Consider the following 57671-nt stretch of genomic DNA (forward strand, 5'->3'; position numbering starts at 1 on the left):
GTTCGCTCGACTTGCATGTATTAGGCACGCCGCCAGCGTTCGTCCTGAGCCAGGATCAAACTCTCCATAAAAGAAATTTGATTAGCTCAAATTGTTTTGCTGGCATCAATTTTGATGTCCAAAATTTCGTTTCGTTCACTAACAAAGTTAGCTACTAAAAACTATATTGATTACGTTTTGCTTGTTCAGTTTTCAAGGTTCATTTTGTTGCCGTTTGTTTTTAGCAACTTTTAAATCATAACATCGTTTGTTTTCGTTGTCAACATCTTTTTTAAAATGTTTTTTGGAGCGGGTGATGAGAATCGAACTCACGACATCAGCTTGGAAGGCTGAGGTTTTACCATTAAACTACACCCGCAATTATTAAAATGTATTATGGCGCGCCCGGCAGGAGTCGAACCCACAACCTTCTGATCCGTAGTCAGACGCTCTATCCAATTGAGCTACGGGCGCATGTGTTAAATAACTGAACTGACTTGGTGCGGCCGAGAGGACTTGAACCTCCACGGGGTTGCCCCCACTAGGCCCTCAACCTAGCGCGTCTGCCGTTCCGCCACGACCGCATTCAAAAAATAGGAACCTTCTTATTATACAATGATAATTCGAATTTTCAACCTTTTTCTAAAAAAAGATGAGCCATGAAGGACTCGAACCTTCGACCCTCTGATTAAAAGTCAGATGCTCTACCAACTGAGCTAATGGCTCATATTAAGAAATGAATGGCTGGGGTACTAGGATTCGAACCTAGGCATGACGGAATCAAAATCCGTTGCCTTACCGCTTGGCTATACCCCAATAAGTGGCGGTCCCGACCGGGATCGAACCGGCGATCTCCTGCGTGACAGGCAGGCATGTTAACCGCTACACCACGGGACCAATGTTACAATTATCTATTTATGAAAATGACCCCTACGGGATTCGAACCCGTGTTACCGCCGTGAAAGGGCGGTGTCTTAACCGCTTGACCAAGGGGCCATGGCTCCGAAGGCAGGACTCGAACCTGCGACAACCTGATTAACAGTCAGGTGCTACTACCAACTGAGCTACTTCGGAATAATCATATTGTGTTGTCGGCTTTATCTTGTCGACTTTTACTATTATAGGGATTAGCTGAATAAACGTCAACCCTTTTTTAAAAGTTTTTTTACTCAACTATCATTAATTGCCCTGAACACTTGCCACAACAGTATCTGTTTACATTGAATCTAATTTTTCTAACATACCTTTGGTGACATTGTATACATTCATATGTATAGTAAGGGCGCTGTTTTTTGCTACGAGAATTAGGTATTTGCAACGCTGAACAAAATCGAGGGGCATTCACTTTTTTTAACAACGCTCGAAAATCTTTATCTCGATGTTGATAGCCCTTTCCTTCAAGGTGCAAGTGGTAATGACATAATTCATGAAGAATGATCCCCTCTACCTCTCTAACACCATACATTTCAAACGCCTTTGGATTGATTTCAATATTGTGGGATTGCAAAAGATAACGCCCACCTGTTGTACGCAGCCTTGGATTAAAGTATGCACGATGCATAAAGGGTTTATGAAAACTTTCTAATGAAATTCGACTTACAAGCTGTTGCAGTTCCTCATTGTTCAATTTCATCACCTCTAACAATAAGAATACCACACTGCGCAGTATAGACAGTGTGGCAAGAAATTATTACATTTCAATTGTTTGTTTTTCTGGAGGTAGCATCGTTAATGAAATACGGCCTTTGTTTACCTCTATTTGTTCCACCCATACTGTGACAATATCACCTAATGCCACAACCTCTAATGGATGCTTAATACGCTTTTTTTGCAACTTGGAAATATGCACAAGCCCATCCTGTTTTACACCAATATCAACGAATGCACCAAAATCGACGACATTCCGTACAGTACCTTGTAATTCCATTCCTACTTGTAAATCTTCCATTTTTAAAACATCCGTTTTAAGTAATGGCTGTGGGAAAGCATCACGCGGGTCACGACTTGGTTTCATTAAAGTATCTACAATATCCTGAACAGTAACAACGCCAATCCCTAGACTTTCACTTAATGCTTGAACATTAAGAGCTGCAATTGCTTCCTCTGCCTTTTGTGTTCCTAGTTCTTTTTTATTTATGTGAGCCGCTTCTAAAATTTGCTCTGCAATATTGTAGCTTTCTGGGTGAATACCTGTCGCATCGAATGGATTTTTCGCTTCAGGTACACGTAAAAACCCTATTGCTTGCTCATACGTTTTTGCACCGAGGCGAGGAATTTTCTTCAGTTGCGCACGAGTTGTGAATTGCCCATTTTCTTCTCGTACTTTTACAATGTTTTCGGCAACGGTTTTCGATAGCCCTGAAACATATTGCAATAAAGAGGCTGATGCTGTATTGACATCGACACCGACTTGATTGACCGCTGTTTCTACTATAAATGTTAATGACTCTGATAATTTCTTTTGAGAAACATCATGCTGATATTGTCCAACACCTACTGCCTTTGGCTCAATTTTCACTAATTCCGACAATGGGTCCTGCAAACGTCGTGCAATTGACACCGCGCTCCGTTGCTCTACTTGCAAATCAGGAAACTCAGCACGCGCAACCTCCGACGCTGAATATACGGATGCACCGGCTTCGTTGACAATAACATAGGCCACATCTGTGTTTACTTCACTTAAAACATCGGCAATAAATTGCTCAGTTTCGCGTGAGGCTGTCCCATTACCAATCGCAATGATTGTAATAGGATATTTCGCTAAAATCTCTTTCACAACTGCTTTTGATTTTACTACATCCGGCTTTGGTGGATGTGGGTAAATCGCCGTAACTTCTAGCATTTTACCCGTCTCATCAACAACAGCTAGTTTACAACCCGTACGATAGGCAGGATCCACCCCAAGTACATACTTACCTTTTAACGGTGGCTGTAGTAAAAGATTACGGAGATTTTCCGAGAAAATATGAATCGCTTGCGCCTCTGCTTTTTCCGTTAATTCATTACGTAACTCTCTCTCTATAGATGGCTGAATTAATCGTTTGTAGGAATCTTCTATTGCAAGTTTCACCTCTGCAATGGCAGGTGAGAAACCTGTTGCTGGTATCCATTCTTTCCACATGATCATCAGTACTCGATCTATCGGTACTTGGATAGCAACCTTTAAGACATCCTCCTTCTCCCCACGATTTACAGCTAAAATACGATGAGGAACAATGCGGTTGACAGGCTCTTCATATTCGTAATACATTTCAAAAACCTTTTTTTCATCTAGTTCCGCATTTTTTAAAGTGGTAGTCAGCATGCCCTCTTTCCAAGAAAAAGTACGGATTTTTTGCCGTATGCTTGCATCATCAGCAAAGCGCTCTGCTAAAATGTCACGTGCTCCAGCAATTGCATCTTCCACTGTTGCAACATTCTCCACATCAACAAAATCTTGAGCTAATTGGACTAACGCTTCACTACGATACTCTAGTAGTAGATCAGCTAGAGGCTCCAACCCTTTTTCCTTTGCGATTGTCGCTTTCGTACGTCGTTTTTGCTTATATGGGCGATATAAATCTTCAACACGTTGTAATACCGTCGCCACTTGGATGGCATGTTCCAGCTCTGGCGTAAGCTTATCTTGTTCTTGAATTAAACGAAGAACCTCTTCTTTACGTTGTTCAAGTTGCTGTATGTAATGATAACGATCTTCTACAGCTTTTATTTGTACCTCGTCCAAAGAGCCAGTAGCTTCTTTTCGATAGCGCGCAATAAACGGAACGGTGTTGCCTTCATCCAGTAATTTTATCACTGCCTCTGCTTGGTTTGGTTTTATTGCTACATCCTTTGCAATAAGCTGGTACATTTGTTTTTGTTCCACATTATCACTACCTTTTTTCTTTTCATTTTACCACTACACTTCAATAAAAGACCAAAGATAGTCTATCCACCAAGAAGGACAGCCAAAAATAAAAGGCGCTTATTGCTATTGGATTATGTAACCCTCTAGTAATAAACGCCCTAATGATAGGTATTACAGTGGCACACTTCCACTTGCAAGAATAACCTCCTGTAATTTCTTAATTGCTTTTCTTTGAATTCTCGATACATGCATTTGAGAAATACCTAATAGTTCTCCCGCTTCTTTTTGGCTCAGTTGCTCTAAATAAGTAAGCTGAATAATTTGTTTTTCTCGTTCATTCAAAACTTCCATTGCCTCTGCAACAATCATTCTTCTGTTGGTCATTTCATAACCTATATCTTCTTTACCCATAATATCAGATAACGTGACAGTACTTCCGTCATTATCTGATTCGATTGAATGATCCATTGACAGTGCTTGGTAACTTCGGCTCATCTCCATTGCCTCTAAAACTTCTTCCTCCGGTACCTCTAAACGCTCTGCAATTTCTTTAATGGAAGGTGAACGTTGGAACTCTATCGTTAACGATTCTACAGTCGTTTTAATACGTGGTCCAATTTCTTTAATTCGTCTCGGTACATGAACATCCCACGTTTTATCGCGTAAGAATCGTTTAATCTCTCCAATAATAGTAGGTACTGCAAAGGCCTCAAAACTGCGACCAAATGTGGCATCAAAACGTCTTATTGCACCTAGTAACCCGAGCATCCCAACTTGCACAATATCATCGTAATAAGATTTACCATATGAATATTTTCGCGCAATGGACTCTACTAAATTACGATAATGAATAACCAAATTGGTTTGAGCTTCTTCATCTTCTGTTGCTTGGTACAATTCTATCCACTTTAATACATCTTCCTTAGTAGAAGATTTATGTAGTGATTCTTTCGACATTTTTTTCCACCTGCTCCCTAGCGACGTACTTTGTCATGAAGACAGTTACGCCACCATCGTTATTAATCATCACCTCATCCATTAAAGTTTCCATTAAATATAGCCCTAAACCGCCCTCTCTTAGCCCCGCAATACTGTCTCCCGGATGATAAGGCCCAATTTTCGTTTTAATCTCTTCAAAGTTAAAACTATTCCCATAGTCTGCAATCATCATTTCCAACTTGTTTTCATAGAGCGCACAACCTATGACAATTTCGCCTTCTTCAACATCTTTATACGCATGGTGCACAACATTTGTCACCGCTTCACTAACGGCGATTTTCAAATCTTCAATATCATCGTAGCTAAATCCTATGCGGTTAGCTAATCCAGAAACCGTTAAACGAATAACACTGACAAACTGCGGCTTTGCAGGAACCCTTATTTCAATATAATCAAATTCCTTCATTACTTAATTCCACCTTCTTATCAGTTTCAATATCCATCAGTTCACTTAAGCCAGTAATTTCAAATAATCTTTGTAACCGTTTAGATAGGCCTACAATTTTAACTTTACCTTCTTCACGTAAAGCTCTTTTATAAAAAGCTACTAAAATACCAAGACCTGTACTATCCATATAATTCACTTTCGATAAATCTAATTTAATCTCCATACCTTCTTTAATCTTAACCGCCTCTAGTTCCTCACGCATACCAGAAGCTGTAAATGTATCAATTTCACCTTCAACATAACCATATAATTTTGTGCCATCTTTTTTAAAATTTACTACCATGTCCATACAGCCCACCTCCACCATATTTATTAGACTTTTCTTCTTTACCCACATCTATTGGATATTAAACATGATTAACTATTTTTTCTTAGCATAAATTTTATTTTTTGGAGTTACAAAAAATCAACGACAATTTTCTACAAACTTAAAAGGCAATAATGCTTGTATCTTTTCTATTATTAATTTATTGAATGAAAAAAATTAAAAAAACATCAGGATAAATAAAATCCCTGATGCTCTATACACATATGTATATCAAAATTTAACAAGCCCCAAACTAATCATCAATGCTCCATCCACTTTTTCCATTACTGCATGATCTAGCTGCGTAATACGATCAGTCAATCTAGACTTATCAATTGTACGCACTTGCTCAAGCAAAATGACCGAATCACGTTCAAAACCGTACTTTTCAGCATTTATTTCAACATGTGTCGGTAATTTTGCTTTTTGAATCTGTGCAGTAATTGCCGCGATGATGACAGTCGGACTAAATCGATTTCCAATATCATTTTGAATTATTAATACCGGCCTAGTGCCACCTTGTTCGGATCCAACTACCGGCGATAAATCTGCAAAAAAAACGTCACCACGTTTTACATTCAAAGTGTCATCCCCCGCTAACGAGACGCTCCACTGTATGTTGTGCTTCATACTCCGCGTGCAAGCATTCACTTGCAATCATCAGGTTAATATGAGACATCTCAACATATCCTTTCATCATAGCTTCCCGTATTTGATTTGGTTGCTCCTGCATTAAATTTTTGCGCGACAAAATACGCACAAAAGATTCACCTTCAATTACTTCCTTTGTTTGTAGAATCAGTCTATCTTGAATAGCAATTGTAGCTTCTCTTAACTTTTTCTCGTACACAGCAAGCACCTCCAACGGAACCATACACTTTTTCATTACTACCCATTCTACCATTGAAAGATATTGTTGAAAAGACATGAAATGACAAAATATCTGACAATTTGAAGGACAAGTTGTAAAATTTTGTAGGTTGTTGAAAGTATGCACTGGTACCATACGTCATATTGACTTGGTGCCTTGTTACTTAATTTCACTATACATAATCCACTAATCCGAACAGAATTGGCTTTCCCATTCACAGATTAATTTCGACAAATATTCGCAAACACAATTTGTCTAAATGTATTAAAAAATTATTTTCATTAAAAAAATACTTGTAATAAAATCCATTACGCGTTCCACCTAAATTTTATCAAGCTTACATAAAAGACTCCTCTAAAATTTATCATACTCCTTATTTAACTTGACCAAAATTGAATAATTACTATTCCCCCTTATTTTATGAAGCGAAGGGCTACTTGGTTAAACAAATTTAAATGTAAATACGAGGAACTCTTGCTGTAATAATGCATGGTACTTCATAATTAATCGTTTCTAGCTTTGTTGCCCATTCATCTATTGAAATCTCATCTTGCCCTTGACGACCAATGAGCGTTACTTCCTTACCTATAGCATATGCTTTTGGTAGCGCAACCATACATTGGTCCATGCAAATTCGTCCAACAATAGGCATTCTTTGTCCATCTATTAGTACCTCTTGTCCTGCTAATTTACGAATTACCCCATCTGCATAACCTACTGGAATTGTTCCAATCCACATATCTGTTTGTGCAATGAATGTTGCTCCATAACCTACTGAATCTCCTGCTTTTAACTGTTTGACATGGACAAGCTCACTCTCAAGTGAAAAGGCAGGCTTCAATGGAAATGGTAAAATTCCCTCTACATAAGATGATGGTGCTAAACCATACATTGAAATACCATAACGTACAGCATCATATTGTAAACGATTATCTTTTACCAAAGCCGTTGCTGTATTGGATGCATGTACTAGTCTAGGTTTGTCAGGCAATATAGCAATGAGCTTTTCAAATAACGCTACTTGGCTATCGAAATAGGCTGTGTCTTCCTCATCAGCTGTTGCAAAATGAGTAAAAATGCCATCCAATTCTACATTATCTGTTGAATGGATGGTATGGTATAGCGCTAACAATTCGCTTTCGGTGCGTATACCAATTCTGCCCATTCCACTATCTACCTTAATATGTAGTTGTAAAGGGTTTTCTTCCCCTGCTACTATTGTTGCAACTTGCTGTACCCATTGACTTGAAAATACTGTAAGAGTAATGCGTTGTTGTGCTGCATAGGATGCAAACGATACTGGCGAGGCCCCTAATATTAGTATGTCTGGTTCTTCGAAATGTGCTCGAATATGTAATGCTTCATCTGGTGTAGCCACTGCAAGCATTGTTACACCCGCTTCCAAAGCTGCTTTAGCAACTGCAATATCCCCGTGTCCATAGGCATTAGCTTTTACGACTGCGATAATTTGTACATTTGGTTGGAGTAGATCTTTTAAATTTTTTATATTTTGTTGGATTGCTTGTAAATCTACAATTGCTTTGGTTGGTCTGAAATGCTGCTGTGTCTCCATTAGAATACCCTCTTTTTTAGTTATTAAACCGTTATGTATAGGAAAAATTCCATATAACATTCTAGCATACTACTTGTCCGCCATTTGGATAATACATTGCTGATCTACTTGTGCATGTCATTATATAAATTCGACAGCATGTTAATTTTTCCCTTTTTATTCCTATCAAAACTAGTTTGCCTTTTGTAAAATACGCAACACGCTTCTATAGATAATTAATCTCCACTGTTTCACATTACTATACATAAACTGCTAGAAATAAAATGTTCTTTTATTGCCTAATAAGCTACAACTCTCTTTTCAGAAAGCTGTAGCTAGAAAATTTACTTCATACTACTTATCGTCATGGAAGTCGCAACTTCCACCATTTCTTCACGTGTTAATTTACTAGAAGCTACAAAGAATGCGACGCCGTCTTTTTCCCAGCTAATGGACGTATCTGTAATCGCGCCAATTGTAAATCCTAAGTCAACAGGATCACCTGGCGAAGTAACTGGTAACATAGAGGACTCTTTCATAACTGGTTGCTGCATAACTGTAAACGCTTTATCCCCTTCAAACGTTAAAATAACTCGTTCCATACCACTATCACTAATGGCTTTTTCATTTGTCATTTTCGTGTTTTCAAAATTCACAACTGGATAATGCGTTTGGAATTCTTGATATTCAACCTCTGCACCGACTGCTTCTTTTTCACCGTTTGCATCCGCTTGACCTTTAGCATCCGTTTCACCATCTGCTTCCGCTTGACCTTTTGCATCCGTTTCACCTTTTGCATCTTTATCATCTTTTGCATCTTTGTTTGCAGGTGCAGCTTGTTCGCCTTTTGAATCTTCTGTTTCAGTAAATTGTTCCACAGCATACTCTTTCGCAGCATGTTGTACACCTAGCTTAATATTATTAAATGTAATACGAATTTGCTCTTCTTTGACATCATTCATAATCACTACAGATGTAGGAAGCATCGTTTTCTTATCTACCGTTATAACTTGGTGAGGCATACTATTTTTATAGCTATTTCTAGTAGCCGCTTCAAATATATATGCTTTGTCCTCTTCTTTCATGACTAAATTTTTATCTTCAGCTAAATCTTCTGCTAATGCTCCGATTAAATACGCCTGACTATTTTTCTTTGGCCAATCGCTTTGGAATTTGTACATTTTGTTTAATGTTGGTGTAACCACAAAAACTCCATCAGCATTACGCACAATCATTTGCGATACATCTTTCCCACTTTCCACTACTTCCACTCGATAGAAATCAGGTTTTGTATGCCACACGGTAACATCATATGTTCTAGGTTCTCCACCTGATTTAATCTCCATCTTAGCGTCTAACTCATAACCATTCGTCTCTGACCACTTACCATTAACTTTCTTCAACACTTTTTCCTGTGAGGCTGTACCACACGCCGACAGAAGTAATATCGCACAAATTAAGACGAGCCAAGTAACTAAACGGTTGCCCACGCTTTCACCCTTTCTTCTTTCAAATCCACTACGACAATATATGAACCATATTTGTCAGTTATGTCATTTGATGAAAAGGCAATATATTTTATTCCATAAGTAATATTACTTGCGCGGCTGCATATTGCTTAGAATGTGTGATACTGACAAAGCCCTTTACAAGCTCTCCTTTAAAATATAAAACAGGGTTACCTGCTTCCCCTCTTAATATTTCAACATCTTGTAGCGCACAATCTTTCCCTATTCCGGTACCTAGCGCTTTTGAAAAGGCCTCTTTTGCCGCAAATCGCCCTGCTAAAAATTCTATTTTGCGAGATTCAGAATGCGCTGCAAATAGTGCACGTTCGTTAACTGATAAAATGCGGTCTATAAATTTATCTGTGCGTGTCATTGCTTTCACAATACGCTCAGTTTCTACAATATCGAGACCAATTCCTTTAATCATATGAACTTCTCCTTTTCTTATTTCCAAAAAGCCATGTATAATAATTGTAAATTGAGGTGGAGCTATGTTTAGTAGAACAGAAAATTTTAAGCAATATACAAGTTATTACCCTGTTGTTTCAACACTAATAGCAGTGAATCTTATTCTTTATGTATTAACACTTCTTCCAGTCATAGGAGAACTGCTGTGGAACTATGGGATTCAAGTCAATTTCCTTATACAAAGCGGTGAATGGTGGCGGATTTTCTCTGCGATGTTCTTACATGCGAACTTTATGCATGTGCTCTTTAATATGTTCTCCCTGTTTTTATTTGGGCCAGAACTTGAGAAAATTGCAGGTAAAGCACGTTTCATTACAATTTATTTATTATCGGGTATCGTAGGGAACATGGCAACCTTTATGCTTAACGACAGTAGCTATGCAAGCCTTGGCGCAAGCGGCGCAATTTTTGGTATTTTCGGTGCGTTTGGTGCACTTGTCTACTATACGCGTCGTACGATGCCAATGCTTCGTAAGCTTATTTTGCCGATTATCGTCATCAGTGTCATCATGACTTTCTTACAGTCTAATGTAAATGTTTATGCCCATTTAGGTGGCTTAGTGACTGGATTCCTACTCGGACTTATTTACCTACATCCTACAAGAATTCTAAGTTGGCGCAAACAAAGAATGGCAGGAAAATAGCTTGTAAAAAGAGGAGCTACCCCATCAGTGAGGTGTTAATCACTGCGGGCTGTTCCTCTTTTTTATAACTTAACATCCCTAGCATTCCATTTTTTCTAAGGTCATTGACATGCTATCGTTGAAATTATAGTACAACAGTAGCCTCTTTTGCCATTTTTATTTTTTTCCATTCTACTGCGGTTAGCCCATATACAACCTGATCTACATAATGATCGTATAGCCATTCAGCATCTCTTAAACGCCCTTCTTCATTGAATCCTAGCACTTTAGGAATTGTACGACTACGTATATTCCCCACTGCAACGCGGACTTCAATGCGATTTAACTTTAAATATTCGAAAGCAAAATCAATAAATGTCCTCATCGAATTTGTCACAAGCCCCTTGCCAACAAACTCATTTCCTAACCAATAACCAATACTTGTCCACTTATGTTGCCAATTCACTTGATGATAACCAATGACCCCGGCTAGCTTACCATCATAATAAATTCCAGCCTGTATCCCGTTATGGTCAGCATATTGTTGCATTGCATTTCGAACAAATTGTTCTGTATCTTTGACCGTCTTGACATTGTCTACAAAGGGTAACCACTCACGTAAAGTCTCTCTTGAACGGTCTGTTAGCGCAAATAATTCCTCTACATCATTTAAATCTAACATTTTTAAATAGGTGTGCTCATTTATGCTGTATCGAAACATCAAATTCACCCCTTTTTGTTAATTTATTCTATTATAAACGCTTTTTTTCTAGATTTGTATATAAAAAAAGCTAATCTTTACATTTTTATGCAAAGATTAGCCAATCATTTTCTATTTAATGTTCATACCAAGTTAATATAGTTTCAGCATCTTGTTGTTCTAGGCTAGGTACATTACCTGTCATACCAGTCATTCCTGACATTACCGTTGCTTTTATAGACATGACTTGTTTACGCTTTTGGAAATATGTTTGACTACTTTCCATAGATTGTATACGTTTTTTCTCCATAAACATTGTAACGCGACTAAAGACCCGATATTGCATTGTCAATTGCTTTCCTTCAATCATGTAGCCTGCTGTTCTATGTTGCCAAATACCAAGGAATATGATTAATGGAATTAGTAAGAATGCTAATAACCCGTAAGGATATAAGAAATAACTACTTGCCCCTATTATCGGTACGAGCCAAAAGAAATCAATGCGGTAAAAAAATGGACGTGCACGTTTCGGAGCCTTTATAAATTCAGGATGCCAATTCATTTCAGGGAAAAGTTGTTCTAGCGTCTGTAAACAATCTTGCTTTTTAATCAGTGGGAACAATGCAATTTTCTTATCTCCACCCTTTTCACCATTTCCTCCTGCACTTTCTACTACAACGGTAGCAAAGCCAAATATTTGCCGCAAAGGGTTTTCAACAATACGGATTGCCTGTATACGATTTAATGGTAATGTAATTCTTTTCTTCTCCAGTAACCCTTTAGTAATCATTAGCTTTTCATCTTCAATACGAACCGTATAATCGTGATAATTCACTAGTGTTATAACAACCGATAGTAGCCACGCAATAATCAGCACGAACATGACCATTAATGCAACTAAGAATGCACCAACCTTCACAAAATCCGCCACTTCATGAAAGACCTCTTCATACGGGATAATATCCGAAAACTGTGAGATGACCGCTGCTACCCCTGATAAGACTACGCCTATCCCACCAGAAGTCGTTGCTAATACAAGTAAATCCCGCATCGACATACGATAAATAATAGGCACCATCACTTCCTCTATTTGTCCATGTGCTGGTTCCACGTCAAGTGGTTGAGCGATTTGTGTTTTTGCTCGACGCATTTCTTCTTCAATAACATCAGCCGCTATTTTTTGAATAGCTGTTAATTCTACCTCTGGCTTGCCACCTTTATTGCCTGCTGTCTCAACTTGCACCTTGACTAAGCCAAATATGCGATGAAAAATACCTTCATGGTAATTTAAACTTTGAATGCGCTCAAATGGAATATAACGCTTCTTTTTGACGAATAACCCGTACTTTACTCTGAGTTCGCCATCCTCAAACCAGTAAACAAAGGTACGCCACTTTACAATACCACCGACAAGCGCTAGTACTGCCCCTACCCCCCACACGCCAAACAGTAATACGGTTTCAAAAAAATGTTCACTGCGGAAGTTCAAGGAAAAGTTAAAGCCATTACTAATAATGATAATGGCTACAGGTAAGATCATACTCTTTAGTGCTTTGACACTAGAGATAATCGCCGATACGGGGTGTAAACGATACACTTCGTTAGACATCATCTTCCGCCACCCTTGCTAATTCCGAAATACGCGCACGAAGTCCATCTGCTTCATCCATGACCAGTGCAGGAATTGTATGTACCGTGGCGGCTGTAGAAATTGAAATATTACCTAGGCTGTATCTTTTTAAAATGGGGCCTTGTGTCGTGTCAACATGTTGCACACGTACCATTGGTATTAATGTGCGTTTGACAACAAACAAGCCATGTTGGACTTCAATTTCATGTTCGCGCACTTCGTATCTCCAGCGTTCCCAACGAATTTTCGGGAATAAATACGCAGAAAAAAATGCACTTAATAGAACAACAGCAATCGCGATAAAATAAATAAATGAAGGCCATTCATAATAATAAGTGCCATAACAAACCAATGCTGCAATGACTAACAACAGCAATGTTTGTAACACACCATATAATCGCCATACTGTTAACCCTTTTCGGGAAATTTGATGAATTGGTTCAGCTCTCAAAATTGTTCCTCCTCTTTTCATTACCTATGTATACGTACGCAAATACCAATTTGTTTCAAATAAATCCATAGCCTTTTCATCATAATTAACCGCCATCTAAACATCTAGTATATCGCCTTTTTAGTATACGACGCTATAGTTTAATGCTTATAATAAGCCGCTTTCGTCGCGACGTTCCGTTTAGAAATCTCGCATACTTACTTTTCCTTCCAAAAATTTCGAATAAATTAATTTAACTATAAATATAAAAAACCTTACAGTCAATTTGACTGTAAGGTTTGAAAGTTAATTAGTCTTCATGGCGACGTGGTGCACGTGAACGACCTTGTCCACCTTCACGACGAGCTCCGCCCTCACGGCGACCACCTTCACGACGGCCTCCACTGTTGCGACGATCGCCACCACTACCTTCACGACGGTTACCGCCAAAGCTACGACCACCACCGCTTCTGTTACGGCCATTACGATCGCCACCGCGGCCACCACCGCCACCAGAACGCTCACGACGCATTGGTAATGGACGTTCTTCTGTAATTGTAACAGGCGTATCATCCGGCTCTTTTGTTAATGAGCGTAATGCAGCTGCTACTACATCGATTGCATCATGGTTTTCAAGTACTTCTGTCGCCAGTGTACGATAATCACCTAAGTTATTATTGGCAATAAGACCTTCAAGTGTCTCAATAGCTAAACGTTGTTGACCTACTAAAGCTTCGTCATTTGTTGGCGGACGAAGTGGTGTCATACGTTTTTTCGTTGTTTCTTCAACAATACGTAAATAGCCCATCTCACGAGGTGTTACAAATGTTACTGCAAGACCTGATTTTCCGGCACGGCCAGTACGACCAATACGGTGAACGTAAGACTCAGGATCTTGAGGAATATCAAAGTTATACACGTGTGTAACGCCTGAAATATCTAGACCACGAGCTGCTACATCTGTTGCAACAAGGATATCAATTTTATTTTCTTTAAATTGACGTAAAACTGAAATACGTTTTGCTTGGCTTAAATCACCATGAATTCCTTCAGCAAGATATCCTCGGATTGATAAAGCTTGTGCTAGCTCATCAACACGGCGTTTTGTACGTCCAAAGATAATCGCTAATTCTGGTTGGTGAACGTTTAATAAACGAGATAAAACATCGAATTTTTCACGCTCAGCAGCTTTCACAAAGTATTGATCAATGTTATCCACTGTTAATTCTTTTGCTTTAATTTTTACAATTTCAGGGTCACGCATAAATGTCTCAGCGATTTTACGGATTGCTGGTGGCATTGTTGCTGAGAATAATAATGTTTGGCGCTCAGCAGGTACGTTTTCTAAAATTGAATTTATATCATCGATGAAGCCCATGTTTAACATTTCATCTGCTTCGTCCAGTACAAGTGTTTGAACATCTTCTAGTTTTAAAGTACGACGATTAATATGGTCTAAAATACGACCTGGTGTACCAACAATAATTTGTGGTTTATTTTTCAGTGCACGAATTTGACGTCCGATTTCTTGACCACCGTAAACTGATAATAATTTCACACGCTTGTCGTAACCGACTTTATATAGTTCTTCTGAAACTTGAATCGCTAATTCACGAGTTGGAGCAATTACTAATGCTTGGATATTAGGGTTTTTAGGATCGATTTTCTCGATAAGTGGAATACCAAAAGCGGCAGTTTTACCTGTACCAGTTTGCGCTTGACCTAATACATCGCGACCTTCAATGGCAAAACGAATAGTACCCTCTTGGATTGGTGTTGCTTCTTCGAATCCCATACGTTTTACTGAACGTAGTGTAGATTCACTAATATTTAATTCTGAAAAATTTGTCAAACTTCTCAATCTCCTTTTTTTCCTTTTAAGTTGACAAATGGTTACATTTTCAGATGAAGTTGTCGGCAAATTCGAGCCTGTGTTGTGGAACGTTTCCGTTACTTAAAAATTCTCTCTACAAATGTTTCAAGTAGAGCTCTCTTATATGAAAAGGAAAGCCCGGTCTTTACCGAGCGGTTCGATTCTGCGTAATTATTCACTTAGAATAAAACCGTTATGTTCAAAAAAAAGTACTCTTCAACCAAATTATGAAGAGTCTTCGCACAAAATGTATCCATTGCTTACACTAGTCTATCACGGGAATCAAACGTATGCAACGATAACGCATGAGTCGTAATAATCTGACTACTTTTCTAACCCTTTAAAAACGCTAAAACCTTCGTAAACCAATCAAAACAATCTTCACAATGACAAATATGGTGTTTGCCATTATTAGAAAAATACAACTTTTTATTTGTTGAGGCAAGCTGATCAAACAAAAATTGAGCGGTATGATAGGGCACAATTCCGTCTAATTTCCCTTGCACAATATACACTGGAATTTTAATGTCTTGATAGTACGGCGCTACCTTTTGTACAAGTTTCATGAATTCAATCGTAGCTGCTAAGGGGACGTTGTTGAACTTATGACGATATCTTAAAAACAGCTCATTATTGGAAAGGTTGCGATGATACGCTTCGGTTGCTAACATTTTAAAATCTTTTACAAGTTGCTTAGGGCTAATGTATTTAGCAGCAGCACTAAGCAGTACAAGCTTCTTCACCTTATAACGTTTCGCTAAATATAACGCAATAATGCCACCCATAGAAAAACCAACGACAATCACTTCATCCACTTTTTTCGATAACGCTCGAAAAGCTAACTCCGCATCCATTAACCAATGCTGTGCGGTAAAGCCTTTCATCTTTAGTTCTTCTCCATGCCCTGATAAGGTAGGTGTCTCGATTAGCCAATCTGTATTGGCTTGTAAATAAACGGTAAACGGCTCTACCTCATAAGCACCACCCGAAAATCCATGAATACATAATACACCTATCGTCATTACCCTCACCTCAAAAAGTGGCTGTTTTACTAGCAATAGCACACAAATGCTTTCCAAATTGCTTTTTAATAAAGGGTAAAAATCAGCGCATCTGTAAACCAGAGCGGATTTTTACCCCAAGTAACAATTCATTATGTCAACAACCGCAAATCATGAAGTAAATGATTGCAAAATTGTTTCTAGTTTCATCCCACGTGAGCCTTTTAATAATACAATGGATTTCTCTGTTGCCTGTTGAAGCTTTGCAATGATAGGCTCAAAATCATCCTTGTCGTATAGTAAATGGTCAGCGTCGAAACGTTCTTTCAACACCTCATACAAGAAAGCCATACGCGGACCATACAAGCACACATAGTCAATTTCACCTTCATGAATTGCTAATGATAACTCTTCATGGAAGCTTTTTTCATTATCCCCTAGTTCTAGCATATCACCTAAGACAAGCCACTTTTCAGGGCGAATAGTTGTAGTGGCTATAAACTGAATCGCCGCCTTTACCGACGTAGGTGCAGCATTGTAAGCATCATTAATAAATAATGCACCTTGATTTCCTTGTACTTGCTGCATACGCATATCTGTTAACGTTACGTCTTTTAAAGATGTACGAATTTGCTCATCCGTTAAACCTAGTTTTTGCGCGATAAGCATGGCAATTAAAGTGTTTTTCACCTGATGCTTCCCAAGAACAGAAATAAAGAAATCCCCTTCAATAGCACCATGTGTTGTAAAGCTACTTCCACTTGCAGTTGCTTCAATATTATCAGCATATAACAAATCGCCTGGTTCTAAACCAAACGCCTGTGCATTTAAATTTTGTTCTTTTGCAACAAGCTCATTTAATAATGGTTCATCACCATCATAAAAGAGCACACCATCCTCTTGCATACCTTGTATAATTTCAAACTTCGCCTTTGCAATACCGGCACGCGAGCCTAAGTCTTGCATATGTGCCTCACCAATATTGGTAATTACCGTTATATGAGGACGAGCTAACTTTGTTAAAAACTCAATTTCCCCAAATCCACTCATGCCCATTTCAAGTACAGCAACTTCTGTATCCTCTTGGAGCTGTAAAATCGTAATTGGTAAGCCTAGTTGATTATTAAAATTACCAATTGTTTTTTGTACTTTAAAAAACGGTGCTAGCGTGCCTGCTAAAATATCCTTTGTGGATGTTTTACCATTCGATCCTGTAATACCAATAAAGGTCGCCTTATGCTCGTTACGATAAGCACGTGCCATTTGCTGTAACGCCAACTCTGAATCATCCACAAATAGTAACGGAACATTTTTTGGCGGGTTAGGTTCATCTTTTTGCCAAAGCGAAGCACCCGCTCCTTTTTCAAAAGCTTGTTGCACAAACTTATGACCATTTGCCTGTTCACCGCGGAACGGCACAAATAAATCCCCTTGGCAGATTGTTCTTGTATCAATCGATATACCAGATACAATCGTATCTCCGAAAGCTGGCACCTCATCATTTAACCATGCTGCTAATTCCTTTAATGTCTTTTTCACAATAATCCCACTCAGTCTTTTTTATAGTGAAGCTGTTGTTTTTCTTCAAAGCGCTCAAGTGCTAGCGCAATCAGTCGATTAATAAGCTCTGGATAACTTACGTTTGTATGTTGCCAAAGAAGCGGATACATACTAACAGGTGTAAAACCTGGCATTGTATTCACTTCGTTAATATAAATGGCATGATCTGCCGTGACAAAGAAATCAGCACGTACTAAACCACTTCCATCTAAAATCTTAAACGCACTTTTTGCGTGCTCTTTTAAGCTAGTCACAACTTCTGTAGGTAGTTCAGCAGGAATAATCAATGCTGTTGAACCATCCTTATATTTTGAATCATAATCATAGAACGCTGTCATAGGCTTAATTTCACCTGGCACAGATACTTCTGGAAAATCATTGCCCAGTACAGCTAATTCAATTTCACGTGCTACAATACCTTGCTCTACCACAATTTTACGGTCGTATTGCAATGCTACCTCAATTGCTTGAATTAATTCCTCACGGTTCGAAGCTTTACTAATACCAACACTTGAGCCTAAATTTGCCGGCTTTACAAACATTGGCCAAGACAATTTCTGTTCACAACGCGTTAAAATAGCATCTTGCTCTTTCGTCCATTCACTACGAATGAAGTACGTATATGGCACTTGTGGTAAGCCCGCAATTTCAAACAACTGTTTCATAATCACTTTATCCATACCTGCAGATGATGCCAACACACCATTACCGACATACGGAAGATTCAACACTTCCAGTAAACCCTGTACAGTTCCATCTTCCCCGTTTGTTCCATGCAGTAAAGGGAAAATAACATCAAATTGGACCGCTGCCCCGCTTTTATCAATTAAAAACGCTGTAATATTATTTTCTAAAATAATGGCATCATCACCAAATTGCAATTCTTCAATCGAATTTGCGGGTTTTTCTAAACGCTCACCGCGTCGCCATTCCCCATCTGGTGTAATGTAAATCGGATATATCTCATACTCCTCGAAATTCAAAGCTCCAGTGACTGCGCACGCCGTCGACAATGACACCTCATGCTCCGCTGACTTTCCGCCGTATAATAAACCGATTCTTTTTTTCATTTTTGTGCCCTCCACATACTTCTTGAGTATTATTAGTTTATCACGAAACGGCTTGACAAATGACATAAAAATCTCACCGTAATTTGGACGGTGAGATTTGAGTGCCTTATTCATTCAAAAGTTGGTCACCCAAGTAAAATGACTGACTATACTTCCTTGAGTTCCATTCCTATTTAGCTGGTGAAATACCTGCTAAATAGCGTTAAATAATATGAATCAATTCATCGTGCTCGTTTTTCAAAATTGTATTTAAATCATCCCAGACCTCATCTGGAAAGGAATAATCTGACAGGTTACGTATTTCTATACCATATGCCGCTTTCGGCTTCTCAATGCGATACAGTGACAACAATGCACCCTCTTTAGCAAAGGAGCGATACGCACGCAAAAATTCGGGCGTAAGGGAAGGAATACTCGATTTTACTTTACGGCGCCAAAAACCTGTGCTTCGTTCTTTCTCACGTATTAACGTATTAAACACATTAGCGACGAGCAAATCTGAATCACTTAAATGGCGAAAATAAACTTTCGTCATTTTCTCTACATCCGAAGAACAATACACAAACCGATTTTGCAATTTATTAAAAAATGGCGAAGTAATCGGTTCTTTTTTATGACTTATGTAAAGCAGTTCTCCCTGTTCCATCGGTGTCAGCTGATCCAGCCTCTTTTCATCCATAAAATCTACCCAACACAATTCTTTCGACTCCGTAGCTTTTTTTACAAAACGAGGAACTTCCTCATCTGCTATATAATCAAACTGTGTATGCATATTAAATGATCCGTCTTCATAGGAATGCTTTAGTAATAGTAAGTGATGCAGTGGATCTAAAGCAGCCACGAATTGCGAGAATTTAAGCCCGCTAAATATAACAAATTTATCGACATCATTCATATGAACATATATATGATACATAAAATCTTCAGCTGACTTTAATTTCTTAGCCACATCCATCACCCCATTCTTCACTTTATTATAAAACTAAACATCATTTTTTGAAACATTTTATGCTATTTGTCGTCACAACAATATACTCAGGCGTAAAATTGTTTTTTGCGTTATAATGTTAATGTTCGACATGCGTCTGTGCGCAGATTTTAAACTATTTTATTTTAGGTGGCTTTTATGGAAAATAAACGAAATTTCGTGAACCGTTTTGACTGGACGCTCGCTTTTATACTTTTCACTTTTCTTGTCATTAGTTTATTAGCAATTGCATCCGCTCAAACTTCCGGACAATATGGTATTAATTACGTACCTTTGCAACTAAGATGGTATGTAATTGGTGCATTTATTATCGGTGTCATTATGTTTTTCGAGCCTGATCAATATAAAAAAATGGCTTGGTATATGTACGGAGCTGGAATTGCTCTTTTAGTTTTGCTTATTTTCATGCCGGAAGGTAAAGGCCAAATTGGTGAGCCTGTGAATGGTGCTAAAAGCTGGTTCCATACACCACTTGGTAATATCCAGCCCTCCGAATTTATGAAAACTTTTTACATTTTAGCGCTCGCCCGCCTTATTAGTAAGCATCATGAAGTCTACTCTTTAAGATCCATTAAATCTGACTTCATTTTACTAGGTAAAATCGCTTTAACGTTGATTATACCACTTGGTATTATTATGAAACAGCCTGACCTTGGTTCAGCACTTGTTTTCTTTGCGATTACTGCTGCACTCGTTATTGTAGCAGGTATCTCTTGGAAAATTTTATTACCTACTTTTTTAGGTGGCGCTGTCGTCGGGGGAAGCCTCCTGTGGATGGCACTTTACATGCAGGAATTTTTAGAGAAAACATTTGGCTTTAAAGCGTACCAGTTTGCCAGAATTTACTCTTGGCTGGATCCATATTCGTATTCATCGAGTGATGGTTACCATTTGATTACTTCCTTAAATGCTATTGGGTCTGGTGAAATCTTCGGTAAAGGCTTCCGTGGTCGCGAAGTGTACGTAGCCGAAAATCATACGGACTTCATCTTCACCGTTATCGGTGAGGAATGGGGTTTTATCGGTGCAAGTATAGTAATCTGTATTTTCTTTTTGTTAATCTATCATTTAACTAAAACAACATTATTATTGAAAGACCCTTTTTCAACTTATGTTTGTGCAGGTATTATAGCGATGATTACGTTCCATGTATTCGAAAACATTGGTATGACAATACAACTACTACCGATTACAGGTATTCCACTTCCATTCATAAGTTATGGGGGAAGTTCTTTAATGGGCAATGCCTTGGCCATCGGGCTAGTCTTTAGCATGCGTTTCCATTATCGTACTTACATGTTTACAACGTACGATGAAGAGGATTAAGAAATTTAAATAATAAAAAAAGAATGGATAGCCTCTCTACTTTCCAAAGAGAACTATCCATTCTTTTTTGTAAAACGAGTTAAGCTTGAACTTGCGGAGTTTGCGTTGGTGGTGTGAGCACTTTTAAAAGTTCAAGTCGAGACTTTGTTACAGTAGCTGTCACACCCAACTTCGATAAATTCGAAACAATCTTTTTCAAATCTACTTCCTTCGTCATACATTCCACCTCAATCTTTTCTCGATTTTATATAACGTTTTATTTCCAAAAAAGTTTCATTTTTTCTAAGTGTTAGATGTCAGACGAGTTTATCTGTATCTATCATACCATTTAACTCGCCTTTAATATTTTTCAATTTTGTTACAATGTAAATTATGTTTAAATGTCACTTTTTTAGGCAAACAAAATACACTATAGAATAAAATTTGATAAATACATTATTAACCCATCAAATCAATTCTATTCGTTGTTCTTCATTATTTTTTGACCAGCCAGCAGGAACAAGCTTCTACCAAAAGAGGGAATGAAAGAAGAGATAACTATTGTGGATGAACGGTTACGCAAAATAATAACTGAACATAAACTAAATCAATCCTTGTCTTGGTTTCAAATGCTTCCCCTACCGTACCCTTGTAATAGCAAGAACAAGAGAGGTAGAATATACATACTGAAATATTGTAAGAAAGCAGGAAATTAAATGATAAAACCAATTTTACTCTTAATGTCAGTACAGTTTCTCGTCTACCTAGGCTTTGGAATTATTATTCCTGTCCTACCAGAGGTCATCGTACAAAACGATTGGCAAAACATCCATGTAGGCGGTTTACTGACAGTGTATTCTCTTGCAAGTTTTTTTACCGCACCACTTTGGGGAAAGCTTTCTGATAAAGTCGGTCGTAAGCAACTCATTTTAACAGGATTGGTAGGATTCAGTCTCAGTTTCATTATTTTTTCAATGTTCATTGACCATTTAACAATGTTATACGTATCACGTATCGTGGGTGGCTTATTCTCAGGTGCGTTGTATACAGCTGTAACAGGTTTTATTGGTGACATGTCGAGCGAGGAAGATCGTAATAAGTACATGGGTTTCATGGGCATGTCCATTGGTCTAGGTTTTATCTTCGGTCCTGCAATTGGCGGCATGTTAGGTAATTATAGCTTGCAATTGCCATTTATCGCATCAGCAGCTTTAATCGCGCTATTATTTATTTATGCAACTTTCGTCTTAAAAGAACCAGAAAAACGAAAAGATGTAATAAAAAGAGCAATTGTCCCAAAAGGTGTTGGCAAAATGCTTCAATACCGTGTTCGTTATTTATTTATGTTCTCGTTCTTAGTGACTTTTATGCTCGCAGGAGTAGAAGCAACATTCCAGCTTTTTCAAATTGATCGTATACAAATAACACCTTTGCAAATCGGTTATTTATTTATGTTTAGTGGCTTTGTAGATGCAGCCATACAAGGTGGCGTTGTTCGTCGCATTAAAAATGGCACAGAAACATCTTGGCTCATTGGAGCTCAAATCATTACAGCAATCGGTATGCTTTTATTCACTCTAACAGGCAATCTATTGATGGCAGGTTTTGCACTTTGTATCTTTACAGCCGGAAATGCCCTTGCAAGAACATGTGTCGTGTCATTATCCTCCAAAGAATCTGGCGGCCAATATGGGACAGCAGCAGGTCTTTCCTACTCTATGGATAATTTAGGGCGTATTCTCGGGCCTCTATTTTTCACATGGTTATTTACGATGCAATCTAATCTTGGCTACTATATTGCTGCAGCTATCGCAATTATCTCGATTATTTTAATCTTTATTTATAAGGCTTCAAATAAAACTTTAAGGCTTGAATAATTTTCGTACTATATGTCGTAACTAATAGAAACAGATGTATTTGTTAAACTTATATGACATCCATGTTTGAAAGCGTAAACTCGGAGGATACTGCATGAATAAAACAATCAATTTTTCTCTTCCTAGAGAGCTTGAACCATTACGTTCTGAAATTGAAGATTCGCTACTGTCTGCGATTACTATATCGCCATGTAAACGTTCCACTAAAATAACAGAAAGTAAGTTCGCCGGTGAACCTTATTTACCTTATTATCAAACAGTTCCAAAGGACATTACTGGTGAAGCGATGCGTTTATTAGCTCAAATAAATTTTGCAGAAATACCAACAATACAAGATTTTCCTACTCAAGGTATTTTACAATTTTTTATTTCATCTAATATTTTTGCCAATGCGGCACATTATAAGGAAGACATTTTTCAACAGTTCTATAAAGTACGATTTTACCCAACGTTAGAAACAAAAACAGCAATGCCAACACAAGAAAAACCTTCTGTAACCACAGATGATTGGTTTCCTATTAAAGAAGAGTTATCGCTACAATTCCACTTTACACAGGAACCTGTCTCAGCTTTAGATTATCGAGCTGTACACTATTTACCGAGTCTAATATGCACCCTAAACCATGATGTTAATTTGCACGAAATCTACTTACAGCATTTTTTAGGAGCTGGCGCTAAAATAGGCGGATACGCATATTTTTTAGAGGAAGACATTCGGCACGAATCTCATCTGCTACAACGGTATGATGTACTTTTACTACAAATAGATTCCAATGATGAGTTCGGTATTATGTGGGCGGATAGTGGCGTAGGGAAATTCTTTATCAATCGTGATAAGCTTCTTCAACAAGATTTTAGCGATATACTATTTCAATGGGAACATTATGTATAAGCTAACTGATTTACCTCTTGCCTTGAAACTGAATACAAAACTAGCAAGAGGCTGGGACAAAACTAAAAAAATTTAAGGAACAGAGGAAAGGTGTTCATAAATTTTTGCTATATGGGGAGCTTAGCAAACTTAGCTATTCTTGCATTTGCATTAAATAAAAAATTAGAAGTGTTCACTAGTTGTTGATAGCGGAGGTGGTGACTCCAGCGGGAACGCACACAACGTAAGACGCAACAAACCTGCGCGTTAGCGAGGGTTGCGGCTTACGTGTGTGCCCGCGGAAAGCACCGCCATAGCGGACAACAACGGTATAGAAAAAAAGTGTTAGATTGACTGCCATCAATCTAACACTTTTTCTCTTTTGTCCCAGCCTCTTGCCTAATTTCGATTACTGTTTACTAACAATGCCCTTAAAGTCGCAAAACGCAAAGGCATTGTCCCTACTTTTTTGGGGGGAATTTTTTTGATGATAACAAATCACTTACTGTCCTTTCTTTCCACCTGTGAAGTAAGCTATACTAGATATAATGTGAAATATAGTAAAGGGGTGCAGGAATGGGCATTTTTACAAATGTAGAATATCTAGTACCTTTAATTTTATTCGTAAATATCTTATCTGCGATGACAATTATATTTTTAGAGCGTAAAGATGCTAGTTCTACATGGGCATGGATTCTTGTCCTATTTTTCTTGCCATTAGCTGGATTTATTTTATATTTACTACTTGGCAGACAACTGCGCAGGAAACATTTGTTTCGTTGGGAAGGGCGCAAAGATATTGGGATTGATAATCTGATTAGCTATCAAATAGACACCATTCGAGATAATACATTTGAGTTTCGTATTGAAAATGCCGAAAATTATAAAGAAATGATTTATATGCATTTAAAAACGAATAATGCGGTATTAACACAAGACAATCACCTTGCTATTTTTGACGATGGTGCAGACAAATTTGAACAGCTATTAAAAGATATTGAAGCAGCTAAAGATCATATCCATATTCAATATTACATCTTCCGCTTAGATAATTTAGGTACTCGTCTTGTTGACGCAATGATTAAAAAGGCAAAACAAGGAGTCAAAGTAAGGCTCTTATATGATGAAATGGGCTCTCGTAATGTAAAAAGGAGACATTTCAAGGAACTTCTTGAAGCAGGCGGTGAAGTAGAAGTATTTTTCCCTTCCATATTCCCACTGCTTAACCCACGCCTCAACTTTAGAAATCACCGCAAAATAGGAGTAATTGACGGTCGTATTGGGTATATCGGGGGCTTTAATGTAGGAGATGAATACCTCGGACTTCAAAAGAAATTTGGCTATTGGAGAGATACACATTTACGTATTGAAGGAAGCGCTGTCCACCCATTGCAAACACGCTTTTTATTAGATTGGAATCAAGCATGTGCACAGCAAAAGATGGGTTATTCCGACCGTTACTTCCCTGCTATCCCGAAAAAAGGTGATGTCGGTTTACAAATCGTTTCGAGTGGACCGGACTCCGATTGGGAACAAATAAAAATCGGCTATTTAAAGCTGATTAATATGGCCAAGAGATATATTTATATTCAAACGCCTTATTTTATTCCTGATATTAGTTTTTTAGACGCCATAAAAATTGCTACTTTATCAGGCATTGACGTACGTATTATGATTCCTAATAAGCCGGACCATATGTTTGTTTATTGGGCAACATACTCTTACGTGGGCCAATTATTACGCGCAGGAGCAAAGGTTTATATTTATGAAAAAGGATTTATTCATGCTAAAGCTATTATTATTGACGATGAAGCATCTACAGTAGGAACTGCAAATATCGATGTCCGAAGTTTTAGTTTAAACTTCGAAGTAAATGCCTTTATTTACGATTCTAAAATTTCCCATCAATTAGCTGAGCTATTTGAGAAGGACATTTTAGATAGCACAGAATTAACTTGGGAAATGTATCAAAATCGTTCGAGCATGATAAAGTTTAAGGAATCTATTTCTCGCTTATTAACACCGATATTATAACAACCCATTCGTTTATTTTTATGGGGTGAGAACAAAAGAAAAAGAGGCGGGGACATAACTAGAAAAACTTAAGGAATAGAGGAAAGCTGTTCATAAATTTTTGCTATATGGAGACCTTAGCTATTCTTGCTTTTGCAATTAAAAAAATTAGAAGTGTTCACTAGTTGTTGGTAGCGAAGGCGGTGACTCCAGCTCAGAACAGCACATAATGTAAGACGCGGGCATACGCGCGCAAGCAGAGGGTTGCGGCTTACGGTGCTGAGCGGAAAGCACCGTCGTAGCGGACAACAACGGCATAGCAAAAAAGTGTTAGATTGATTAGGTTCAATCTAACACTTTTTGCTATGGTTCGCTACAGTGGTTACTTCCCCATTGCACACCGTAACGTTGCGTACGTTCTGAGCTAAAGTCATCGCCTTTTTATTGCTAACGCTCGCTTGAGGTTTTGTCTCCAAGCTCTTTGTTTATTCTGCGCCTAAATACTCTTCTAACGTAACATTCTGTTCTTTCATTTTCTTAGCAATGTCAATTCCAACATAGCGATAATGCCAAGATTCATACATATAACCTGTTAAATGTTCTTTATTTTGAGGGAATCGTAAAATGAAACCATATTCTGCAGCATGCTCAAATAGCCATTTCCCAGCAGGTGTTTCACCAAACTCCTCAGTCAACCATAAATCTTCTTTGCCGACTTCACCAATATCAAACGCTAGGCCTGTTTGGTGCTCGGAAAAGCCTGGGCGTGCACTATAGCGATCTGCAGCAGCCTGACCATCGCGCTTAACATAATTATTGTATAATGTTGTTTGATATTCATAAGAACGATATCCACTAAACGCGACTAAGTTAAAGCCCTGTTGTTTAGCTTCTGCTATCATCTTATTTAACGCTTGACGTGCCTCTGGATTTTCACCTGGTGCAAATGTGGATGGTAGTGGATATTTTTTATTAGCCAGTAAAATACCATCAATATAAGTAGGCTCTGTCGGCATTGCTTGATTTGGGTAATAGCCATTTTCGTCTGGCTGCTCTTGTGGTTCAGTTACTTCGGGTGTTTTTGGTTGCTCTTTTGTAGGATTGTCTTTTTTGCCTTGTTCTGCTACTGGTTGTTCTTCATCTGACGCTACATTGACTTGATTATTCTTATAGTAAATCACTATAAAAATAGATACGATCAGTGCCGCTGAAATAATAGCGCCAATAATAAGTGGTAGTCGATTTTTTTTCATTTCTTTGCCCCTTTTGTGTAGATACAGGGTTGCTAAACAAAACGAGATTTCAAAATCAGGTCGTTTCAATGGGAGTTTGAGCAACCCTAAGACCTTTAATCAATTACACCTCGGCGGAATGTCTTTAAGATTTTTTCAAAACGGCTCGAAAGGGTTCTTTTACATCTTTGACAACCACCAGGTATTTAACTTGTTTCAGCAAAGTTTGCCCTCACCGTTTGCGAGTACATACATGGCACTTATTGTATTGGTAAGGCTTCTACCAAAGCAAGTTAATACACTATATTTTGATAGTTTTATTTTATCACTGTTCACATTTTTAAGTGTAGCATTTCCACTTATTCTGTAAAAATAATAATAAGTACCGCAATGGAAGCAATAGAGAAAAAGATTGCCATATACTTCATCCATTTCGCCTCTTTAACATATCCTTGTTCCTTAAAACTCTTCGCTCTAAAGCCATTTGACAAAGCAAACATTATGGTCATTGCTAGCACCGCTAAATTAAAATTGCCGATAATAATGCATACAATAGCTGCAATACTAAATACTGCAACTAAAATTGAAGATATCCATTTTGTATTCATGCTGTTTTCCTCCTAAAAAAAATCGAGGCTACAACGCGCCTCGACATTCATTCATTTATGATTCTGCTTTTTCGGGATGCTCCGAATAATATTTTCGACCAATATACGTTTGAAGAATTAGTAATGCACCGCTGACAGACCAGTAAAGCGGTAGCGCTGCCATAGAAGACATAGAAATAAAGACAATCATAATTGGCGAAATGTAAATAAACATCTTCATTTGCTTTTTTTGTTGCTCTGGTACAGTCCATAAAGAAACTCGTGCTTGTACCAAATAAACAATCCCCGCAATTATTGTCATCACAATGTCTGGTGAACCTAAGCTAAACCATAAGAACATATGTGATTTCACATCGGCAGAATATAAAATTGAGAAGTAAAGACCCATAATGATTGGCATTTGAATTAACATTGGTAAACAACCCATATTTAACGGATTGACACCATGTTTTTGGTACAATGCCATCATCTCTTGCTGATATTGCATTTGTTCTTCTTTTGTCTTTGCTTCCTTCATTTTTTTCTGAACAGCTTCCATTTCAGGTTTGAAGGCATCCATTTTCGTTTTCATCAGTTGTTGCTGACGATAGTTTTTCAACATAATCGGCATTAAGACTAAACGGATAAGGACCGTGATGGCGATGATTGCTAAACCATAGCTACCTGAAAAAATATCATTTCCGAAAAACTCCAGTAAAAATTCCATAGGTTTTACAAAAACACTATAGAAAAAGCCCTCTTTGTTCTCAACTGCTTTACAGCCACTTAATACAAAAACAACAAGCCCAAGCATTGATAATAGCTTCAAATTTTTCATTTTTCCACCTACTATTAATTTTCAACTAATGTGAAGTATACCTTATTAAGACTACCTTTATCAAATAGCAAGCGCTACTTATCAAATACGCTTAGGCGTTAACGGAAGCGTGACACAATGGTAGTTTGTTCACATAAAAAAGATGCGCGCTTTAGCATCGCTAATACAATCGCATCTTACAGTATGTTCTTATTCATTGAGTGCTATTTATTGTCCCACAATATTAAGCGTTTTGCATCTCCGTCTCGTTCATTTCAAAACGATAAAATTCATGATGCAGCTCATCACGAAAATGTTTAGGTGTTACTCCAGTGTATTTCTTAAAAATACGTGTGAAGTAACTCTGATTACAAAAATGGAATTGGTCTGAAATGGATGTAATACTTTTATTCGTATGTCGTAGGTAATATTGCGATTCCTCTACGCGACGAACATTTAAATACTCGACCAATGTAATGCCCACATGTTCTCTGAAAATACGTGACAAGTGACTCGTACTAATATGGAAGTTATTCGCGATACTCTCCACAGTTAAATCATTCTCTAACTCATCATTAATATACATAATCACTTTATTGACTGTCTGATGACGGAAAGTCGGTTGCTTTCTATCTGCGATAAAATACACAAAGAAATCAATCAAATCATCAGCAAATTGCAAAAATTCTGCGTCTTTCATCTGATTTTCAATCATATCATTACAAGCAATATTAAACGCAAAGGCTTTCTTCGAAGGTACTTGATTGTCTAGCAATTTACGAGCAACAATCGACGACAAAACGGAAAAATAACCTCGCACTATTTTAATGACCTGCTTGCCAAAACGTATAGAAAGAATATCAATTAATTCATGCAAAGATTTTTTAGCCTTTGCAGATTCTAAATGGTAAATTTCAAATATTAATTTTGACTCAATATTAAAAAATTCTTCTACACCGATGTATTGGTTAATATTATCGATTTCTTGGAAGTATCTTTTTGATATCGTTTCTGACATAGAATGTTGATGTAGTTGCATAATCTTCCCCATCTTTCCTCAGAGTGCACGAATTACATTACAATATTTGACATCAAATTACAAATTCAAAATAAGAAAAAAGTATTTACTTATTTATCATATGAATTGAGTCCTATTACACAATTATATATTGAATATAGCTTAAAAATAACCTAACTTAAACACCAGTATTAAAAAAAATATACTTTACAGTGAATTTTACCATATTTTGCGATTTCCTTTCAACCACATTTTATACATCGTCCTAGTTCTAATTTATCATATAAATACCGTAGAAACCTTGTAAACTTATTAATAGACATTTAAATTTTACCATATACATATTAAAAATAATTAGTAATTAATTATAATACCTTGAATTTTATGTAAGTCAATTTTCATCTTTTTAATGTAGCAATCGACATATCTCTATTTTATTCCGAAATCTTCTCTATATAATTTATACGAATATGTAGTAAAATAGATGATAATACTATTTTTAAAAGTTAAAATGAGGTGCTAATAGTGGATCCAAAGCAAATAGAAGAAATCATGGAGATTATTAAGGAGTTTTTCCCTGAAAATACTTCAATCGCAATTTCTGATACAAATGAATACTTGTACTACCAACCGAGCAAAAAGGTTGATCTAAAAATTAAGCCGGGTGACCCTATCAAAGAAGGCTCAGCTGCACACAAAGCTTTAAGCTATGGGCAAAAAATCAGCACTTATATCGAACCTGATGTATTTGGTGTTGCTTACTATGGCATGAGTATTCCTTTAATGGAAGAAGGCGAAACAAAAGGTGCCATTACCGCTATCTTCCCACAAAAGCCATCAGCATTTTTAACAAACTACATCACGATTAAAATCGATGACTGTTGGTATCCGATTAAACATGATCAAGTGATTTATCTTGAAACACAGCTACGTAAAACATTTGTTAAAACAATGGGGCGCGAAGGTTATCACCGTTTAAACTTAAGTGATTTAGAGCTATTTTTAGCGCCAGACTCATTTATTAGATGCCACCGTTCATACATTGTAAACATCGATTATATTGATGAAATTCAACCAGATTCACATTCAACTTTCTTATTAATTATGAAAGATGGAACGCGTATTCCGGTTAGTCAACGCTACGCAAGTTACTTCCGTCGTTCTTTAGGCTTCTAATTATCTCCTAGTACAGCAAGTATCCTCTTAAGGAGGGCTTGCTGTACTTTTTTGATTTAACGCTTAGATAATACATAGCGCTAGATTAAAACGTTTTCTCTGTCGAAAAAGCATCCTTCCGCTCGATTTTCCTTGGTTTACTTAATTTAATGCTATTTATAAAGTTTTTGTGACAAATTGGTGATAGTATTAATCAAATGGTTGGAGTCATACTACAACTAAATAAACAGAAAATTCTTACACGTTTTTTCTAGTTTTGTTATCGGTTTCCATCAAATTTAGGGGAGGATTTTTTAATGGATGCAATCATTCAAAAACGCTTAGGTAATAAGGAGCTTGAAAGCAAAGTCGTATCTGCTGATGTAGCTGCAGCACTTCTTTCTGACGGTGATGTAGTAGGTATGAGCGGATTCACTCGTGCTGGGGATGCAAAAGTTGTTCCTATGGCATTAGTGGAACGTGCTAAAAACGAAAAATTCCAAATTGATGTATATACTGGTGCTTCTTTAGGACCAGAAGTAGATAAGTATTTAGCTGAAGCTGGCGTTATCCGTAAACGCGGACCATTCCAAGCTGACGCAGGTATTCGTAATCAAATCAACGCTGGTAACGTAATGTACGTTGATGCTCACCTTTCTCACAACGCTGAGTTAGTTCGTCAAGGTATTATCGGACCAATTAAATATGCAATTATTGAAGCAGCTGCAATTACTGAAGATGGCTATATTATCCCAACTACTTCAGTTGGTAACTCACCAATCTTCGCTCAATACGCTGAAAATATTATTATTGAATTAAATATTTCTCACCCAGAATCATTAATCGGTATCCACGATATTTATGTTCCTGGCGAACAAGGTAAACGTGATGTCATTCCAATGACAAAACCAAACCAACGTCTTGGTGAGATTGGTATTAAAGTAGACCCTGCTAAAATTAAAGCAATTGTTATTTCTGAAGAGCCAGATGCACCTTCAATGATCGTGCCTCCAGATGAAGAAACTCAAACAATGGCTAACATTTTACTTGATTTCTTCCGTTCTGAAATCAAAGCTGGTCGCTTAACAAATACTTTAGCACCAATTCAATCTGGTGTAGGTTCTGTTGCAAACGCTGTACTTGACGGTTTTGCTGATTCTGAATTCGAACACTTATTTGTTTACTCTGAAGTACTACAAGATGCAGTATTTAATTTAATTGATGCTGGTAAAGTAGATTTTGCTTCTGCAGCTTCTATCACACTTTCAGAAGAACTACAAAAACGTGTATTCGGCAACATGGAACATTATGCAGATAAATTATGCTTACGCCCACAAGAAATTTCTAACCACCCTGAGCTTATCCGTCGTTTGGGCTTAATCTCAATCAACACTGCTCTTGAGTTAGATATCTATGGTAACGTAAACTCTACTCACGTTTCAGGTACAAAAATGATGAACGGAATCGGCGGTTCTGGTGACTTCGCTCGTAACGCCCGTCTTGGTATTTTTGTAACAAAATCTTATGCAAAAGGTGGCGCAATTTCGTCAATCGTACCAATGGTTTCTCACGTAGACCATACAGAACACGATGTTGACGTAATCGTTACTGAGCAAGGTATTGCTGATTTACGTGGTCTTGCACCAAAAGAACGTGTACCTTTAATTATCGAGAACTGTGCACACCCTGATTACAAAGAGCAATTATGGGATTACTACAACCGTGCTGTAGAAGCAACAGGTAACCAACAAACACCTCATATTTTAGAAGAGGCTCTTTCTTGGCACGTAAACCTTGCTAAAAACAAAACAATGAAAAAAGAAATTGCTAAAGCTTAATAGTAGCAATTCTAGAACGCCTAATAAGTTGTTTTAAACTTATTAGGCGTTCTTTTTTTGTCGAAAATGGTATAATAAACCCACTATGTCGTAATAAGTAGTCGGAGGAGTTATGAAGAAATTTATCTATTTAATTATATTCTTTTCATTTTTTGACCTATTTACTCAGCTTCCTGTTATGAGTACATATGCAGAATCACTCGGTGCCTCTGCCTTTTTAACCGGACTTGCAGTTGGTATGTATTCTCTTTCTAATACATTCGGGAATATTATTTCGGGTTTTTTAACCGACCGTAAAGGGCCCTTTGTTATTTTAATTGTCGGTCTGCTGACAACGGGCCTATCATTAACATTATATAATTTAGTAGATGCACCGCTTACCCTCCTCATCGTTCGTTTTATACATGGCTTGGTTGCCGGCTTTATTGTTCCTGCGGCCTTTACATTTCTAGCTAATGCCACCGACCAAGAAAAACGGGGCAAAGGTAGTGCCATTTCAGGTGCATTTGTAGGTATTGCGGCCATTGTTGGTCCAGCATTTAGTGGTATTTTAGCAAGCCGTACTAGTGTACCTTTTGTCTTTAATATCACTGCAAGTTTTATGCTAGTGTTAGGTATCCTTTCTTTCTTTTTACTACATGCTAATCATGTCAAAAAGGACAAAACATCTTCTAAAACTTATATCCCGATAAGTGTATTTTTTCATAATATAGGTACGTTAAAGGCATTTTCAGGAGCATTCTTTTTAATGTTTTCCCAAGGTGTTATTGCCTATTTACTGCCTTTAAAAGTCCAAACTTTAGGCTTCGACTCACGCTTAAGTGGTACATTAATGAGTGCATTCGGTATTGTCGCTGTACTTGTCTTTATATTGCCGACAAATCGTATTTTTGATAAAGTAGCTCCGATAAAAACATTATCCCTCGGTATCGGTTTAATGGGCGTCAGTCAAATACTGATTAGTCAGGCTGATTCGAGTACCCTCCTTTATATAGCGATGGCTTGTTATGGTATTGGCTTCGGTTTGTTATTCCCATCTGTGAATTCGTTATTAATTGATTCTACGACAGTTGAAATCCGTGGGAAAGCATACGGCTATTTTTATGCATTTTTCTCATTGGGAGTTGTACTAGGCTCCTCATTGCTCGGATGGTTATCACTTGGTGTAGTCAGCGGGTTTATCTTTACAGGCATTGTCTTAATCACCTTTGCTGGTGTAACACTTATCCCACATGAAAAGAGGCAGTCCCATACATCACTTTAAGTAGAGTATTGGACTTCCTATTTTTTAAAAACGGATAGTAGTAGGACTATTTCTTTTAACTAATACCGGCACTTTGCATTGTGCTATCTTTTGAAGCGAAAAAATCCACTTCGCTTTCCGGCGGGCACATCGTAAGCCGCAACCCTCGCTAATGCGCGACTTGTTGTGACTTACATCGCGTGCGTTCCCGCTGGAGTCTTGGTGGATTTTTACTTTAAAATTGTTTGAGTGCCTGGCACCTTACTTTTCTTTTTCTTGTATTTCTTCATTGTAGAAATGAACGCCTGTATGTCCTCCACCTTCAGAAACCATTTCATTGGAAGCTAGCTTTGTAGGTGCTGTACCGGCTTCAGTTGCTACTTCGGCTGTGATACGCTCAGCAACTCGATCATCCATATTCACATTCGATGTATTCATGAAAGATCCTAGCTTAGCTTTCATATTGTTAAACATATCCATTGCTTTATCACGGTTTTCTTTTTTGCTTAAATAAGATGCTGCAAATCCTGCTAATCCCGCAAGCACAACACCTGTCCCTTTATTCTTCGCCATCATAAATCCCTCCTAAAAATATAGAAACTGGCCTTATACTATAGCTTTTCCCTATTCTTAGAGGACTAAACATTATTTTTTTGCTTGGTATAGCATATCTATATGCGGCAGGCTATCGTAAATATACGGCGCAGAAACTTGTTGAAAGCCAAAAGAGCTATAAAACTTTTTTAAATATTCCTGTGCCTGAATAAATACTTCTGAACCTGACCATCTGTCTTCAATTATCTCTAGTGCTAAGCGAATCATGTCTTTACCAAGTCCAGTACCCCGCATTTCCTGACTTGTTATTACGCGACCAATGGATGCCATTGTAAATTTTTCACCTGGGGGTAATATACGAGCATAGGCGCATAATTTTCCATTTTCAACATATGATAAATGTATAGAGTTTTGATCATGGTTATCCAAATCCTCATAACAGGTTTGTTGTTCAACAATAAAAACATTTACTCTTAGCTGAATTATTTTATACAGTTCTTCCGTCGTTAATTCATCGTACGTCTGTATTTTCCAAGACATTCACAATCACTCTCCTAGTCGATATTATCGCATAATTCTAATATTTTTACGTAATTCTTTATTATTTTGTACTTATTTATGATTAGTACTGACAATATGAGGGAAATAATGAAATAGTACAAACGATAGGAGGATGCTCTTTATGAAAGATTTAGATTTAGTATATGATTGGGTAGACATGGCTTCTTTAGTAGGCGGCGCAGGCTTTTTAACATTCCTTATTTACGGTATCGTTTTTCTATAATGGTCAAGATGGAAAAGTTCTATTTTAAAACCTAAAAAGCAATCCGCATAGTAGCTCTAAGCTATTTAGCAGATTGCTTTATTTTTATTGTTTTACATCGTCATAAGCATCAGATTTTTCAAATGCTGCAACTACATATGAACAAACAGCTACCATTTTGTAATTATTTTCACGGGCATAATCTGCTGCACGATCTAATAATTTTTTGGCAACGCCTTGCCCACGGAGCTTATCTGATACATAAGTGTGATCCATGACCATTACTTGGCCTTCTTGTTTCCATGTAATTTCCGCTAACTGTTCCCCATCTTGCTTATAAACAAAAGCTAGTTTGTTTTCCGCTACTTTTTGTAATTGGAATTCCATTTCTCACCACTCCTTTTTTTCATAGTACCATAGCTTTTTGCATTTTCACAAAAATAGTAGACGACGTTTCGTTTAACAGTTCGGACAGATTAAAAAAGCTCTACTGCCATCTAGGGCAGAGAGCTTTTCAATTAGTTAAACCATGTTGAAATTGTATCTTTTAAGTCTGCAAAGAAATTTTTCACACTCGTCCAGAAGCCTTCATCTTCCATCAGCGCGCCAAATTTTTCTTGTATTGTATTACTAATATCATCTAATTGCTCGGACCATTTACTAAAATCAATATCTAGATTACTAATTTTGTCCATCAAATCAACTAATAACTGACGATCTTGATCACTTAAATTAATTTCTAATTTATCTAACTGCTCTTGGACGATTTTTTCCACTTCTTCACGCGTTGCCGGCTTTCGTTCAGCAATTTGCTTTTTGATTTCTGTTAGTAACTCCGCTACCTTGGCATCATCAACTCCTGCAGAATCAGCAATTGTAGTTGCGACAGATAGTTCTTCATTGGCAACGTCCGTACGCTCTATATCTAACGTTTTACCCGTTGTTACCTCATAGGCCTTATAAATACCAACAAGCGCAGAATGACCTGTTACAGCCTTTGGAGCGGCTACTTGCACGGTCGCATCCTCAATCCCCGCAGTCAGCATGGCATTTGCATACATCTCTGACGTTACTTGTGTAATATTTGACGGTGTGACGATTTCAATAACTAATCCTTTACCAGCATCTTTACGTGTAATTTTGGCAGAAGAATACATACGTGAGCTTGCATTACTGTCTTTAATGTATTTAGCTAAGTCATTCCCTGATACTGTTATTTCCTCAACTTCAGGATTTTCATTTACTTTTAACGATTTTTTTACAGAATCTTTTTCCGCTTCGGATAGGTTTGCACCATACACCACAATTGGTACACCTAGCTTTTCATCTATTGCATTTGGCGTCGTATTGTCAGGTGTGGTATTGTCTGCTGCAAATCCAGTTGTTGGTGCCAGCACACCAAATACTAGCATCGTAGCTACTAGCATTTTCCCCCATATTTTTTTCAATTTGTGTGACCCCTTTCGCTAGAAATCATTTAGCCTGTATAATGTATGTCATCATACAGTTATTAGTACGAAAAAATGACGAGAAGGTTTCTTTGCTTATCTCTCGTCATTTCCTTAGTATTTATAAAAGCTACAAGTTAAATTTCTTCTGTCCAGCCATCTTGTTGTTTCACTTTACCAGCCTTCATAAGTGTACCGAGTGCACGTTTAAATGACGCTTTACTCATATTAAACATTTCTTTAATTTCATCTGGCGAAGACTTATCGCTAAATGGCATTTTACCACCAACATCCTGTAAATAGCTTAAAATTTGCTGCGCGTCTCCTGTGATACGTTCATGTTTACGAGGTAACAAAGAGCCATTCATCGAGCCATCTTCTTTAACATCAATAATACGTACTTCAACATCTTGTCCAAGGCGTGGTTCTGCATAGCGTTCTGACTCGTGGATGAAAATACGATATGGTTTTTCTACACCTAGTAAAAATGATCCTACTGGCAATAAACGATAAGGACGGGCAGTAATATTTTTATTATGCATATCATCAAATGCACCTTCGTATAACTCTGAAATCTTTTCTTCTGTTACTAAACGACCAAATAAATCTCCATTACGATCTGTTCGCAATGTCATATATAAATGGTCACCTGGCTCCGGCCATACTTCTTTTATCGCAGGTAGGTCCTCCGCTTTAACTAGCACTTCTCGTGAAGTACCAATATCAACAAAAGCACCTTCTCGCTCTACAACGCGAAGAACACGTGCCCAGCCGTATTCGCCTTGGGCAAATGCTGGAATAGCAGTCGTGGCAGCTAAATCACCACGACGATCCGCAAATAAAAATACTTCAATACGATCCCCAACAACTAGTGGTTCTGTAACTTCAGAAGCATTTAATGGCAGTTCAACTACCCCATTTGTTAAGACCCATTTCGATGCTTGTTGCTCTAATACAGTTAAAGTAACAACTTCACCTGATTTTAATTCGTTCATAATGTCTTCCTTTCTTTTACCATCAATTTCGCAAATATATAAGCCCCGTATACAATCATCATAGCTTAGCGCGGGTTCACACAACGAAACGTAGAGATTATCGTCTCAAAATGCTGCATAAATCCTTATGAATAAGCTATTCCCTCTATAGATTGTGTTGTGTTCTAGAAGCTTCTAATTTTTTTACGATATCTGGATTTTCTTCCATTACCTGCACAAGATCTGCAATACGATCAATTGAATTCCAACTCAAATGATGCTCAATTCCTTCTACATCATTGTAAATACGCTCTTCATCTACACCAATGATTCGCAAAAATTGCTCTAGCAGTTCATGTCGCTGCACAAGACGTTTCCCAAGTTTTTCTCCTCTTGGCGTCAATGTAAGCCCACGATATTTTTCATAAACTAAATAACCATCTTTATCTAATTTTTGAACCATCTTAGTAACAGAAGAAGGAAGAACAGATAATGCTTCAGCAATGTCAGACACACGAGCATATCCTTTATTAGCAATCAATAAATATATTTGTTCGATATGGTCCTCCATACTAGGTGTTGGCATATCTAATTCCCTCTCTTTCCTATTCTTACTCTTTAGTTTACTACAAGCTTACCTTAAAAGTTAACTGAAAATACATAACCAAGATAAACACTTCCTTGAAACATAAATAGAGCCTACTTCAATGTAGAAGTGGGCTCTATCTAATGTCGAGGATGCTTATTTACCACATGTAATGCACGAATAATTTCTCTGTTAATCAGTTCAATATTCTCAGGAGTATTCATGGCTTTAAATGCTTCATCTCGCTCTTCCTTAGATGTAACATACTTACCAGGCAATGCATTTAATGCATATGCCACTGTTTGAAATTCGCAGATTTGACATTTACAAAATGTTTGATATTCTGGTCCTCGCAGTAGAAAACTTACTAAACCACGCACAATTTCCTCTGTAACATTTACTAAAATAGGTTCTGACATATAAAACTTTCGCCTCATTTATAATGTATTGTTACATTTTTACTCAATTAATAATAGCGTGAAATTTAGCACTTTTCAAGAATCGCTAGTAGCATCTATACAACAATTATAAATATACATTGAAACGAATATTTACCTACAAAATTACATCAACCACATCATTATACCTATTATTTTTTCTGTTTTATAAGCCTTAAAGAATTAAAGACAACGAGTAATGTTGCGCCCATATCGGCAAAAATGGCAATCCATAATGTTAACCATCCTGGAATCACGAGCAATAAGGCAATTAATTTTAAGGCTAGTGCAAAAATAATATTTTCTTTAATAATTCGTAATGTTTTTCTGCTTAATGCCATTGTATAAGGTAGCTTTGTTAAATCATCACCCATTAATGCAATATCAGCTGTCTCCAACGCAGCATCTGTACCCGCACCACCCATAGCGATACCTACATTCGCGGAAGCTAATGCTGGCGCATCATTAACACCATCCCCGACCATCGCAACTGCTCCGTACTGCGTGCGTAAGTCTTTAATAGCAGATAATTTTTCAGCGGGCAGCAAGCCTGCTCGCACATCACTCATACTTAAAGTAGTAGCAATTGCTTCAGCAGTTGATTTTGCATCACCCGTTAACATCACAGTATGTTTCACCTTTAAAGCACTTAACTTTTGCAGTACTTCTTTACTTTCAGTACGTAATTGATCGGCAATTGCTATGATGCCAATAAAGTGCCCATCTCGAACAGCCGCTACTACGGTCTTACCCTGTTTTTGCAGTTTTTGAACCTGTTCTTTCATCATTTCATCAACTGGAGCTAATGTTGTAATCCAATTCATGCTACCCACATAAACCTTTTGACCATCGACTGTTGCATAAGCACCCTTACCTGTTACGGATTGAAAATCTGTAGGTATAAGCTCTGGCAGTTGTTTGTCATGTAATGCCTTTAAAATAGCTTTAGCTAATGGATGTTGCGATTGTTTTTCAACAGCAGCCACCAGTTGTAATACATCTTCCTCTAGCATTTCCGTAGGAGTGTAAATATCTGTTACGGCAGGTGTGCCCTTTGTTAATGTACCTGTTTTATCAAAGGCAATAGCATCTATATGGCCTAGTTGCTCTAAATGAATACCACCTTTTATTAGAACGCCTTGTCTTGCAGCATTCCCAATAGCGGTTACGATAGCTACTGGAGTAGAAACAACCAGCGCACAAGGACAACCAACCACAAGAACTGCTAATCCTTGGTAAATCCAGTGTTGCCAATCCCCTACAAATAAAGGTGGCATAATCGCTACAAGCAACGCTACAAGCATAATAATGGGTGTATAGTATTTCGCAAAACGATCGACAAATTGTTGCGAAGGTGCCTTTTCAGCTTGCGCCTCTTCTACTAAATGAATGATTTTCGCAATCGTTGTATCCTCTACACGTTTCGTTACACGTACTTCTAATGCACCTTCTTCATTTAACGTTCCCGCAAATACCTCGTCACCTACTGATTTATTGACTGGAATCGATTCTCCTGTAATAGCAGCCTGATTGACTGCAGACAGTCCAGCGAGCACAATGCCATCCATTGCGATTTTTTGACCTGGTTTCACGACTAAAATATCGCCAATTTCAATCTGGTCCGTTGCTAATTCCATCTCATGGTAATGCTCGCCATGTGCTCGTTTAATCGTGGCAGTTGGCGGAGCAATATCCATCAATTGACGAATTGATTGCCGTGCCTTATCCATTGAATACGCTTCAAGTGCTTCACTAACTGCAAATAAAAAGACAACAACAGCCGCTTCTTCCCACTCCCCAATAATCGCAGCACCAATTATTGCTATAGTCATAAGCGTCTTCATATCAAACTCAAATCGTGCAAGATTGCGTAAGCCTGTTTTAAATATCTTTACGCCTCCAACAATAATCGCAATGATAAACATAGCAATTGTCAACAAGTCTTCTTCTCCACGAACAGAAGATAATAGATAGCCAACTACAACGAATAGCAGTGATACGCTAGCTAATATGTTCTCGGTTTTCTTATAAAAAGGAATTGTTGCTTCACTTGCTTTAGCCGTAGATTGTGAAACTTTAATGCCGTCAAATGCTCCTGCTTCTTCAATTTGATCGACGCTAACTGCTCCTACAATCGTGATTTTGGAAGCTCCAAAATTGACTTGTGCATCTTGTACGTCAGGTATCGCTTTTACATTTTTTTCGAATTTAGCTGCACAACTAGCACAGGACAAGTTTTGCAGTCGGTATTCTTGCTTAATCGGTGTTACTGCCATTAGTAATCCCTTCTTTCGCATGTTCATAAGCAATCGTTACAATTTGGTATACGTGTTCGTCAGCTAAAGCGTAATACATTTGCTTCCCCTTACGATGCGATTTCGCTAAACTATGATCTTTTAAATAACGTAAATGGTGTGATGCAGTCGCTACAGATGACCCAATTATTGTCGCCACATCACAAACACATAATTCATTCTCTACAGTTAAGGCATACGCTATTTTAAGTCTTGTTTCATCAGATAATGCCTTTAAAAATTTCGCTACACCTGATAAGTCAGGCATTTGCTGTTGAACCCTTGTCACCGCTTGCTCATTAACATGCGTCACTTCACAGACTTCTTTTGCCATTTCCTCACCTCATTCAAATACTCGTTTGATTGTTTTAAATATAGCATATTATTCCATCATATTCAAACGGGCATTTGAATGTATATGATTACTATCACGAAAATGGTATTTGATTATATGTTGAATTGTTCGAATTGTTTGAGTGACTGGCACAAAAAAAACAGCGCAAGAAAAGCTTGCGCTGGGTTTTTATTGTGCCTTTAATAATACTGTTTTACCTTTAATCGCTTCCTTGTTAACAAAGGTTTCGTGATAATTTCCATTTGCCCAGTCCATCACCTGATCTTGATACCAGTCCGATTTCACATGACCGCTTTGACCCGGTCCAACAATATGGTAAGCTGAGTTCAAATTACCGACATCCGCAACAAAACGCCATGACGCTCCATGATTTACGTTGCCAGCTAAATCATTATCAGCAGCCTGCACCGTCACCTTCGAGCCACCAATTGGCACCTTCTTCGCATTAAAGTATGCGGCAAATATCGGTGAAGCACTACCTAATGTGTGATCAAACGTTAATTGGTGGAAATCACCCCATTGCCACTTCGACACATTTTTTCCGAACTGTCCCTCAATTTTTCCAACAGTACGCTCAAACGCCTCAAAGACTGTGGCATCAACACCACCTTGCTCTGCTATCCAAATACTTTTCTCACCTGCGTATGCTTTACGCAGAAGTTGATCAGTAATATTGAATTTCCCGTACATCATGTTATACATATCCTCTGGCATCTGTTCCTTAAACAATACCTCTTGTATTTGTACCATTAACGTATGGAAGACTAACGGGGCTCCCAACTCTTTTGCATCCACCATATTCCAATCTTCTAATAACGCCATGACCTTTGCATATTTTTTGTCCTTATCCATCGTTTTGATGGATGCTAATAAATCCGGTATAAATTCACGAGCATATAAATTATGTTGATCCATTTGTAAGTTCATCATATCTTTAACCGTTAATGAATCATTGGCCTCTAGCACTTCCTTAATTCGTTCAAAGCGATATGGCTGCGCCCAAAAATCCGTAATATGATACGGATATTCCTCACCAATCACCTCATTATTGGCAGTAGCAATAAAGCCCTCCTCTGGATTAACAACAGTCGGTAACTCATTCCACGGAATAAAGCCTTCCCAGCCATAGTCACTTGAATCACCCGGCACAGGTAATTGTCCATCCCCTTGCTTTCGCAATGGAATTTGCCCATTTGCTTTATAAGCGATTGTGCCATCCTTAGATGCAAAAACAAAATTTTGGGCAGGTGCTTTAAAATCTTCTAATGCTTGCTCAAACTCATGCCAAGAGGAGGACTTATTAAAACCGAGCACTGCTCGTAATTCAGCGGTTGGTTGTAGCGCTGTCCACTGCATTGAAAACTGGGCAGAAGGCTCCGTTTCTTTAAATACTAGGTCTGTCATAATCGGGCCATGCCGTGTAACAAGAACTTCAAAATCTACCGTTTCGCCACCCTTTACCTTTATCGGTTCTTTGCGCACCTCTGCTTGTTCCCACTCACCGTCATAACGGAATTGTGTTGGATTATCTGGATTTGGCCTTTCAATATATAAATCTTGTACATCAGGGCCTACATTCGTTACACCCCATGCAATTTCATCGTTATGACCTAAAATAATTCCTGGAATGCCTGCAAATATAACACCGCTTACATTTTGCTCTGGCGATTGTAAATGCATTTGATACCAAATAGATGGTGTACTTAACCCCAAATGCGGATCATCCGCTAGTATTGGCTTACCTGATTTCGTTTTATCGCCAGATACAACCCAGTTATTACTGCCATTAAATTCATTTGGCAATAATGCAGGATTAAATTGACCTGCCACTGAAACAGGATTTTCTTTATTTGCTTCTATAATCGATGAAGCATTTTCAGGATAAGTAATAAATAACTCCTTCGCCTTTTCTTCATCGAAGTTTTGTAAAGCCCAATGTCGGAAGGCGAGTGTATTCCAATTGCCCCCTAAATCGTATGCCATATATTTTCCGATGGTTAAAGAGTCTACAACCGTCCATTCTTCTGGCTCGTAACCTAGTAACGCAAATTCATAACTTAACGTATTCGTGCTCTTTGCCTGTTCAATAAAGGTGTTCACTCCCTCTGCAAACCATTCAAGCACTTGCTTGCTTTCGGCATCATACGCTGCCAATGATTTTTCAGCCGCATTTCGTAAACTAAAGGTACGGAAATGCTTATCTGTATTAATCGTTGCCTCACCAATAATTTCTGACAGGCGGCCATTTGCCTGCCTACGTGCTAAATCCATTTGAAACAGCCGATCCTGCCCCTGTACATAGCCTTGAGCACGATATAAATCTGCATCTGTCTCGGCAAATATATGTGGAACTCCTTTGTCATCCCTTGTCACCGTCACATCTTCATCAAGCATGTTAACAGTGAGCTCTCCATCAATAATCGGTTTTGACTTATTCATAAACCACGTAAAGACAATGAAAGATGTTATGGCGACTACTGCCAACACACTAGCGATTATCATTAACCACTTTTTCCACTTAAACTTTCTCACCTTACAACCCCCTCTTATGCAATATATTCTTTATTTGCCGTATCAAATCCTTTCCCCCCACCTGAATAGCCTCATTTTTTAGCGAATTTTGCTGTATTACACATCTTTTTTCTACATACGATGACAAAGGAATCTTTTGGGCAACAGTGAAAAGAGGCTGGGACAAAAGAGAAAAAGTGTTAGATTGAACCTAATCAATCTAACACTTTTTTGCTATGCTGTTGTTGTCCGCTACGACGGTGCTTTCCGCGGGCACACCGTAAGCCGCAACCCTCGCTACGCGCGGTCTGTTGCGTCTAACATTATGTGCTGTTCCCGCAGGAGTCACCGCCTTCGCTACCAACAACTAGTAAACACTTCTAATTTTTTTAATTGCAAAAGCAAGAATAGTTAAGGTCTCCATATAGCAAAAAATTATGAACACCTTTCGTCTGTTTCTTAAATTTTTTTAGTTATGTCCCAGCCTCTTAGACATACGGTGTCAGGCACACAAACAATTAAATAGTTAGTTGAAGCTCGATTGGGCAATGATCACTGCCCATTATATGCGGATGCATAGTAGCTACTTCAATTTGGTCCTTTAAACGCGCTGATACAATAAAATAGTCAATGCGCCATCCGATATTTCGTTCACGGACTTTATTCATATAAGACCACCAAGTATAATGATCAGTCACTTCAGGATGCTTATAACGGAAAGAATCAACAAAGCCACTTGCTAATAACTCAGACATTTTAGCACGTTCCTCATATGTAAATCCTGAATTGCCCATATTCGATTTGGCATTTTTCAAATCAATCTCAGTATGTGCGACATTTAAATCACCGCCATAAATAATTGGCTTTTTGGCATCAAGTTCTTTTAAATACAGCGCTAATCGTTCCTCCCATTCTAGTCGCAGCGGTAATCTTGCTAAATCGCGTTGAGCATTTGGTGTATAAACATTTACTACATAAAAGTTGTCATACTCCAATGTAATAATTCGCCCCTCATCCTGCGATTCATCCTCACCCACACCGTAGTGCACAGCAAGTGGTGTATGCTTTGTAAAAATCGCTGTACCTGAATAGCCTTTCTTTTGCGCGTAATTCCAATATTGCTCATATCCTTCTAGTGCTAGTTCAACCTGCCCTGCTTGGCATTTTGTTTCTTGAATACAGAAAAAATCCGCATCCATACTATTAAAAAAATCTAAAAAACCTTTCCCTAAACAAGCACGTATACCATTAACATTCCACGAAATAAATTTCATTGTTCACACTCCTCAAAAAAACGCCCTTCGCCATTAGCGAAGAGCGACATTTTTTATAAGTCGTCACCGACAATTTTCACTTCTGTTTCTAAATCAATACCGAACTTTTCTTTTACCACTCGTTGTACCATTTCAATCGTTGCGATATAGTCAGAAGCTGTAGCATTTCCTTTATTGACAATGAAGCCGGCATGTTTTGTGGATACTTCTGCATCACCGACCCCTTTACCTTGTAGACCGCTATCCTGAATAAGCTTGCCTGCAAAGTGTCCTGGCGGGCGTTTAAAAACACTGCCTGCTGAAGGGTACTCTAATGGTTGCTTTGATTCACGCTGAAACGTTAAATCGGCAATCTTTGCATCAATTTCTTCCTGTACACCTTGAGCTAGTTGGAACTCTGAAGACAGTACATAATAACCTTTTTTGGCAATGCTACTTTGACGGTAACCTAATTCAAGCTCTTCTTTTGATAGTATTAAAATATCTCCCTCTTTAGTTAGTACTTTAGAAGAAATAATAATATCCTTTATTTCGCCACCATAAGCGCCTGCATTCATCGCCATCGCTCCACCAATCGAGCCAGGGATGCCACAAGCAAATTCAAAACCTGTTAGAGATGAAGCAGCTGCTAGCTTTGACACGTCCTTAATAAGTGCGCCGCTTTGGGCATAAACATGATCACCGGTAATTTGAATTTTATCTAAATGTGAAAATGTCACAACAATCCCACGCATGCCTCCATCTCGGACAACCATGTTGGATCCATTTCCTAACATCAATAATGGAATATTATTTATATGTGCATAGCGAATAACTGCAATTGCTTCTTCCTCTGTTTCAGGGAGAACAAAAACATCCGCTTTACCACCTAATTTTGTCATTGTATATTGCTGTAATGATTCATCTAGCTTAATATTGGCTGGATTTATGTTTTGTGCTAAATCCGCAGCCCATTGTTCTTTTGTCATGAGAGCTAATTCCTTTCTACCGTCCTTCTTACTCTACACTAGTATGGATTTAGAACCTCGATTTGACAAGTAAAATGAAGGGTATTTTTTGCGCATTTTCGGGCAGCATCATGTCCTAGTTAGTTATACGCTGCACAAATCAGTATATCCAGAACCTTCTAGCTACCCGATTATTTCAATAAAATCATCTACGAAAGATATGACTTTCATAGGATGGGGCTTCATCTTATGACACTTTCACACTGATATCACTGCACAAAAATTAGCTTCGCAAATAATCTTGCCATTACTATAGCCAGTTAGTTGCCCATGACTCAATATTTCGAATAGCGCCTTCTAATGCTCGGCCTTTTTCTGTTAAAGAATATTCTACACGTACAGGCACCTCTGAATATACTTTTCGTTCAACAAGCCCCTCTTTTTCAAGTTCCTTTAAACGTTCAGATAATAAACGACCACTTACAGGCAATGCCGATTCAATCTCATTAAAGCGCTGTGATCCGTCTAATAATTGATATAAAATTAGCCCTGTCCAGCGTTTTCCGATTAAATCCATTGCCTTAGCTAAACGAGGACATAAAGTTGTCTCATTCATATTTTTTCACCTCTTATGTATTCTATTGTAACGATTAATTTAGCAAAAGTAAATTTAAAGTAACTTATTTACTTGACGTAACATGTTTACTATTTTATATTTAATTACAAAAAGTAACTTAAAATTGGAGGATTTATTGACAATGACCTATAAAATTGATGCACAATTAGAGTTAGAGCATTTACATTTACTTGTACAGTCATTAGAGACAATGACTGATTTCTATAAAAAACTAGGGCTTCAAATACTTCAAAGCACGCCAACACAAGTGTCATTTTCTATTCCAGGCAATACAAAACCTATTTTAGTATTGTCAACAGAAGAAGGGGTGAAGATTCGTCCACCTCGTACGACTGGTCTATTTCACTTTGCTATTTTAGTTCCTTCTCGACAAGACTTAGCTTATGTGATCGGCAACTTATTGAATACAGGTATACCTATAACAGGGGCTGGTGATCATATTTATTCAGAAGCGTTTTACTTAAATGATCCAGAAGGTAACGGTATAGAAATCTATCATGATCGCCCTCGTGCTGAATGGCTAAATGATGGTCATGGTGGACTGATAACCGGAACAGAGGCTGTTGATATAGAAGGTGTGATGGCATTATATGACCGTCAGCGTCCTTGGACAGGTTTCCCTAAAGGAACTGTATTAGGTCACATGCATTTAAATGTGAGCAATATTAACGACGCAACAACTTACTTCTATATAGATGCACTTGGTTTTGATATTATGACTAACTTCCATGATAGCGCACTATTCATGTCTGCTGGAGGTTACCACCATCATATCGCGGTAAACATATGGCAAGGAGTAGGGGCCCCAGTTCCATCAAAACAATCAACGGGTTTACAAAGCTACACTTTTTCCCTTTCTTCACATGAGGAATTACAAAAGCTATTGGCTAACTTAATGGAGAAAGAAATCCCGTATACTTTCGAAAATGAACAGTTAATCGTTTCAGATTTCAATGATGAATCAATGATTTTTTACGTACGTTAATTATTTCAATTTATAATAAAACGAAAGATTTTCATTAAAAGTCATATCTTTATTAGGAAAATTGGCGTCATGTTGCGATTTATTATAGAAGTACCCTAATGAATTAAATACTTCTCGTATGGATGTATCACGTGTATTTAAAAGTTTCCTAAGCTCTTTTAACGACTTTTCACTTGCAATAAGCTCAGAAATATTGCCGTTTTTTGTAAGCTCTAACATACTATTCACTCTCCTAATAGTTGATAATATATTAGTTAACTAATAATACTATTACTTTTCTCCGTGAAATGCACCTATTTCACAGAGAAAAAAGAGTAGCGCTTTTTATATAATGATTCGTCAAAAACTGAAAGCTAGCTTGTACAAAACGTATTTGATGGTGAAACATTGGAGAAGCGTTTGAAAGCAATGGCACAAGGTTTGAATCGTTTAATGAAGTATAAAAAAGTATCTCAAAATATGATTGACTTCATGCGATCAACAGAAGTAACCGCCAATAAAAAAGATAGTTCGTATAATCAGCACATGCGTTAGGAAAATCAATAAAAGTTGATGATTGGAGAGAATGTAGATGGAGAATAATACACTTTCGGGATTTCATATCAGAGGCATTGAAATTATATCCAAAGAAATATACGTGGCATATCCCCTAAACATTTACGTGAATTAAATATTTAACCTGGTGATATTGTTGTTGTTGGAAAAGTAAAGTTACCCTTTTTAGTAGCAGAAGTTTTCGGGAAGAATTAGAAGACACAGGAAAACGATATAAAAGAATTATAGGGGTTTTGGAAAACGTGCCAGTAAAAAATTAAGTAAATAAAAAAGATTGAGAGTAGCAAAAGCCGTTCTCTTTTTGTTTTGATAGGGGTTCATTTCTTATGTAAACAAAGTCGAAAAAATTGACTTTGTCTACTTCTTTGGTTTGAATCAAATATACAGCCATTGAACGGTCATTTTAAAAACTCTTTAATATCCGTGTTTCTTGAGGTTTTTTACATTAAGAAATGCTTTTAAGAATATAAAAGAGTGTCAGACCTTACTCATTTTCTACTTGAAAATTAGTTTGTCGACACTCTAGTAAATATTATTTTCGAAACATGATAGCAACAGCTAATGAAGATAAACCTACTACAATAGCTATTGGAATCGAACGAGCGGCTAATTCAGCCGCTATATAATTTGATTGAATAATAATTATAAAACTGATCGATGAAATTATGAGTATAGTAAGCAAAAACCATTTAACGATCTGTTGAATCACTTTAAGAACCTACTTTCTATCAACTGAATAATGTTTTATAGCTGGTTTTCCTACACTACCGTAGTATGTTTTAGTCCATAACACACCATCCCAATTGGATCTGCGTTCTTGTACAATTTTTACTCTATGTGTGTGTCTTCCTTGCTTATAGTAAAAATCTCTACTAGAATAACCTGCGTCAGGACCCGATAAAACAACTTTTTCAGTTATTTTTTTGCTGCCCGATGCACTGAAACCGAAAGAAGATTTAACTGTTGGTAAAGCCTTACTTGGAATATCACTACTAAATGTGCCTGAAATAGTAGCTGATACTTCTGTTGACCTTCTATAAGACATACCTCTTGCAACACTCATAATAAAATATGGTCTTGATAACCAAGACCAGCTTTGAGTTATACCCTGATCATAAACTAAATACGTGTCATATTCCCTATAATTGTCGAGTTTTTTGATTTCATCTAAGTTCTCTTCTATGTAGTATCCAATTAATACTTCGTAAACTCCATCATAGTTTTCTGTTACGGGTTCCGAAAGTTCAATATAGTTATAACCATCTAGAGTGCTTCCTGTCAGAAACTCAATTTCATTATCTGGAATTTTGTTATCCATGAAATTTGTTTCTGCTTTAGCAATATTAAGTGATCCAAATACAGTGAATATCAAAGTTGTCGCAATAATTAAAGACCAAATCTTTCTCATCATTACTACCTCCCTTTTTATTGAATCTCCTTTTTTAAAAAGGTAACATGAGAATATTAAAAAAGTAATAATATTTTGTAAAGATTTTGTTACAGAATATTAGTAGAAAACACTATTTGTAGGAGGTCTATAATCGTTCTTTTGCAAAATAAGCTTTCTTTATCTGTACTTAACAACGCTAGACGATTCGTTTTGATGTATTGACTGCTCGCTGAAATCGCTTCATTTAATAATTGATACATAATCACTTCTAATCGTGCGTGAGACACCTCTACATTCGACGTTGATATAACAGCGTTTTGAGCCAAATTCTGATGTTTACTTAGATGTTTAAAGTCCTTTTTAGATTGCCATTTCATACGCAGTTAGACGGTCAATACTACTTAGAATACTTTCAAAATTAGCATGCTGCACATCAATAATGACACGACAACCACTATTCGTTTTCCTTAAATTATTTCCTTAATTCTTTCATCGTCTTCGGTACATTTGCCTTCGTTATACTTAACGGCATTAGACAATGGGCAAAAAATAATAATTCACCTGAATTAACAGTAACATCCAAAATTGTTACAAAAAGGACAGACACACAGGGCGGTTCAGGTAATACTAGTGCTCACACCTCCTACTATGTAACATTTGAAGTTCAAAGTGGGGATCGTTTAGAGTTAAAGCTCGATGGTAGGAACTATGGACAGCTAGCTGAACATGACTTTGGCATACTACCGTTCCAAGGTACTCGCTTCAAAGCATTTGAACGCCAAAAAAGGGAGAGCTACGATGAATCATCGTGCTCTCCTTTCGATATGCAGCATTATTTTTTAAAATATTTACCGAAGCCGCCTTCTGTATCACCAAGATAGTCAATATTGCTATGAAAGGAGCACCAGCAGATAGGATTGGTATGTTTTCATCTGAAGTCCCTTTTTGGATTGACTACCACCTGTTTCCTGCTGTCCATAATCTGTTGTTCCACTATTTTAAGATAACGATAGTGCCGTTACTCCACTTATACTCCAAATAATTATTATAAATGAGATTGTTAAAAAAATTTGTTCTTTCGAAATATCTTTTTGACCTTTACTAAGTTTCTTTAAAAGGTTAACAAGGCTCAAACAAAATATCCATCCGTAAATCGGCATTAAATAAATAGAATTGAGAAAAAAAAAGGCAAGAAGTGATTCCATCAAATATACCTCCTACAAATAGTGTTTTCTACTAATATTCTACAACAAAAAAGGCCGTGTTTCTCAAACTTTCCACATTAAGACTTCATTAAGTGGTAAAGCAACTGTTAAGTTTGAATATGGACATAAAATATTCTCTGGAACACCTACTGTCAATTTAATTCCTTCTAGCGGTTTAGGAATTTCTCCATCAGGAAACATTGAGGTTAGGTCATATTATGCAAATCTTGATTACTAGTTAAAATACCTATTATAAAGAACACTTCACTAAACAGGAAAATGCCAAAATGCTTGTCAATCAGCATTTTGGCATTTTTTAATAACAACTATAATAAATGACTTACGCAGTTACAGTTTGTAGAGATTTTGCTACTTTTTTAACTGCTTCTAGGCCGTTTGCAATAATCTCCTCTGCTTTATCTTGTGAAGCATTATGACCTTCAATAATAACTTCTTCAATAATTTCCATACCGAATACGCCACCTACTACATTTTTAATGTAGTTTACAGACATTTCCATAGGTTGTGCTTCTGGTGCAGAATAGTAACCACCGCGAGCATTTAAGATTACAGCTTTTTTATCAGTCATTAGGCTAACTAATTGACCGTTTTCATCATATTTAAACGTGAAACCAGCTTGATATACATAGTCAATGAAAGTTTGTAATGTCGCTGGAATTGTTAAGTTCCATAATGGGAAAGCAAATACAACTACATCTGCTGCAGTTAGTGCATCCATCGCTTTTTGTTTTGCAGCTAAAAGACGAGATTCAATGTCAGATAATTCTTCACCGTTTTGAACTTTACCGAATGCATTGAAAAGATCTTGACCGAAGTATGGCATATCTTCAGCAAATACATCGAATGTTGTTACGTTTACATTTTGTACGTTTTCCATGAAAGTGTCGTACATTTTTGTTGAAATTCCGTCTGGGCGGTTGTTAGCTTTTACTACTAATACGTTCATTATATAATTTCTCCCTTGAGTTTCCTAAATTAATATCTCGAATTCAAGATATATCCTTATAATAAAAAAATTCCGATAAAAAGTCAACGTTAGGAGCCTCAGACTTTTGACTGAATCATTGTGAGTAAAATGCACAAACGCAATTACGCCTAGGCGTAATTGCGTCCAATTTTTTTCGAACTTGCTCGAAGCGCTCCTCTTTCAAATCTGGAACATCAGCCGGAGCCCTTTAACTTGGTTGTGTCAATTCAACATTTATAAAGGTTACAGAAGCAAGTTAAATTTGACAGCTATCATCTGTACAAACGCCTGCATCTCCAGAGCCTTCCATCTTTAACCCTGGTTGTAAGCCTTCTTCCTCCGCTACTTTACGCAAAGTATTTTCAAACACCTCTTGCGGTTGTGCTCCTGAAATACCGTATTTACGATTTAGAACAAAGAATGGAACACCTCGTACACCAAGCTGAAGCCCCTCCTGTATATCTACTTCCACATCACCTTTAAATTCATCACTAGCAAGAACCTTTTCAATATCCTCAGGCTTGAAACCAACTTGTTCTGCGATTGCCACTAATACCTCATCATGACTAATGCGCTTTCCATCGATAAAATAGCCATGTAACAGCGCTTCAACTAATTCACTAGCGTCACCCTGTTGTTCAGCCCATTTCACAAGTCGATGTGCCTTTAATGTGTTTTCTGCCATCATCTGATCAAAATTATAATGTAAGCCTACTTCTTTTGCGCGAGCTGCCACACCTTGTGTCATTTCTTTCGCTTTTTCTAATGTCATACTATATTTCTGAGACAAAGATTCGTAGATAGACTCATTCGTATCCGCTGGTGTTGTCGGGTCAAGTTGATAGCTTTTATAGACAAGCTCCACTTGGCCCTCAAACCCTGTATCCTGAATTGCCTTTTCCAATTGTTTTTTGCCAATGTAGCAAAAAGGACAAACATAATCTGACCAAATTTCGATTTTCATAAAAAACACGCTCCTTTTGCTACATTGTAACGACACATGCTCTCTTCGAGCAATTTTTATGCTTCATTGCATAAATTTTCAAAGCTATCTCCATACTGAACGTAAAAACACTGTGAGGGTTATGTATGACACAATCTCTTTGGCTTGCAACAACCGACTCGGTTTCCTTGCCATCTTTAACAGCTTCGACTAAATGTGATGTTTGTATTATTGGAGGAGGATTGACTGGACTATATACCGCTTATGTATTAGCAAAAGCAGGTGTCGATGTTGTACTACTAGAGGCCAATTCAAAGCTTAGTTATGGTACGACTGGTCATTCAACAGGTAAACTAACTGCACAGCATGGCTTAGTCTACGCAAATCTTCTCGAAAAGCTTTCTGTAAATGATGCTAGACTCTACTATCATTTAAATCAACATGCTGTAGAGAAAGCATTACAATTCCTCCCTAAAGAGTCCATTCGGCCAGTTGACTCATACCTGTATTGTCAAACAAAAGAAGGCTACTCACAATTATTAAAAGAGTGGAATGCCTATAAAGTATTAAATGTAAAGGCAAAGATTACTTCTGAAACGGAGCTCCCTTTCCCTATTACAAAGGCACTTAGCGTATCGCAGCAAGCTCAAATAAATCCCGTAGTTGTAAGTAACTTTCTTATAAAAGAGGCATTATCAATGGGCGCGAAACTATATGCAAACACACGTGTCCAGCAATTACGCATTGCACAAAATGACTTACATACCGAAAAAAATATCTCGGTTCAATATAATAAGCTTATTTTGTGCACGCATTACCCAATTGAAGCCTTTAAAGGATTACAACTCCTAAAGCTTTCAAATAACCGATCTTATATGGTTGCCAGTAAAATAACGGAAACGTACCAAGGACAGTATTTATCAGTTGATTTTCCTTCACGTTCTATTCGAACGACTACTATAAACGATGAGCACTATTTACTTCTCGGTGGGGCTAATCATATTGCAGGTCAAACGACCAATACGAAGCCCTTTTACGATGCTATTCAAAATGAAATGAAAGTACACTTTGGGCAGGAGCCACTTTATAGATGGTCGGCTCAAGATATCGAAACACCCGACATGGTACCTTATGTCGGAAAAATTACGCAGTCCTTACCAAATGTCTTTATCGCAACAGGATATCGCAAATGGGGGATTTCTAATTCATTCGTCGCTGGGGATTTATTGTCTTCACTTATTACAGGTACTGCGAAGAACAACGATGCAAGTACGCTTTATTCGCCTGCACGTACAAAATTTGGTGCGCAGTTTATGCAAATGCTGAAAGTCGGAGGCTTCGTGGCAAAGGAACTGGTCACAGGCTATATTAAAAATGGAAATGCTCCAACTTGTACGCATTTAGGCTGTAAAACAAAGTGGAATGAAGCGGATGAGACATGGGATTGCCCCTGTCATGGCTCCCGTTTTAATGCCCAAGGAGAAGTGTTAGAAGGGCCAGCAGTTCAACCATTAAAGCTTGATTAATAAGGCACTAGTTGATGATAGCGTAACTAATGATGCAAGCGTGAACGCACAAAACGCAAGACGCAGACATCAATGGCATAGCAAAAAAGTGTTAGATTGATGGCAGTCAATCTAACACTTTTTCTATTTGTCCCAACCTCGTTCTTCAGTTTGGACAATACGCTATTTTATTTTAATGCATCCGTTAATACTGGAACGATTTGTTTTTTACGAGATACAACACCTGGTAAAACAACACGGTTGTTTGTCAGCTCTGCACCAAATGCTTTTGCTGCCGCTTCTGCTACTTGTCCAATTGCAACAGCTGTTGAATCATTGTTTAAAATGTCTGTTACAACGAAAAAGAATAAATCTAAACCATTGTCAGCAACATTTTTATTTAAAAGAATTTCTAATTCTTCTTGTCGTCCAAGCACATCGTTAATATCAACAGCATTCACTTGGGCAACGACAGATTTATATTCACCAAACTGGAACTCTTTTGCATCTAAAGATAAAAGATCCTCTAAAGATTTATCTGAAAGATCAGCGCCTGCTTTTAACATTGCTAGTCCATAGTCCGCAGCATCAACACCTGCGATTTTTGCAAGTTCCTCCGCAGCTTTTACATCCTGTTGTGTACAAGTTGGTGATTTGAACAGTAATGTGTCAGAAATAATAGCTGATAACATTAAGCCTGCAATATTTGCTGGTATTACAACATCATTTTCTTTAAAGATTTTATTTAAAATAGTCGCTGTACAACCAACCGGTTCAGCACGGTAATACAATGGGTCAGCTGTTTGGAAGTTTGCAATGCGATGGTGATCAATTACCTCTGTAATTTGTACTTCCTCAATCCCATCAGCCGATTGTTGGAATTCATTATGGTCTACAAGGATTACCTTTTCCGCTTCCCCTACTACAGAAGAAATAAAACGCGGTGCCTCAAAGCCAAATTTGTCTAGTGCATATTTTGTTTCATTATTTAATTCGCCAAGACGTACTGCTTCAGCTTCTACTCCAATTTGTTGCTTTAAATATGCGTATACAATTGCAGATGTAATTGTATCTGTATCAGGATTTTTATGTCCGAAAACTAAAACTTTGCTCATTAATACTTTTCCTCCTAAATGACTTCTACATTTTCATTTATTTTAACATAATTTATGAAAGAACATGATATAAAGTAAAACTTTCATCATACGCTACTTTTGAAAACTATGTTGTTGTTCATTCACGCTACACTATACTATAATAAAAGTATTTCACTCCATTTAATAGTTTATCTATTTTTTACCATGTATTTTTTTGATTTCCTATGTTAAACATAAATTTCCTAATTTTAGATAGATAGATAGTTGTGATTTTTATACAAGAAACGATAATTTTATGCTATTATCATGTAGTCAAAATTTTTAGGAATTACAGGAATGGGGATTGTGATGACAAAGAAGATGGAAAAAAAGTATATTCCTTTGGCAAGCTATTTTGACGTGGCTTCGCAAAGTGAAATTACTTTAACCTTTAGCGCATTAGAAAACATTATGGGACAAGCCTTACCCAATGCTGCTTATTTAAATAAGAGCTGGTGGAAAAAAACAAAGCCTCCTCTTACGCATTTTTTATCTTGGACAAATGCAGGTTATTATGTCATAGATGTCAAATTAGGCACAAGTGTCACATTTTCTCGCACACAGGAGAAAATATCGACGGATCATATTTCTGAAAATAACGAAAATACTTCTGCGTACATAATCCGAGCGATTGAAGCATCAGATGCTAGAGCATTTATTCTTTTACAAGAAGAAATCCTTCAACAAACTGAATTTTTGTATAATGTTGAAAATGAGTTAGAGCTAACTGTACAACAACTTAGAAAAAACCTAGCTTATTGGAAGCAATTAAAAAACCGCACTATTTTGCTTTGCATTTTAAATGGCACGTTTGCAGGTTATGCAGTAATTCATGGTTATAAGCACTCTAAAGCCAAACATGTTGCCTCAGTCCACTTGGCCGTGAAAGAAGAACACCAACGAAAAGGTATCGGCTCAGCACTTATGAAAGCAGTGGAAGACTGGGCTAACCAAAGAAATATCTCTCGCCTCGAATTATCCGTTATGGAGCATAATGATGCCGCATTACAGCTATTTAAAAAACTAGGCTTTGAACACGAAGGAACTCGCGTTAATGCTATTAAACTAAATGATACATTCAAGGCTGAATATAGTTTAAGTAAAATTTTATAAATTGGTTTTTCAAGGATGTCTAATATTTTAGTTGGACATCTTTTTACTTTTCTAGACCTTAGAACCAAAAACGTATAGATGAGCATATTACTCCACCTATACGCTATACTTTATCAAAATACTTGCTTTTCTCTTGCTACATCTAAAAATAATAAATTATTTTCTACTTGTTCATAGGATTGTTGATATTGAGTGTATCGCTCTTTATCATGACTAACCATTTCCTCAATAAGAGCATGCATAAATGAAAATAGGACAGGTACCATATCTAAAGAGGATTGATTTTTTAAACCTAATGCAAATAAGGCACTTGCATAGTCTCTTATTGGTGACAACGCCGATCCTGTAATAGCAATAATTTTTACTTTTTTCATTTTCGCTATTTCAACAATCGTTTTCACATCATTGGAATGTTTATCACATGAAAAAACTATTAACGTAGTACGTTCGCTCATGCTGTTGATTTGTTGAACGAGATCATCTGAATCTGTACGTAGTTGCTTTACATTTGATCGTAAAGTTTTCAACGTATACGATAACCAATTAGCAATAGAGGCAGCTTGTCTTGTACCTAAAATATAAACTGTATCTGCTTCATGCATCCATTTAGAGCTTTTTTGAAGCACCTTATCGTTCACAAGATGTATTGTATCTTGAATGTTTTGCATATCACGTTGCATGATTTTAGCAAAGCTTGAAGTTCTTTGCTTGCTCGCCGTATATGTTGGTTGAAGAGGAACACCCTCATGTTGTGAGTTTAAATAACTTCTAATCTCTTCTTGTAGCTCCACATAACCTGACAAATCCATCGCATAACAAAAACGAATAACGGTTGATTCACTAACATTTGCCTGTCTACCCACTTCAGCTGCCCCATTAGCAATAACAACCGTTGGATTACTCATAACAAATTGCGCAACTTTACGTTGTCCTTTTGACAGTCTTACAAATCTTTTCTTTATATTTTCATTTATACTCATTCCTAACAACCTTTCTTTCAAAGAAATTATCACGAATGGAGATTGTTCCCTACTGACTCTAAATTCGATTAAAAATACATTATCATGATTGCAATTTGAATACAATGACTTTTCAGAAAAATCTTTAATGTATTAACACACTAACGCACTAGTTCATAATTAAATGACATAAATTCTCTATATTTATCATATCCAAAGTATCTTTATCAACTAGTAGCTGGATAACAAGTAATCTACGAATTGAAATTTTAACATATTTTAGAAACAAATGCATAAAAAT

56 protein-coding genes, 8 tRNA genes, 1 rRNA gene and 1 pseudogene are annotated in these 57671 nt (G+C 37.4%); 13 read left to right on the top strand and 53 right to left on the bottom strand.

Going from position 1 to position 57671, the window contains the following annotated elements:
* From C9J37_RS21045 to acpS, 19 genes are all read right to left on the bottom strand, one after another.
* A 16S ribosomal RNA gene (locus tag C9J37_RS21045) occupies nt 1-71 on the bottom strand; the annotation flags it as partial.
* A 213-nt stretch (nt 72-284) separates the two neighbouring features.
* A tRNA-Gly gene (locus C9J37_RS21050) sits at nt 285-358 on the bottom strand.
* Between the two features lie 18 nt (nt 359-376).
* Nucleotides 377-453, bottom strand: a tRNA-Arg gene (locus tag C9J37_RS21055).
* A gap of 24 nt (nt 454-477) precedes the next feature.
* A tRNA-Leu gene (locus C9J37_RS21060) sits at nt 478-563 on the bottom strand.
* A gap of 69 nt (nt 564-632) precedes the next feature.
* A tRNA-Lys gene (locus C9J37_RS21065) sits at nt 633-705 on the bottom strand.
* Nucleotides 706-720: 15 nt separating this feature from the next.
* A tRNA-Gln gene (locus C9J37_RS21070) sits at nt 721-795 on the bottom strand.
* A 5-nt stretch (nt 796-800) separates the two neighbouring features.
* Nucleotides 801-876, bottom strand: a tRNA-Asp gene (locus tag C9J37_RS21075).
* Nucleotides 877-903: 27 nt separating this feature from the next.
* Nucleotides 904-975, bottom strand: a tRNA-Glu gene (locus C9J37_RS21080).
* A gap of 1 nt (nt 976) precedes the next feature.
* Nucleotides 977-1053: transfer RNA gene (locus C9J37_RS21085), tRNA-Asn, on the bottom strand.
* Between the two features lie 91 nt (nt 1054-1144).
* A complete protein-coding gene (locus tag C9J37_RS21090; RefSeq protein ID WP_107896948.1) occupies nt 1145-1606 on the bottom strand; it encodes a SprT family protein in 462 nt (153 codons plus the stop codon).
* Nucleotides 1607-1669: 63 nt separating this feature from the next.
* On the bottom strand, nt 1670-3844 hold the full coding sequence (locus C9J37_RS21095) for a Tex family protein (protein WP_107896949.1): 2175 nt from the start codon (nt 3842-3844) through the stop codon (nt 1670-1672).
* Nucleotides 3845-3997: 153 nt separating this feature from the next.
* The gene (gene sigB, locus C9J37_RS21100; protein ID WP_107896950.1) at nt 3998-4783 is read right to left on the bottom strand and encodes an RNA polymerase sigma factor SigB; all 786 of its coding nucleotides are present in this window, start codon (nt 4781-4783) and stop codon (nt 3998-4000) included.
* A complete protein-coding gene (gene rsbW / locus C9J37_RS21105) occupies nt 4761-5231 on the bottom strand; it encodes an anti-sigma B factor RsbW (RefSeq protein ID WP_024361306.1) in 471 nt (156 codons plus the stop codon). Before rsbW ends, sigB begins: the two co-directional genes overlap by 23 nt.
* Complete coding sequence (locus C9J37_RS21110; RefSeq protein ID WP_107896951.1) at nt 5218-5562, bottom strand: STAS domain-containing protein; 345 nt, start codon at nt 5560-5562, stop codon at nt 5218-5220. Before C9J37_RS21110 ends, rsbW begins: the two co-directional genes overlap by 14 nt.
* 249 nt (nt 5563-5811) lie before the next feature.
* On the bottom strand, nt 5812-6162 hold the full coding sequence (locus C9J37_RS21115) for a type II toxin-antitoxin system PemK/MazF family toxin (protein WP_008177055.1): 351 nt from the start codon (nt 6160-6162) through the stop codon (nt 5812-5814).
* A gap of 4 nt (nt 6163-6166) precedes the next feature.
* A complete protein-coding gene (locus tag C9J37_RS21120) occupies nt 6167-6430 on the bottom strand; it encodes a hypothetical protein (RefSeq protein WP_080653282.1) in 264 nt (87 codons plus the stop codon).
* Between the two features lie 472 nt (nt 6431-6902).
* Nucleotides 6903-8024 (bottom strand): alanine racemase, encoded by a 1122-nt coding sequence (gene alr, locus C9J37_RS21125; RefSeq protein ID WP_107896952.1) that lies wholly within the window; start codon nt 8022-8024, stop codon nt 6903-6905.
* A gap of 323 nt (nt 8025-8347) precedes the next feature.
* Nucleotides 8348-9493 (bottom strand): LolA family protein, encoded by a 1146-nt coding sequence (locus tag C9J37_RS21130; RefSeq protein ID WP_107896953.1) that lies wholly within the window; start codon nt 9491-9493, stop codon nt 8348-8350.
* An 88-nt stretch (nt 9494-9581) separates the two neighbouring features.
* Nucleotides 9582-9938 carry a holo-ACP synthase gene (gene acpS / locus C9J37_RS21135; RefSeq protein ID WP_069508989.1) on the bottom strand — a complete coding sequence of 119 codons (357 nt, stop codon included), beginning with the start codon at nt 9936-9938 and terminating at the stop codon, nt 9582-9584.
* Nucleotides 9939-10002: 64 nt separating this feature from the next.
* On the opposite strand from acpS, the gene C9J37_RS21140 reads away from it, so the two are divergent.
* The gene (locus C9J37_RS21140) at nt 10003-10623 is read left to right on the top strand and encodes a rhomboid family intramembrane serine protease (RefSeq protein ID WP_024361312.1); all 621 of its coding nucleotides are present in this window, start codon (nt 10003-10005) and stop codon (nt 10621-10623) included.
* A gap of 124 nt (nt 10624-10747) precedes the next feature.
* On the opposite strand, the gene C9J37_RS21145 is transcribed toward C9J37_RS21140, so the two are convergent.
* The 8 genes from C9J37_RS21145 to C9J37_RS21180 form a co-directional block, all read right to left on the bottom strand.
* Nucleotides 10748-11323: a GNAT family N-acetyltransferase gene (locus tag C9J37_RS21145; RefSeq protein WP_107896954.1), complete on the bottom strand. Its 576-nt coding sequence runs from the start codon at nt 11321-11323 to the stop codon at nt 10748-10750.
* 115 nt (nt 11324-11438) lie between these two features.
* On the bottom strand, nt 11439-12911 hold the full coding sequence (locus C9J37_RS21150) for a PH domain-containing protein (RefSeq protein ID WP_107896955.1): 1473 nt from the start codon (nt 12909-12911) through the stop codon (nt 11439-11441).
* Nucleotides 12904-13383, bottom strand: coding sequence for a PH domain-containing protein (locus C9J37_RS21155; RefSeq protein WP_024361315.1), 480 nt, complete (start codon nt 13381-13383; stop codon nt 12904-12906). The genes C9J37_RS21150 and C9J37_RS21155 overlap by 8 nt, the downstream gene beginning before the upstream one ends.
* A gap of 289 nt (nt 13384-13672) precedes the next feature.
* Nucleotides 13673-15214, bottom strand: coding sequence for a degradosome RNA helicase CshA (locus C9J37_RS21160; protein ID WP_107896956.1), 1542 nt, complete (start codon nt 15212-15214; stop codon nt 13673-13675).
* Between the two features lie 353 nt (nt 15215-15567).
* Nucleotides 15568-16257 (bottom strand): alpha/beta hydrolase, encoded by a 690-nt coding sequence (locus C9J37_RS21165; RefSeq protein WP_107896957.1) that lies wholly within the window; start codon nt 16255-16257, stop codon nt 15568-15570.
* Nucleotides 16258-16407: 150 nt separating this feature from the next.
* Nucleotides 16408-17775, bottom strand: coding sequence for a UDP-N-acetylmuramoyl-tripeptide--D-alanyl-D-alanine ligase (locus C9J37_RS21170; protein ID WP_107896958.1), 1368 nt, complete (start codon nt 17773-17775; stop codon nt 16408-16410).
* Between the two features lie 11 nt (nt 17776-17786).
* Nucleotides 17787-18866, bottom strand: a complete 1080-nt coding sequence (locus C9J37_RS21175; RefSeq protein WP_107896959.1) for a D-alanine--D-alanine ligase — start codon at nt 18864-18866, stop codon at nt 17787-17789.
* Between the two features lie 202 nt (nt 18867-19068).
* On the bottom strand, nt 19069-19821 hold the full coding sequence (locus C9J37_RS21180; protein WP_107896960.1) for a hypothetical protein: 753 nt from the start codon (nt 19819-19821) through the stop codon (nt 19069-19071).
* A gap of 171 nt (nt 19822-19992) precedes the next feature.
* Between C9J37_RS21180 and C9J37_RS21185 the strand changes: the two genes are divergently transcribed.
* Nucleotides 19993-21180 (top strand): FtsW/RodA/SpoVE family cell cycle protein, encoded by a 1188-nt coding sequence (locus tag C9J37_RS21185; protein ID WP_024361321.1) that lies wholly within the window; start codon nt 19993-19995, stop codon nt 21178-21180.
* Between the two features lie 79 nt (nt 21181-21259).
* On the opposite strand, the gene C9J37_RS28460 is transcribed toward C9J37_RS21185, so the two are convergent.
* On the bottom strand, nt 21260-21397 hold the full coding sequence (locus C9J37_RS28460) for an Lmo0850 family protein (RefSeq protein WP_004232019.1): 138 nt from the start codon (nt 21395-21397) through the stop codon (nt 21260-21262).
* Nucleotides 21398-21875: 478 nt separating this feature from the next.
* On the opposite strand from C9J37_RS28460, the gene C9J37_RS21190 reads away from it, so the two are divergent.
* The 3 genes from C9J37_RS21190 to cls all read left to right on the top strand — a co-directional run bounded on the left by C9J37_RS21190 (nt 21876) and on the right by cls (nt 25941).
* Entirely contained in the window at nt 21876-23036 is a 1161-nt protein-coding gene (locus tag C9J37_RS21190) for an MFS transporter (RefSeq protein WP_107896961.1), read from the top strand.
* Between the two features lie 94 nt (nt 23037-23130).
* Complete coding sequence (locus C9J37_RS21195; RefSeq protein WP_107896962.1) at nt 23131-23928, top strand: YwqG family protein; 798 nt, start codon at nt 23131-23133, stop codon at nt 23926-23928.
* A 555-nt stretch (nt 23929-24483) separates the two neighbouring features.
* On the top strand, nt 24484-25941 hold the full coding sequence (gene cls, locus C9J37_RS21200) for a cardiolipin synthase (protein ID WP_107896963.1): 1458 nt from the start codon (nt 24484-24486) through the stop codon (nt 25939-25941).
* Between the two features lie 464 nt (nt 25942-26405).
* On the opposite strand, the gene C9J37_RS21205 is transcribed toward cls, so the two are convergent.
* The 4 genes from C9J37_RS21205 to C9J37_RS21220 all read right to left on the bottom strand — a co-directional run bounded on the left by C9J37_RS21205 (nt 26406) and on the right by C9J37_RS21220 (nt 29595).
* Nucleotides 26406-27173, bottom strand: coding sequence for a M15 family metallopeptidase (locus C9J37_RS21205; RefSeq protein WP_107896964.1), 768 nt, complete (start codon nt 27171-27173; stop codon nt 26406-26408).
* 338 nt (nt 27174-27511) lie between these two features.
* Complete coding sequence (locus C9J37_RS21210; RefSeq protein WP_107896965.1) at nt 27512-27760, bottom strand: hypothetical protein; 249 nt, start codon at nt 27758-27760, stop codon at nt 27512-27514.
* Between the two features lie 55 nt (nt 27761-27815).
* On the bottom strand, nt 27816-28577 hold the full coding sequence (gene yidC / locus C9J37_RS21215) for a membrane protein insertase YidC (protein WP_025220710.1): 762 nt from the start codon (nt 28575-28577) through the stop codon (nt 27816-27818).
* 223 nt (nt 28578-28800) lie between these two features.
* On the bottom strand, nt 28801-29595 hold the full coding sequence (locus C9J37_RS21220; protein ID WP_024361328.1) for a helix-turn-helix transcriptional regulator: 795 nt from the start codon (nt 29593-29595) through the stop codon (nt 28801-28803).
* 504 nt (nt 29596-30099) lie between these two features.
* Between C9J37_RS21220 and C9J37_RS21225 the strand changes: the two genes are divergently transcribed.
* From C9J37_RS21225 to C9J37_RS21235, 3 genes are all read left to right on the top strand, one after another.
* Nucleotides 30100-30750, top strand: a complete 651-nt coding sequence (locus C9J37_RS21225) for a LytTR family DNA-binding domain-containing protein (RefSeq protein ID WP_024361329.1) — start codon at nt 30100-30102, stop codon at nt 30748-30750.
* A 296-nt stretch (nt 30751-31046) separates the two neighbouring features.
* Nucleotides 31047-32567: a succinyl-CoA:acetate CoA-transferase ScpC gene (locus C9J37_RS21230; RefSeq protein WP_024361330.1), complete on the top strand. Its 1521-nt coding sequence runs from the start codon at nt 31047-31049 to the stop codon at nt 32565-32567.
* A 112-nt stretch (nt 32568-32679) separates the two neighbouring features.
* Nucleotides 32680-33831 (top strand): MFS transporter, encoded by a 1152-nt coding sequence (locus tag C9J37_RS21235; protein ID WP_107896966.1) that lies wholly within the window; start codon nt 32680-32682, stop codon nt 33829-33831.
* Between the two features lie 240 nt (nt 33832-34071).
* Here C9J37_RS21235 and C9J37_RS21240 read toward each other — a convergent pair whose 3' ends face one another.
* The 13 genes from C9J37_RS21240 to C9J37_RS21300 form a co-directional block, all read right to left on the bottom strand.
* Nucleotides 34072-34383, bottom strand: coding sequence for a YbyB family protein (locus tag C9J37_RS21240; RefSeq protein ID WP_107896967.1), 312 nt, complete (start codon nt 34381-34383; stop codon nt 34072-34074).
* A 72-nt stretch (nt 34384-34455) separates the two neighbouring features.
* On the bottom strand, nt 34456-34905 hold the full coding sequence (locus tag C9J37_RS21245; protein ID WP_025220713.1) for a GNAT family N-acetyltransferase: 450 nt from the start codon (nt 34903-34905) through the stop codon (nt 34456-34458).
* 328 nt (nt 34906-35233) lie between these two features.
* A complete protein-coding gene (locus tag C9J37_RS21250) occupies nt 35234-35515 on the bottom strand; it encodes a GNAT family N-acetyltransferase (RefSeq protein ID WP_025220714.1) in 282 nt (93 codons plus the stop codon).
* A gap of 131 nt (nt 35516-35646) precedes the next feature.
* A complete protein-coding gene (locus C9J37_RS21255) occupies nt 35647-36576 on the bottom strand; it encodes a DUF1002 domain-containing protein (protein WP_107896968.1) in 930 nt (309 codons plus the stop codon).
* 137 nt (nt 36577-36713) lie between these two features.
* The gene (locus C9J37_RS21260; RefSeq protein WP_107896969.1) at nt 36714-37571 is read right to left on the bottom strand and encodes a CvfB family protein; all 858 of its coding nucleotides are present in this window, start codon (nt 37569-37571) and stop codon (nt 36714-36716) included.
* Nucleotides 37572-37716: 145 nt separating this feature from the next.
* A complete protein-coding gene (mntR, locus tag C9J37_RS21265; RefSeq protein WP_107896970.1) occupies nt 37717-38136 on the bottom strand; it encodes a transcriptional regulator MntR in 420 nt (139 codons plus the stop codon).
* Between the two features lie 140 nt (nt 38137-38276).
* Entirely contained in the window at nt 38277-38555 is a 279-nt protein-coding gene (locus tag C9J37_RS21270) for a late competence development ComFB family protein (protein ID WP_107896971.1), read from the bottom strand.
* Nucleotides 38556-38725: 170 nt separating this feature from the next.
* Nucleotides 38726-40849 (bottom strand): heavy metal translocating P-type ATPase, encoded by a 2124-nt coding sequence (locus tag C9J37_RS21275; RefSeq protein ID WP_107896972.1) that lies wholly within the window; start codon nt 40847-40849, stop codon nt 38726-38728.
* Nucleotides 40830-41201: an ArsR/SmtB family transcription factor gene (locus C9J37_RS21280; protein ID WP_024361340.1), complete on the bottom strand. Its 372-nt coding sequence runs from the start codon at nt 41199-41201 to the stop codon at nt 40830-40832. The genes C9J37_RS21275 and C9J37_RS21280 overlap by 20 nt, the downstream gene beginning before the upstream one ends.
* Nucleotides 41202-41390: 189 nt before the next feature.
* Complete coding sequence (locus C9J37_RS21285; RefSeq protein WP_107896986.1) at nt 41391-43724, bottom strand: penicillin acylase family protein; 2334 nt, start codon at nt 43722-43724, stop codon at nt 41391-41393.
* A gap of 527 nt (nt 43725-44251) precedes the next feature.
* Complete coding sequence (locus tag C9J37_RS21290; protein ID WP_107896973.1) at nt 44252-45007, bottom strand: exodeoxyribonuclease III; 756 nt, start codon at nt 45005-45007, stop codon at nt 44252-44254.
* A 53-nt stretch (nt 45008-45060) separates the two neighbouring features.
* Entirely contained in the window at nt 45061-45975 is a 915-nt protein-coding gene (gene murB, locus C9J37_RS21295; protein ID WP_107896974.1) for a UDP-N-acetylmuramate dehydrogenase, read from the bottom strand.
* A 289-nt stretch (nt 45976-46264) separates the two neighbouring features.
* Nucleotides 46265-46570 carry a winged helix-turn-helix transcriptional regulator gene (locus C9J37_RS21300; protein WP_024361344.1) on the bottom strand — a complete coding sequence of 102 codons (306 nt, stop codon included), beginning with the start codon at nt 46568-46570 and terminating at the stop codon, nt 46265-46267.
* 142 nt (nt 46571-46712) lie between these two features.
* Between C9J37_RS21300 and C9J37_RS21305 the strand changes: the two genes are divergently transcribed.
* Complete coding sequence (locus C9J37_RS21305; RefSeq protein WP_107896975.1) at nt 46713-47576, top strand: VOC family protein; 864 nt, start codon at nt 46713-46715, stop codon at nt 47574-47576.
* On the opposite strand, the gene C9J37_RS21310 is transcribed toward C9J37_RS21305, so the two are convergent.
* Complete coding sequence (locus C9J37_RS21310) at nt 47577-47795, bottom strand: hypothetical protein (protein WP_235617194.1); 219 nt, start codon at nt 47793-47795, stop codon at nt 47577-47579. It lies immediately after the preceding gene.
* Between the two features lie 156 nt (nt 47796-47951).
* On the opposite strand from C9J37_RS21310, the pseudogene C9J37_RS21315 reads away from it, so the two are divergent.
* Nucleotides 47952-48110 (top strand): annotated as a pseudogene (locus C9J37_RS21315) (protein rep); the annotation flags it as partial.
* 553 nt (nt 48111-48663) lie between these two features.
* Here C9J37_RS21315 and C9J37_RS28465 read toward each other — a convergent pair.
* Nucleotides 48664-48840 (bottom strand): hypothetical protein, encoded by a 177-nt coding sequence (locus C9J37_RS28465; RefSeq protein ID WP_167397385.1) that lies wholly within the window; start codon nt 48838-48840, stop codon nt 48664-48666.
* A gap of 9 nt (nt 48841-48849) precedes the next feature.
* The gene (locus C9J37_RS21325; RefSeq protein ID WP_107896977.1) at nt 48850-49539 is read right to left on the bottom strand and encodes a hypothetical protein; all 690 of its coding nucleotides are present in this window, start codon (nt 49537-49539) and stop codon (nt 48850-48852) included.
* Between the two features lie 473 nt (nt 49540-50012).
* Here C9J37_RS21325 and C9J37_RS21330 point away from each other — a divergent pair, with 473 nt between their 5' ends.
* Nucleotides 50013-50402: a DUF2500 domain-containing protein gene (locus tag C9J37_RS21330; RefSeq protein WP_107896987.1), complete on the top strand. Its 390-nt coding sequence runs from the start codon at nt 50013-50015 to the stop codon at nt 50400-50402.
* A gap of 117 nt (nt 50403-50519) precedes the next feature.
* On the opposite strand, the gene C9J37_RS21335 is transcribed toward C9J37_RS21330, so the two are convergent.
* From C9J37_RS21335 to C9J37_RS21345, 3 genes are all read right to left on the bottom strand, one after another.
* Nucleotides 50520-50726 carry a hypothetical protein gene (locus C9J37_RS21335; protein WP_107896978.1) on the bottom strand — a complete coding sequence of 69 codons (207 nt, stop codon included), beginning with the start codon at nt 50724-50726 and terminating at the stop codon, nt 50520-50522.
* A gap of 340 nt (nt 50727-51066) precedes the next feature.
* Nucleotides 51067-51693: an FMN-dependent NADH-azoreductase gene (locus tag C9J37_RS21340; RefSeq protein WP_024361348.1), complete on the bottom strand. Its 627-nt coding sequence runs from the start codon at nt 51691-51693 to the stop codon at nt 51067-51069.
* Between the two features lie 277 nt (nt 51694-51970).
* Nucleotides 51971-52678 (bottom strand): DsbA family oxidoreductase, encoded by a 708-nt coding sequence (locus C9J37_RS21345; RefSeq protein ID WP_107896979.1) that lies wholly within the window; start codon nt 52676-52678, stop codon nt 51971-51973.
* Between the two features lie 125 nt (nt 52679-52803).
* Here C9J37_RS21345 and C9J37_RS21350 point away from each other — a divergent pair, with 125 nt between their 5' ends.
* Nucleotides 52804-54183 (top strand): FAD-dependent oxidoreductase, encoded by a 1380-nt coding sequence (locus tag C9J37_RS21350; RefSeq protein ID WP_107896980.1) that lies wholly within the window; start codon nt 52804-52806, stop codon nt 54181-54183.
* 167 nt (nt 54184-54350) lie between these two features.
* Here the strand turns inward: C9J37_RS21350 and C9J37_RS21355 are convergent, their stop codons facing one another.
* Nucleotides 54351-55277, bottom strand: a complete 927-nt coding sequence (locus C9J37_RS21355; protein WP_069508892.1) for a manganese-dependent inorganic pyrophosphatase — start codon at nt 55275-55277, stop codon at nt 54351-54353.
* 330 nt (nt 55278-55607) lie between these two features.
* On the opposite strand from C9J37_RS21355, the gene C9J37_RS21360 reads away from it, so the two are divergent.
* Complete coding sequence (locus C9J37_RS21360; RefSeq protein WP_235617195.1) at nt 55608-56411, top strand: GNAT family N-acetyltransferase; 804 nt, start codon at nt 55608-55610, stop codon at nt 56409-56411.
* 113 nt (nt 56412-56524) lie between these two features.
* Here the strand turns inward: C9J37_RS21360 and C9J37_RS21365 are convergent, their stop codons facing one another.
* Nucleotides 56525-57391, bottom strand: a complete 867-nt coding sequence (locus tag C9J37_RS21365; protein WP_107896982.1) for a MurR/RpiR family transcriptional regulator — start codon at nt 57389-57391, stop codon at nt 56525-56527.
* Nucleotides 57392-57671: the final 280 nt, after the last annotated feature.

Origin of the sequence: Lysinibacillus mangiferihumi (genome assembly GCF_003049665.1) — a bacterium.
Classification (GTDB): Bacteria; Bacillota; Bacilli; order Bacillales_A; family Planococcaceae; genus Lysinibacillus; species Lysinibacillus mangiferihumi.

Bases quoted from the DNA above. Each gene is read 5' to 3' on its own strand.
- sigB (WP_107896950.1), bottom strand. From the start codon at position 4,783: ATGTCGAAAGAATCACTACATAAATCTTCTACTAAGGAAGATGTATTA.
- rsbW (WP_024361306.1), bottom strand. From the start codon at position 5,231: ATGAAGGAATTTGATTATATTGAAATAAGGGTTCCTGCAAAGCCGCAG.
- C9J37_RS21110 (WP_107896951.1), bottom strand. From the start codon at position 5,562: ATGGACATGGTAGTAAATTTTAAAAAAGATGGCACAAAATTATATGGT.
- alr (WP_107896952.1), bottom strand. From the start codon at position 8,024: ATGGAGACACAGCAGCATTTCAGACCAACCAAAGCAATTGTAGATTTA.
- acpS (WP_069508989.1), bottom strand. From the start codon at position 9,938: ATGATTAAAGGAATTGGTCTCGATATTGTAGAAACTGAGCGTATTGTG.
- C9J37_RS21140 (WP_024361312.1), top strand. From the start codon at position 10,003: ATGTTTAGTAGAACAGAAAATTTTAAGCAATATACAAGTTATTACCCT.
- C9J37_RS21145 (WP_107896954.1), bottom strand. From the start codon at position 11,323: ATGTTTCGATACAGCATAAATGAGCACACCTATTTAAAAATGTTAGAT.
- C9J37_RS21150 (WP_107896955.1), bottom strand. From the start codon at position 12,911: ATGTCTAACGAAGTGTATCGTTTACACCCCGTATCGGCGATTATCTCT.
- C9J37_RS21165 (WP_107896957.1), bottom strand. From the start codon at position 16,257: ATGACGATAGGTGTATTATGTATTCATGGATTTTCGGGTGGTGCTTAT.
- C9J37_RS21175 (WP_107896959.1), bottom strand. From the start codon at position 18,866: ATGAAAAAAAGAATCGGTTTATTATACGGCGGAAAGTCAGCGGAGCAT.
- C9J37_RS21180 (WP_107896960.1), bottom strand. From the start codon at position 19,821: ATGGATGTGGCTAAGAAATTAAAGTCAGCTGAAGATTTTATGTATCAT.
- C9J37_RS21185 (WP_024361321.1), top strand. From the start codon at position 19,993: ATGGAAAATAAACGAAATTTCGTGAACCGTTTTGACTGGACGCTCGCT.
- C9J37_RS28460 (WP_004232019.1), bottom strand. From the start codon at position 21,397: ATGACGAAGGAAGTAGATTTGAAAAAGATTGTTTCGAATTTATCGAAG.
- C9J37_RS21190 (WP_107896961.1), top strand. From the start codon at position 21,876: ATGATAAAACCAATTTTACTCTTAATGTCAGTACAGTTTCTCGTCTAC.
- C9J37_RS21195 (WP_107896962.1), top strand. From the start codon at position 23,131: ATGAATAAAACAATCAATTTTTCTCTTCCTAGAGAGCTTGAACCATTA.
- cls (WP_107896963.1), top strand. From the start codon at position 24,484: ATGGGCATTTTTACAAATGTAGAATATCTAGTACCTTTAATTTTATTC.
- C9J37_RS21205 (WP_107896964.1), bottom strand. From the start codon at position 27,173: ATGAAAAAAAATCGACTACCACTTATTATTGGCGCTATTATTTCAGCG.
- C9J37_RS21210 (WP_107896965.1), bottom strand. From the start codon at position 27,760: ATGAATACAAAATGGATATCTTCAATTTTAGTTGCAGTATTTAGTATT.
- yidC (WP_025220710.1), bottom strand. From the start codon at position 28,577: ATGAAAAATTTGAAGCTATTATCAATGCTTGGGCTTGTTGTTTTTGTA.
- C9J37_RS21220 (WP_024361328.1), bottom strand. From the start codon at position 29,595: ATGCAACTACATCAACATTCTATGTCAGAAACGATATCAAAAAGATAC.
- C9J37_RS21230 (WP_024361330.1), top strand. From the start codon at position 31,047: ATGGATGCAATCATTCAAAAACGCTTAGGTAATAAGGAGCTTGAAAGC.
- C9J37_RS21235 (WP_107896966.1), top strand. From the start codon at position 32,680: ATGAAGAAATTTATCTATTTAATTATATTCTTTTCATTTTTTGACCTA.
- C9J37_RS21240 (WP_107896967.1), bottom strand. From the start codon at position 34,383: ATGGCGAAGAATAAAGGGACAGGTGTTGTGCTTGCGGGATTAGCAGGA.
- C9J37_RS21245 (WP_025220713.1), bottom strand. From the start codon at position 34,905: ATGTCTTGGAAAATACAGACGTACGATGAATTAACGACGGAAGAACTG.
- C9J37_RS21250 (WP_025220714.1), bottom strand. From the start codon at position 35,515: ATGGAATTCCAATTACAAAAAGTAGCGGAAAACAAACTAGCTTTTGTT.
- C9J37_RS21260 (WP_107896969.1), bottom strand. From the start codon at position 37,571: ATGAACGAATTAAAATCAGGTGAAGTTGTTACTTTAACTGTATTAGAG.
- mntR (WP_107896970.1), bottom strand. From the start codon at position 38,136: ATGCCAACACCTAGTATGGAGGACCATATCGAACAAATATATTTATTG.
- C9J37_RS21270 (WP_107896971.1), bottom strand. From the start codon at position 38,555: ATGTCAGAACCTATTTTAGTAAATGTTACAGAGGAAATTGTGCGTGGT.
- C9J37_RS21275 (WP_107896972.1), bottom strand. From the start codon at position 40,849: ATGGCAGTAACACCGATTAAGCAAGAATACCGACTGCAAAACTTGTCC.
- C9J37_RS21280 (WP_024361340.1), bottom strand. From the start codon at position 41,201: ATGGCAAAAGAAGTCTGTGAAGTGACGCATGTTAATGAGCAAGCGGTG.
- C9J37_RS21285 (WP_107896986.1), bottom strand. From the start codon at position 43,724: ATGATAATCGCTAGTGTGTTGGCAGTAGTCGCCATAACATCTTTCATT.
- C9J37_RS21290 (WP_107896973.1), bottom strand. From the start codon at position 45,007: ATGAAATTTATTTCGTGGAATGTTAATGGTATACGTGCTTGTTTAGGG.
- murB (WP_107896974.1), bottom strand. From the start codon at position 45,975: ATGACAAAAGAACAATGGGCTGCGGATTTAGCACAAAACATAAATCCA.
- C9J37_RS21300 (WP_024361344.1), bottom strand. From the start codon at position 46,570: ATGAATGAGACAACTTTATGTCCTCGTTTAGCTAAGGCAATGGATTTA.
- C9J37_RS21305 (WP_107896975.1), top strand. From the start codon at position 46,713: ATGACCTATAAAATTGATGCACAATTAGAGTTAGAGCATTTACATTTA.
- C9J37_RS21310 (WP_235617194.1), bottom strand. From the start codon at position 47,795: ATGTTAGAGCTTACAAAAAACGGCAATATTTCTGAGCTTATTGCAAGT.
- C9J37_RS21325 (WP_107896977.1), bottom strand. From the start codon at position 49,539: ATGAGAAAGATTTGGTCTTTAATTATTGCGACAACTTTGATATTCACT.
- C9J37_RS21335 (WP_107896978.1), bottom strand. From the start codon at position 50,726: ATGGAATCACTTCTTGCCTTTTTTTTTCTCAATTCTATTTATTTAATG.
- C9J37_RS21340 (WP_024361348.1), bottom strand. From the start codon at position 51,693: ATGAACGTATTAGTAGTAAAAGCTAACAACCGCCCAGACGGAATTTCA.
- C9J37_RS21345 (WP_107896979.1), bottom strand. From the start codon at position 52,678: ATGAAAATCGAAATTTGGTCAGATTATGTTTGTCCTTTTTGCTACATT.
- C9J37_RS21350 (WP_107896980.1), top strand. From the start codon at position 52,804: ATGACACAATCTCTTTGGCTTGCAACAACCGACTCGGTTTCCTTGCCA.
- C9J37_RS21355 (WP_069508892.1), bottom strand. From the start codon at position 55,277: ATGAGCAAAGTTTTAGTTTTCGGACATAAAAATCCTGATACAGATACA.
- C9J37_RS21360 (WP_235617195.1), top strand. From the start codon at position 55,608: ATGACAAAGAAGATGGAAAAAAAGTATATTCCTTTGGCAAGCTATTTT.
- C9J37_RS21365 (WP_107896982.1), bottom strand. From the start codon at position 57,391: ATGAGTATAAATGAAAATATAAAGAAAAGATTTGTAAGACTGTCAAAA.